Raw genomic sequence first — 57,671 nt, forward strand, 5'->3', positions numbered from 1 at the left:
GGGACGCTGTTGCTTACGGCGCTCCCGTCGAGCGGCAGGGTGAAGGTCTGAGGGTCGGGGACGAAGAACGCCGACAGGCTATACGTTCCCCAGGAGTCTCGCGTGGGATCTGTCGTCAGCTCGAGCCGGTAATCTCCCGGCGGAAGGTCCACAGTCGTGTTGCCGCTGCTGCAGTAACCCCCGGCGACTTTCGTACCGCTCGATGCATTGACGACTTGCCACATCAGCCCGTTCAAGAACTGATTCCCGTTGTTGCTCACACACGAGCGGAAATCCAGGAACAACGTCCTGCCTCCGTCAGGAACAGTGAATGTGTAGGCGTCCTTGGAGGCCTTCGTTTCCAGGTTCCCCGCACCGGCCCCGGGGACGCCGTCGCTGATTGCACTGCCGTCAAGAGGGAGCGCGAAGGTCTGGGGCGGGATCAGTTGTTCGGTGATGTCGATGTTGTCTATACCGATTGCTCTGCTCGCCGTTAGCGCGATGCCGCTTGCCGTGAGCGAGGCTTTGAGGGTGGGCGTCAAGTGGGGCAGGTTGACGCTGACCCGGTATTTCTTGAATTGGTCTCCGGAGGCGAGCTGCCCTGTGCCAGCCGGAGTCGCGTTGGTCACCGAGGAGAGGCTGCTTGACCACACACTTGAGCCGTCGATGTTCAGGGCCAGCGAAGAGTTCACTCCGTCCCAGGTTCCGAGAGTGAGTAGATCAAAGGCAACGGTGAGGGAGTTGTGCGCGGGCATATCTGTGACAGAGAAGGCATAGGGCCTGTCGCCGGAAAGCGGGCCCGCGATGGTCGACGTCGCGGAATCGGTTGAAAGCCTGTAGGGATCAAAATTCGGGGCGACAGCGCTTTCGAAGTCTTCGCCGAGGTGCCCGTTGGAGTCGAACGTTTTTGATCCAACGAGTGAACTGGCGGGCGCTTTGACCTGGGCCGCAAGGGCCGTGTAGGTCGGTGCGTCGCCACTGAGGATCACGTCGCTGATGCAGCCGCTGAGGGCAGGACCTTCGTCGACGTTGGCCTGGTGGCAGGAGTTCTGGGCCGCTGTGATGACGTCAGAGCTGTAGTCGGAGACTTTGACAATGTTCTGGGGGTAGCTCGTGTCGGTGAACGTTGCGGTTGATTGTCCCGTGCCGTAACTGAAGAGTGAGGTTGCATCGGTGATGCGCCACGAGTCTGCGAAGGACCCGTGCAGGGCCGCTGCGCCCGGGTTCGCTCCGAGGTTCCATCCGCCTCGGGTGACGAAATCGTCGCCTTTGACCCCGTTGTTGTTGCCCAAGAGTCCCCGGGTCGAGATGGCAGATGGTACGTGGATGCGGACATTTGAAGATTCGAAGGTGAGTACCGGGCGGTCTGTCTGGCCCGGCCAGACAGCGGCGTATGCGTTGCCGTTTCGGAACACTGCCGAGCCTGCTCCGAAGTAGACGTACGACCCGTCGGGAATGTCCAGATGGGTGCCTTCGACTGTAAGCCCTGTGCTGGAGAGGATGACTTTCTTGCCGTTGAGGACAAAGGCAACTGCGTCCGTTGTTGATACCTTGCCGCCGGAGAGCCCCTTGAAGCGGGCCTGTACCCGGAAGTCGTACGGTACGTCGTCCTGCGCCGACTGGACGAGGTCGAATTCGCCAACCGACTGGACGTCGAAAGCGGTTCCGTCGAGGTTGACCAGGTGCGGGTCGCCGAACGCGGTTTGAACGCCCTGGGATTTGAGCCAATCCATCAGCATCAACTGGTTGGGGAGATCAAGGGGGCCATCAGGCGTTCTCACACCGTCGGAGCCAATGCAGAGCCACATGCAGGATGCATTGCGCAGTACCGATTCGACGAGGTCCGCGAACCTGCGCAGCGGCAACGTACGGAGCCACAGCGGCTCCGGTTGGGAGCCGCCTCCTACCGTCCCGATCAGTGGGAGCACCAGCGGATAGGTCTTGGGCCAGGTGTCGAAGTCCTGATCCAACCATTGGACGTCAAGGACTCGCGCCGGTTGGTTGCAGTCTTCCCGGGCTCTCCCGGGTGTCACCATCAGCACGCCATCTGCGGGTTTCGATACGGCGTATTCCACATATTGCTCGCTGCCATCGAAACAATTCCCAATGTGGATCTTGAAGGCGTCCGTGTAGGGGTGTGTTCTTGAAGAGAGCTGCGCCGCATAGGACGTGTCCTGCTGGGACCCATTGAACAAGCGGACGTAGTTATTCACCTGGGTTTGCGCATCCGATGAGGTGCCGTACCAGGCGCCTTTCGCTTCGAGAATGTCAACCAGCTTGGATGTCGGATTGGGGTTCGGGTCGTACTCGACGATGTCACTTCTGCGTGTGACGCGCCCATCTGGCAGGCTCATTTCCCATTGGATCCCCGGACTAATACCGGGATAGAAGTGGACACTCTGGGAGGCCATGCTGCGCCCGTAGATATATCGGGCCTGGGCAATGGCTTCCGCTCCTTTGCCTGTGGAACCACACTGGTGAAGTTGGTACACGCCATTGGCATAAAGCAACCCGGCGTTGAAGCCCTTGTAACACTCCGGATTGAGATTGAGGCTGCGGGTCACCCTCGCGGTTCCGGCAATGCACTGGAGGCTCGCCACTGCCTCCCCGTCTAAGGAGTTTGGACTGCACGCATCGCCTTTCACGAGATCCAACGGAACCGCGCCTGTTGGTGCCGTGACTACTGTTGGTTCAGCAGTTTGTGGCGCAGCAGCGGCATTCGCCGGTACCGGGGAAACACCGAGTATCCCGGCGACCACGACCGCTGCTGCAAAGCCGGCAACAATCCTGCTGAAAACTGAAAATCCAATTGAGCCAAAAGGCGCATTAAAGGCGCGCATGTGCCCCCCCAATAACTAGCGCGAGTGGAAGCATCGACCGCGAGTGAAGGTAGTCGAGCTTCTGTGGGTGCGCAAATTCTTACATTCAAAACAGGTGCATGTAAATAGGTTTGTGTTATCCGAGTGTCAATAGAGTGACGGTCGTGTAGTAAGCCCAGTGCAGCGAGTAGTCCATACTCGCGCCACAAGACTTTTTGAACCTGTAGGCTGCAATTCCCCGCTCCAATAGGGCACCCATCTCGACTGTTTGTCGTAATGTCCGTCCACTAGCTCAAAACAGTGGACACGAAAGTGAAATTGAAAAGTTCATTTCCTCGGGCTATTTAAGGGGGAATTCCAGCAGTCGACAGTAGCGCGTCCATTCCTCTAAGCGGACACTATCCGCCAGCGATCCTGCCAAAATTCCAGTACACCGAGCTGATATACCCCAACATCTCCGGAGCCGGACGCTCGTTGGCGGCGCCTCGCACGGAGTTCAGCGGAACGGAAGGTCGCTTTGTGCCACGAGGTCCTTGAGTCCGGCGTCAGAAAGGCATTGGGAGATGGCTTCGATTGTCGGGGCCGTGGCCCTCGGCCCAATCAGGATTTCCTTTATTGGCAGGGGCTGATGTGCCGTTTTAGCGCTGACCGGAGATCCTTTCCACGGCACGATTGTCTTGGCACTATCAGTGGGCATCACTAGGAAATTTACGCTAGCCGAGAGGCTGACGCAGCGGACTTCTTTTTCATGGCGGAATCCTTGGTGTTTAAAGTTCAGTGCTGTTAGGACGTTGAGTGCCATGAAGTTCGGAAGGTCCATAACGATTCCTTTTTGGATGGCAGTGTTCATGTCCGAAACGAATCGGGCTGCCGCGAGCTCCTTCTGTCGGATGGCGAAGATGCCCTTGAGCCATTGAACGGATTCATTCGTCGGCGATGCCGACAAAAGACCCCGGCCCCCAGCTGCCAAGCCCACTCTCGGCATAGGGCCATTTTCACTCGTGTGGGGGCTGTTTTCCTCAGATGGCGGATAGCTTCGGGCGCATGCCAACGAACCCATTGTTCCTGCTTGGGCATGACCGGGTCAGAGCTTCGCAACCACTGCCGGATCTCCGGCATTCACACTCGACTCAGCAAGCGGCGAATCATGCTGCACGAGGACGACATCAGGGCCCTCGTGGAATGGCTACGGGCACGGAACCATAAGAACGGCGAATGGTGGATGGAACCAGAGCCCGACCCTTTCAGGTAGCGGCTAGCCCGCAGAAAGTTCGCAAGTCGGCCCTGGGCACTTTTTGGGCACATTTTGGGCACATCCGATGTAAGAACGGGTGATTTGAAGTAACCAAAATCCTTGAATTCTAGGGATTTTTCATGCCCTCATTGGGGCTGAAAAGGTTTCAAATCCCACCGTCACCGCCAAAGAAAACCCCCGGAAATCCGGGGGTTTTCTGCTTTCTCTGGGCGTCGTGGTGCAGATTTCGCCAGCTGAGATTGCACGAAACTGGTCGATGGGGTGCTCAAACAGGTCGACGTAGTGCGCGCCGGCGTCGGGAGCGTTCCGGTTACCGCTGTGCTCTGCTTCGTCGAGGCCAACTGGCCCCTAATCGGGGGCGCGTTCTCGCCTCGTGGTGTTCACGTGCTCTGGCCGAGACGGCTGGCCAAAGTGCTTGCCGCGGAGACAGCCGGGGATGTTGACGTTTCAGCTACGCGTGAGGCGGTAGCCTCCCGATTCAGGTCTGCGTGATGTCAGGTGTCGATGTTCAAAGCAAGCCAGAGCGGACATGTGTCCGCCCGGTGGACCATTCTGGCCGTTATCCCCCCATCTCGGGCCGGCTGCAGGACTCGCCAACAAGGGGCGGGTTCCCGCGGCATGGTCGACTGCTAAACCTCGAGCACGGTCGCGTGACGCCGCCTGAACGGTGCGACAAGCCGCCCAGCCTGGCGAGGCCCCCATAGCGGCCTTGCGATTGGTCGCGGCTGAAGTTGGCCAATGCGCTCATGATGGGCCGCAGAACTGACCATGAAGCCAAGGATGGCCAGGCCGGCAATGAATGCGTAGATGACGCCACGCTCAAAAATGCCTGAGAAATCGGTATTACCCCCGGTGAGCAGCATCAACAACCCAGATACACCGGCGACGATGGCCAGTCCGAAAAACCAAAGGCTTGCGTTGGTCCGTCTAAACCAGAGCACGCCGATCGAGACGAGGGTTACGAAGATACCAAAGGACAGAATGACGACGGCCGGGTCGTGGATTCCAATAGTGTGGCCTGCATTTGGATAGTCTTCGGGGAAGACGCCGATTGCGAAAATAGCCAGCCCGGTAACGGCGAGCGACCAACGAATGATGGTTGTCGTTACCTTGGCAAAGCCGGTGGGCCGCATTCGAATCTTGCCGTCAGTTTTGTCCCGGCGTACCGCCTTGTAAGCGTCATCAAGGTCGCCGGCATGTGCTGCAATCCAGAGCACCGGCGAAGTGATGAGACAGGCCGCTACTACGACGTTCACGCCGATGAAGATAAGAGCCAGATCCATCGCAGCGAAGGACGGAGAACACACGTAGCGGGTAGGGTTTCCGACGTCGTCGCAATGTACCGCGCCGAGGTCGCTGACGTAGTTCGATGCGTAGCTGTAAGTGCCATTGCCTTTCCACCCAAGCTGAACGACCCACTCAAATACGATGAAACTAAGCATCGCTTTTGCGGCCCATGATCCGATCATGTGCCGAGTATCTGACGTCCTTGGACGCCGCCCCAAACACCAGCCGCCGAGTAGCTCGACCCAGCTGTTCACCTTGTTCATAGCAAGGATTAAGGCGCTCGACTGGACAAAATACTAGAGGTTCCGCTACTCGAATGAAGACCTGCGCATCCTTGCACGGAATTGAGTAGAGGAGAGCCTGCAGTGTTACCCGTTAACTAGTTCAGTGAATAGCCTCCGTGGCGAGGCGGTGATAGTTGAGGCATCGGTAAGTGGGCAGCCTAGAATCATCGTATGGGTCTCCTAACCTTCAGCATCAACGTCACCCTTGATGGTTGCGTCGACCACCAGGAAGGCATCGCCGACGACGAGACGCACGCCTACTTCACCCGCCTCATGGACGAGGGGGGCGCAATGCTCTGGGGCCGCACCACCTACGAGATGATGGAGAGCTACTGGCCAGCGGTCGCCCGCGGCGAGGAGGACGCGCCGCCTGCGATGCGCGAGTGGGCGCTCAAGCTGGAGGCCAAGCCGAAGTACGTTGTGTCGTCGACGCGAAGCGACTTCCCGTGGACCAACAGCCACCACGTCGTGGGCGAGCTGCGCACGGCGGTGCAGGATCTCAAGGATGCGACTCCCGGCGGGGTGCTCGTCGGCAGCGGCAAACTTGCGACAGCGCTGGACCAACTGGATCTGATCGACGAGTACAAGTTCCTTGTCCATCCCAGGATTGCCGGCCACGGTCCCACTCTGTACCAGGGCGGGCTGCCTAGCACCCGACGCCTCGATCTGATCTCTGCGCAGCCGCTCAGCAACGGCGCGGTCGCCTTGCACTATCGACGGGCTGATTGAGGGTGGCTGTCCGTCGCGGGTGAGCTTCGGCTGAAACGAGTCTGGTTCGGGCTACTTCGTCTCGTTCGGATGACTGGTGTGCACCTGCTCGAGAAAGACTGTGCGCTCGTGATGGTAGAACCAGATGCGTGCGGTGCCCATCGCCGTCGGTTTGTGCTGCCAGCGCTCGTACCTCGTGCCACCTCGCTCGATGACGCCGAGTTCGCCCTTCAGCCGGTAGTTCGTCGGCGTCGTCGCCAACGGCGTCCGGGTGAGGAAGTCCCAGGTCTCCGTCATAGGGTTGCGGATCGTTGCGACGAGATCCCGCCACCCCTTCTGCGCGTCGGCGGTGGCGAAGCGGATCTCGTACTCAATCTTTTTCGGTGGACGGGGGACCAGCTCGCCCTTCTTGGCCGCGGCCACAGTTACGGCCGCTCCACGGTCTCGTCATCGTCAAGCCACACGAGGTCGGCGCTGCCGAGCCCGGCGGCTACGGCCGTGGCCGTCTCTTTCCAGCTGGTCAGCTCGGCAATGGCGAGGTGCGGCTGGTTGGTTGAGAAAGACGCACGCGCAGCATCGACGAGGTCCTGTGCACAGGACTCCCTATCGACTGGCGAGAGGGCGAGCATCCAGGGGAAAGCCTTCGACATGCGCTCGGCCAGCGTGCCGCGGTCATCGAGAGTGACGGTGATGAGCTGCGCGGCGAAGTTCAGCAGGAGGGAGCGCCCATCGGCTTCACGCTGCGACATCAGAACCAGCGTCTCGCCGTCGCGCCGGGTCACCGTCACGGGATGGTCCTCGGCCTCGGCGAAAACCTCGGCGGAGTGCTTGCTCAGGTCAGATGAGCGTCGGGTTGCCACTGGGAGGTCTGCTGCGATGGTCATGCATCCATCGTATTCGGAACGTGTTCGGAAGTCTATTGAAGGGCGGAACGGCACGGCAGGAGGGCATCACACTGTGGCTAGATGGCGGCGCCTCACTAATTCCCCCGCGTAAATCCTCGGCAAACACGCGCCCCTACGGTGTGACGTTGAACGATTTCTCTGGGACAGCACAGGAAGCGCGCTCACTGTTTCGCACGAGAACCGGGACGAAGGTAAAGTCGCTTGACCCCTCGAATCTACTCGTGTAGATTCGATCAGAGTGTTATCCGGGTCACACCCAAGAAGGTCACCCGAATAGCCTCTGAGCCCAAAAAGAGATGACCAGCCCATGAAGACCCCAACGAGAGCCCGGAGCGGTCCGAGTCTGGCCATGCTAGGCGCCCGCACCCTGGGTAGCGCCCTGGGCTCCGGGCCAAACTCGCTGAACGCCCTGCGCTTGGTCTTCGCCGCAGCCGTGATCGTCTCCCACTCCTGGTGGCTGGGCGGCTACGGCCCGGAACCCTCGCTTTACGGGATCAAGCTCGGCACCGCAGGCGTCATAGGGTTCTTCGCCATCTCCGGCTATCTCATCACTGTCAGCGCCGAACGCTCCGAGACAGTCCTGGAGTATGCCGCGGCCCGACTCACCCGCATCTATCCAGCTCTCGCCGTCGCTGCGCTTGCTGTTGCCTTCGTGGCAGCACCGCTTGGCGCCCTCCTGACACATGGAACCTACGACCCACGCGGAGCCCTGGCCTTCCTCGGCGCCGCCCTGGCCCTCAGCGTCGGCGTCATGGACACGCCCGCCATAGGGACGTCCCTCTGGGGCAACAACGACCGCTTCGACTGGAACGGCCCCTTGTGGACTCTCACCTGGGAGGGGCTGTGCTACGTCATCGTCGCTGTGATTGTGTTCCTGCTCCGCAGGATTCCAGAGAGCAGGCGAGGCACGGCCACTGCAATTTTCCTGCTCTTTGCGGCATCCACGGGCGCAGTCTTCGGAAAGCTCCTAGCGGGTGGCTTTGGGCCGAACCGCACCGAATTCGTCCTCCCGTTGCTCGCGATCTTCATGGCGGGATCCCTCCTTGCCACCCAGAAGCACAGAATCCGCGTCGGTGCGGTGCCAAGCCTTCTCGCTGCACTGGCCGTCTGGGGCGCTCTCGCCACGGGCTTCGGTACAGCCCTCGCCCCATTGCCGTTTGCCTACCTTGTCCTGTCGATCGGTTCAATCGGCAGCGCATCCACCATCGGGTCTCACTACGACCTCTCTTACGGGATCTACATCTACGGATGGCCGGTCCAACAGCTCCTCGCTGCAGCCCATGCGCCATCACACGTTCCCGCGCTCGGGTTTGCTGCGCTCGCTCTCGTGGCGGCCTGGCCCCTTGGTTTCCTGAGCTGCGTGGCGGTAGAACAGCCAGCCCAGCGGATCCGGCGCGCGCTCATGAGTCGCCTCGCCGTCCGCGCAGCCGATTAAACCAGTGCGCTAAAACGCTTGATCAAAACTTCATCGCCAGCTATTCTTTCCGTGATTAAGCGTTTAATCACAAGTCCTTAGCTCCACCACAAGCTCCCCCGCCTGCTCAACAACGCCGTGTGCAGTGGCTCGACGCAGAGCTATCGGCGGTCGAGCAGTCCTGACCGAGACCCGGAGATTTTATGGCCCACTCAGCAAGGAGACTGTCGAAGAGGGCGAGCTTGCTCGCCCTCTTCGCCGCGCTCACGATGTTTTTCACGACCACCGTAGTGACCGGGGACATCCCCGGCGCAGGAGCCGTCGGCAGCGCGACCGCACCGACAATGCGCGCCACCTACCACATGACCCCGCCGTCAGGATGGCTGAGCGATCCTCAGCGGCCCATCTATCTCAACGGCAAGTACAACTTCTATTACCTCCACAGCACCCAGGACAACGGCCCCGGCGGGTGGCGACATGCGACGTCGTCGGACACCGTGGTGTTCAACGACCAAGGCGACGCCCTCCCGCTCCAGAGCAATTTCCCCGTCTGGACCGGCTCCTCGGTGATCGACACGAACAACACCGCGGGCTTCGGGGCCGGCGCCGTCGTCGCGCTCGCAACGCAACCCACCGACGGCGACCCGTTCCAGCAGTCGCAATACCTCTGGTATTCGACCGACGGGGGGACAACGTTCACACAGTACGGCGCGCCGGTCATCGCCAACCCGGATGCTTCGGACTGGTTCCGCGACCCGAAGATCGTTTGGGACGCGGCGCACTCGACGTGGGTCGCAGCGATCGGCCGCCAGCAGAAAATCACGTTCTACACCTCGCCGGACCTCAAGACCTGGACCCATCAGACGGACTTCAGCTACACCACCCCGAACATCGGCGGCGTTGAGTGCCCGGACATCTTCCAGATGAAGGCCAACGACGGCTCGTGGCATTGGATCATGGCCGGGAGCATGCAGGGCGACTACAGCGGCAAGCCGGACACGTACGCCTACTGGACCGGCACCTGGAACGGCTCGGCGTTCGTCGCGGACCAGACGGACCCGCAGTGGCTCGACTGGGGCTCGGACTGGTACGCCTCGGTGAGCTGGCCGGACGCCGCGAATCCCGACACCTCCCGTTACGCGATCGGCTGGATGAACAACTGGCATTACGCGCCGCACACCGTACCGACTGACTCCACCGACAACTACAACGGCCAGATGTCCGTGGTGCGCCAGCTCAGCCTCAAGTCCGAGGGCAGCGGCGTCTACAGCCTTCTGTCCCAGCCGACACCGAATCTGGCCAACTACGCCACCAAGACCGTTAAGCCCGCCAACGCCACTGTCAATGGACGGACAGCCCTCGACTACCACGGCTCGGCCTACGAGCTCGACGCCGACGTCAGCTGGACCGCCCTGAACAACGTCGGTATCTCCGTGGGCGAGAACAAGGATGCCAGCCGGCACACGAACATCGGCGTCTACGGGGGCAACCTCTACGTCGATCGCTCCGCGCAGGACCAGGTGCCGTACTCCTTCGGCACCTACCAGCAGTCGCAGGCGCCGCTCGCATCGGGTGCGACATCCGTGCACCTCCGGATCCTCGTGGACCACGGCAGCGTGGAGGTCTTCGCCGACGACGGCCGGATCGCACTCTCGAACCAGGACTTCTTCACGTCGTCGGACACTGGGATCTCCCTTTTCACGATCGGCGGTAGCGCGAACTTCACCAACCTCTCGATCACGGAATTCGCCAATATCACCGAGCAGGCGAATCCCGCGGCGCCGTTCGCAGACTTCGAAGGCAGCACATATGGTTCATGGACGACGGCGGGAGCGGCCTTCGGTTCCGGGCCCGCCACCGGGGCGCTCGCTAACCAGCAGCCCGTCACGGGCTACCTCGGGAACAGGCTCGTCAACAGTTTCAACGGCGGCGACGCGTCGACCGGAACGCTGACCTCGCCGTCGTTCACCATCGGCCACTCGTACGTCAACTTCCTCGCAGGAGGCGGGAACAACCCGAGGCCCTCGGACGTCTTCGCCGACTTCGAGGGCGCGACGTGGGGTGCCGGGTGGACGGCGTCGGGCAGCTACGTTGGCCAAGGCCCGACGGCGGAATCCCTCCCGAACCAGCTCGGCTCCAAGGTCCTCGATACGTACGTCGGAGGAGGTGATGCCGCCACCGGCGCGATCACGTCGCCGACGTTCACGATCACGCGGGACTATATCGACTTCCTCATCGCGGGAGGAAACCACCCCTGGGGCCAGTCGGGTGCCGCTGCGGTGAACCTCCTCGTCAACGGGCAAGTTGTCCGCACGGCAACGGGCCAGAACTCATCGACCATGTCGAACGTGAACTGGGACGTCCACACGCTCGTGGGGCAGAAGGCCCAAATCCAGGTCATCGACCACGCAACCGGATCCTGGGGCCACGTCATGGTGGACCAGATCGTGTTCAGCAGCGTGCCGAACGCGGTTGGCGGTGAGCCCGACAATCAGACCACGGTCAACCTCGTGGTCAACGGGCAAGTTGTTCGCACCGCGACGGGCCAGAACAGCGAGCATCTCGCGTGGACATCCTGGAACGTCTCCGACCTCGTCGGTCAGAGCGCCCAGCTCCAGGTGGTCGATAACGGCACAGGAAGCTGGGGCCATATCCTGTTGGACCAGGTCACCTTCGAAGACGTACCGGCCGCCTAAGCCGAATACTCCTTCAGCATGTCCTTCCTGACCTTCTTTGGCGCGCTAAAGCCCCGGAATGACGCGACTCGCCGTGTCGCAAGCGCTTTCCCAAACCAAAGAAGGTCTGGACGGCGCGCCGTCCTCCCGCGAGAAACCCTGGAGGACGGCGCGCTCACGGATAATCCGCCGGCTGCTGTGACCGTTGAGAGTTCCCGGATTGAGGGCCTAATTGAGATTCAGCTATCATTTGATTTCTGCGATTGTTGATTCTCTGATGGGGGAAGACTGTGATCTTCAATTTCACTCGCACCCTGGGTGCCTCTCTGGCAGGTGTGCTCAGTGGTAGTTTCGTTCTGGGCGGTCTGGCTACCGCTGCCCCGGCGATGGCCACGGACAGGCCCGTTACCAACGATCTGTTCTCCATCGATACGACGGTGATCGCCCTTAGCGCCGGTATCGGAATCCGCGAGAGCGGCACGTCCACGTTCACCGCGAAGCGCGACATCCGGGTGTCCTCGAACGTGGTACCCGATACCCCCACACTGGAGGAAGGGGCCAAGCTCGTCGGGACCTGCCCGACGCTGTGGACCTCCGTTGTGATGCACGCCGGTGACACTTGCACCCTGGAGTACTACTTTGCGCCACAGAGTTTCTACTTACGTTACGGCGGCGGGTGGAATCCCTCGGCCGTTCCGATTGCCGCAAACGGTACACCCGAAGGTGACGCCGTTGAAGCCTCAGTGCAGGTCACGGGCAAAGTCCTGACTCTTGACTTCGGTCAGATTGACCTCGGCACCACGCAGGTGGGTGAGCAGAAGACCGTCTTCTTAGAGGTGACGAATCGCACCGCCATTGATCTTCCCGTCCTGGAACCGGCATACATGCCAGGGGGTCTTAAACCGCTGGAAGCGGGCCAGTTCCCCGTTGTCATTCCGGCAGGGAAGACTGTTTCCATCCCTCTGGCCCAGTCCCCAACCTGGCCTGGTCCGGTCCACCCAATCTTCTACATCGAGGCTGAGGTACCCGCCCCGTCCTGGGGCCAACAACGCCCCGTCTCATACCCGGTGAATGTGACCGGAAAGGTCACGGCTGCGCCCCTGACCGTAACGGACGCTGATTTTGGCACCGTGCAGGCAGGCAAGACGGTCAAGCAAACCGTGACCGTGACGAACACCGGCACCACCTGGGCCTTGATCGAGGCTGCCCTCAACAACGCCGGCACCCCAACGGATATAGCCCTTAGCGACTTTGATAAGGTCTTCGGCCCCGGGGAGAGCAAAGAAATCACGGTCACATGGACTCCGACCGGGAGCAGCCACCTCACGGGCGCCCTGGGCACGATCACGTTCAACGACACCTGGACACCTGCCGACTACCCCCGCACGGCAACAGCCAAGCTGACCGGATCGCGCGCGCCAACCGCCCCCGTCGACCCTGTTGCTCCCACTGACCCGGTCACTCCCACTGAACCGGTCACTCCCACCGGCCCGCTCACTCCCTCTGAACCGGGAACCTCGACTGATGTAGCGCCAGTGGCTCCGACCAGCCTTGTCACGCCGAGAGGTAACGGTCAGCCAACCACGGGTACGAGTCCGGAAGCCGGGCTTGCGAAAACAGGTGCCAACATCAGCCCGGCGACCTGGCTGGTCCCGTTGGCTCTCATCGCCGCTGGTGGATCCCTCATCACCCTCCGTCTGATCAGCAACCGGCGCGCACGACACGACGGCCACTGAACCCTGAACTCCGGACGGATCCGCATCCAAAGGATCTTGAGGATCGGGTCTCGGCATTGTTCACCTGCTCGACGTAACCGGCCTGTTCGATTCCGGGCTCTTCGGTGAGGCCAAAATCGACGGCGCAGCTACTGACTTCAATAGCCCGTAACGGGCAGTCCGGTCCCACGGTGCTGACGCAGCCTGGATGGCGGCGCCCACGATGCCCGCCTCGTTCCTGAGCTTCGCGGGAACGACGGGGGTCCTCAGATTAAGGTGAGGCAGGTATTCGTCGGCTCTTTGGGAGATGCCTCCACCCACAATGATGAGTTCGGGCGAGAACATGAACTCAAGTTCAGAAAGGTAACGTTGCAAGCGGACGCTGTATTCTTGCCAGCCCAATCCGTCACGTTCACGGGCGACGGCGGATGCTCTGGTTTCAGCGTCGTGACCATCGATGGAAATGTGACCTAGCTCGACATTTGACACTACGTTCCCGTCGAAAATCAGGGCTGATCCGATCCCGGTGCCCAGGGTAATGACCAAAACGGTGCCGAGTGTTCCCTTGCCGGCGCCGTAGCGGGCTTCCGCGAGTCCTGCTGCGTCGGCGTCGTTCAGGACGGCGACTGGCCGCCGAATGCGATTGGAGAAATGGGTGCCGATGTCGAAATCGATGAAGGTCCTGTCCATGTTTGCCGCTGATCGAGAGGTGCCGTGCTGGACGATGCCCGGAAAGGTTACGCCAACGGTTGAATCACGTCCTGCTTCATTTCCTGCGGTGAGTTCGTCCACGATCTGCCGGACAACATCGCCGACCGATTCCGGATCAGCTGGTTGGGGCGTGGTTAAACGAACGCAGCTTCCGAGGATCTCGCCCTTTTCGAGGTTGACGATCCCGCCTTTGACGCCGGTGCCACCGATGTCAATGCCTATGAAGCGGCCCGGACTTGTCGTATTTATGGGCATGTTGGTCCGTTTCTTTGATCAGTTAAGGGCAGCGGCTTGTTATCGCTGCTGCCGCTAATGGTCGTCAAGGCCTGCTGTGGCAGCTATCGACCTTGCGCGGGTCGCGTTCGATGACGGGTTCGAGGATTTCATCGATCTCCTTCAGGAGTGCATCCTCTAGGGTCAGCCCGGCGGCCTTGGCGTTTTCCTTGATCTGCGCCGGTTTGGAGGCGCCGATGATGGCGGTGGATACGTTCGGGTTTTGAAGCACCCATGCCAGGGCGAGGGTGCCTAGCGGAATTCCTGCTCCTGCTGCCAGGGGCTGAAGGCGCTGGACCCTGGCGAGAACGTCATCGCCCAGCCACTTGCCCATCGTGTCTTTGCCACCGTTTTCGTCGGTGGCGCGGGAACCGGAAGGTGCTTTCATCCCAGGTAAGTACTTACCGGTCAGCACACCCTGGGCAAGGGGCGACCACACAATCTGGCTCATCCCGAGCTCTTCACTGGCCGGGATGATTTCCGGTTCAACAACCCTCCACAGCATGTTGTACTGGGGTTGGTTGGAGACCAGCGCGATGTTGAGTTCCTTGGCCAGGGCGGCTGCTGAACGGATCTCATCCACCGTCCATTCGGAGACGCCGATGTAGTGGGCTTTGCCGGCACGCACGACGTCGGCGAAAGCCTGCATCGTTTCCTCGAGCGGTGTTTCGTAGTCGAATCGGTGTGCCTGGTAGAGGTCTACGTAGTCTGTTCTGAGCCGGTGGAGGCTTCCGTCGATGGCTTCCATAATGTGTTTCCGGGAGAGTCCGCGATCGTTCTTTCCCGGGCCTGTCGGGAAATACACCTTGGTGAAGATCTCCACGCTCTCGCGCCGGATTCCGGCAAGCGCCGAGCCGAGGGCGGCTTCAGCCCGGGTCTCCGCGTACGCGTCGGCGGTGTCGAAAGTGCTGATGCCGGCGTCCAGGGCAGCATGCACGCATTGTCTTGCCAAGTCGTCATCAATCTGCGACCCGTGCGTTAGCCAGTTGCCGTATGCGATCTCGCTGACGTACATGCCGCTTCGGCCAAGTTTTCTGTATTCCATGGATTTCCTTCGAGATAGCTGGTCCAATGGCAGGCTTCGCGCAGCCCTTCCACGTCGAGGAACCATCGCGGGTTCCTCGACGTGGAAGGGCTATGGTTCTTGATCAGGCCGGGGCGGTGAAAACGTCCTTCATCTCGTTCCAGGCTTCCGCCCGCACGAAGACAGGAACGCGGTTCAGTGGAGCGGGTACCTCGGCTACTCGCTGGCCGGCGTATGTTTCTCCTGTCCAGGCATCGACCCAGTTGCCGCCGGGAAGGTATGCCGTCCATGTGCGGACCGCCTCGTCGGTGACGGGAGCGACAAGAAGGTCTTCACCGAGCATCCATTGCAGGGGGTGCTTCCATACCTCTTCGTCTTGGATGTAGTCGAAGTACAGCGGGCGCATCAGGGGGGCTCCGGTGTCGATAGCCCTGCGGGCTTGCTCTGCCAGATAGGGGATGAGGCGTTCGCGCAGTTCGACGAGTTCCCGGAACACAGGGATCACAGTCTCATCCCCGGTTCGATCCTGAATGTTCCACGGAGTGCGATCCCTCGATGGCTTCCGGTGATGGTTGAACTCGGAGTGGTACTGCATGATGGGCACGAAAACCGCTGCTGCAGCCGACCGCAGGTAGAGTTCCGAGGTCGGGACATCGCCAGAGAAGCCGGCGAAGTCCCAGCCCCAGTACAAGACTCCGCTTGCTGACGCGGAGAGTCCGGCAAACAGGGACCAACGGAATGCGTCCCAAGTGGAATTCTCATCCCCTGCCCAGAAGGCTCCGTGGGCTTGGGAACCGGTGAACCCGGCGCGGCTGAAGGTGACGGGTGCCTTTCCTGCGGATTCAAGAAGGTCACCGTAGGCCTTGGCGTACGCGACCGGGAAGAGGTTGTTTCCTTCGTCTCCGCGCATTCCGTTCAGGTACTGGAGTTCTTCGCCCCAGGCGTGTTCTCCGCCGTCGGTCTTGAATCCGTCGATGCCGATTTCCTCGACGAGATAGCGTCGCTTCTCCGTCCACCATCGGGCGGCTTCCGGATCGGTTAGGTCCGGCATCAGGCTGAGCGGGAACCACCACCCTCGGTTACGGTAGGGACGCAGGCTGCCATCCGGGGCCTCCTCACGGATGAGCCGCCCTTCACGAACCGCAGCTTCGGCGTCGAATCGGGCTTGTCCTTGCGGGTGGGGCCGCATTTTGATAAGCGGAATCTGCCACAGAACCACCCGGATGTCCCGGGCGTGAAGGTCATCGACCATGGCCTTCGGATCCGGCCAGGCACCATGCTCGGGGAAGGTGAAGTCGCGCAGGCTGTGGGGTGAACCATCGGGATTCGGCTCGTACTCAGCGTCGCGGAACGCTGTGAATGTAGCCTCGTCGCTCCACGCTTCGACGACGACGGATCCGACCGGAATCCCGGTGTCCCGGTGCAGATCCATCTGTCGCATGACTTCTGCCTGGGTGTTCCACTCGTTACCGCTGGCCCAGAGCTTGAACACCCAATCAGGCAACTCCTTGGCGCTGCCGGCGACGGACAGGAAGGACTTCAGGACCGCGGCTGGCGTTCCTTCGAAGAACCTCAGGTTCAGAAGAGTGTCCCGGTTCAGGGGTTCCGGGCCGACCTCGGCTTCGATGATAAGGCGGTTTTCGTCTGAGGCGCCGATGTCGTACCACGTACGTCGGGAAGTTTCGACGTGAAATCCCCAGCCCTCTCCGCCTACTACATGGGCAAATGGCATCGGCAGGTAGGTTTTCCGCTTCGCTCCTTGGCTCTTGTATTGCTCGAAGACGACCGCGTCCAGCTTGGACCCCCGGTGATCGAGGGCATCAAAACGTTCTCCAAAGCCGGTGACACGCTCGTTCAAGGCCAACGGGAGCGCGAAACGAACACGCAGAGACCGGACACCGTCATGCAACACCTCAACGGAGTCGGCGATCACACGGTCAGCTCCAATGACGTTAACAGCCTGGCTGGCGGCAGCCCAGGTGGCGGCGCTAAAACTGAACCACTGCGTCTTTTGTGTCCCGCCACTTCGGATCTGCGCCGTGAAGCGGTATTTGTATGTTGCCTGGGGCTCCGGTGGCGCGAGGGTTATCTGCCACCCGCTGGCAGACCGGGCGAGTTTGGCTTGGGCGGATGCGAGGTGGCCGCCATCGATGACTTGTCCGCGCGACGCCGCCGGTACCCGTTCGAGGGTTTCGGTCAGTTTCGTGACGGTGCCGTCGCGACCGGTGACTTCGAGTTCGCAGATCACGTCGGTCAGTTCCGGGGAGGTTCGCACGCCCAAGGTGACAGACTCCCCCGCGACCGGATGGGACGGGCTGCGCTGATCGGTGTCGGCGACGTAGGGGTGGCCGGAGCCGAATGGCTTGTGGCGGATCATTTAGCGCTCTCTTTCGCTGCTGGAGCCGGAGTCGGATCGGCGGTGTCGTACGGGACGCCGAGGGCAATGGCGAGACGGATGAACATGGCGTGGCTCCACAAAAGCGGATTTGCCGAGGAACCCCAGCGCTCGTTCCAAGGTTGAAGATAATCGGGGTCAAGAAGGTGATCGTCGACCTGTTCGGGAAGTTCGTCGTTCGCGCCCGCGGTCGACGCGGCCCATTCCAGGAGCTCATGGGCTCTGGTTCTGTTTCCGGAAGCGGCCTGGGCCAGCCCGAGGAAGCAACTAAGCAAGGGCCATTGACCACCGCCGTAATAGGTGTCGGCGAGATACCGGTGAACGCCGTTGTCGACGGTGAGCTGCTCTTCGATGACCGCGATGGTCCCTGCGCTCAAGGGACTGTGCGGGGGCAGGAAGTTCATCGGAGCAATCAGTGCGAGGAGACTGGCGTCCACCGTGTCTGTTCCCAGCCATTTCGTGAGATGGGCGTCCTGAACACCTTCGTCTTGGACTCGCCGGCGGATCTGGTGCGCGGTCGAGGCAGCCCGTTCTGAGAGTGACTCCTCGATCTGCCCGGTTTGGGCGATGCTGGCCAATCCGGAGGCGAGGCAACCCAAAGTGCTCACGTGCACGTGCTGGGCCGACTCTTCCCACCAGTCATAGCAAGGCCGTTGCCAGGAGACAGAAAGGTAGTCGATGGTGAGGTCAATGGCCTCAGTCCAGCGTTCCAGCGGCCGGTCATGGCGGGCGCTGTGCTCAGCCAAGGCCCAAAGCCATGTACCGTATCCGTCGAGCTGGAAATCCCACCAGTCATCGCTTCCTTCGGCCCCGTCGAGCGTGAAACGCGTGGGCAGCATTTGATCACCGGCCACCGGCCTGCCGGCCAGGCTTTCAGCCACAATACGGCGGATCCTTCCCGCTCGGGAAGTCAAGGCATTCGAGCACCAATCGAAGAACCGTTCGGCGGATTCGATGTGCCCGGCGGCGGACATGGCGTCAGCGATATATGAGCCGTCGCGGAACCAGCAGTACCCGGCGTAGGCGGAAAACGACGGGCTTGCCGGGTAGGCGCCGCCAGGGGTCTGCTGTTCCAGGATGAGCCGGATGCCGGCCTGGACTATCGACCGGACCGCGGGATCTCCGTTGCGCGTTACCGTTGAACCTTGCATTGATTTGTCGATCATTGGCTTCTCTTTCAAATGGTGAGCGGGTCGCGGTGCCGGCAGCTTACGCTGCTACCGCGGCCCGCTCACCGGTTTTGTTCGGGCTGTGCCCGGCCTATTTCAGCAGCGCGTTGATTTGGTCCGCGGCACCCTTCAGGGCATCGGCAGCAGTGGAGCGTTTCGCTTCGACTTCGCCAAGAGCATTGGTGATGATGTCGACCATCTTTTGCTGGTTGTCGCCGATGACCGGCGGGAGGGCGACGTTGTCAAGGGCGTCGAAAATAGCCTTGCGGTTTGCCGGCTTGTCCTTTGCGAGATAGGGCTTCAGGACTGAGTCATCGGAGGTGGCGGGAAGTTCCCATCCAGCGCCGATGCGGGTCTGTGCCATGACGTCTGAATTGGTCATGTACTCGGCCCATTTCTGGGCTGCGGCCTTGTTCTTCGAGTTGGCAGAAACCCCGATGGCGTTGGAGAACTCCGCACTTGCCTTCTGCGTGTCTCCGGGTTCGACGGCGATGTCCCAGCTTTTGGGTGAATCGGCGAAACTGCTGGCCACCCAGATGCCGCTGTGGAGCATGCCAAGTTTGCCGTCCTTGAACAGTTTCGTGTCGAAGTCCGGGGTCCCGGCGCCTTGGGCGGGTGTAGGCATGGTCGTTCCGCTCTTGCCTGCAAGCCATTCAGCGGCTTTGATGCCCTGGGGCGAGTTGAAGGCGACGGATTTGCCGTCGTCGTTGAGGAACTTGCCACCGGTTTGGGCGAGTGCCTTGTAGAACTCGTAGAAGCTCACGTTCTGGAAGTCTCCATAGACACCCGCGCCGCTGTCCGTGATCTTCTTCGCAGCAGCCGTTTCATCGGCCCAGGTCCAGCTGGCCGTGGGGTATGCGACCTTGGCGGCGTCGAAGAGTGCCTTGTTGTAGTAGAGGACGACGTCGGAGAAGGAACTGGGCAGCGCGTACTGCTTGCCGTCCGACTGGTAGGACTGCAGCAAGGACTGCTTGTACTTGGAACCGTCAACTCCGTCGAGAGGGGCGACGGCCCCATTGGCCACGTAGGAACGCAGGTTCGCGTATTCAATGTCGAAAGTATCGGCTTGGGTCCCGGCGGCCAGGTCTGTCTGGAGCGCCGTGGCGTAGTCCTTGTAGGGCAACGTAGTGACCTGGACCGTGATGTTCGGGTTGGCCTTCTCGAAGGCCTGAACGATGGTGTCCAGGTTCTTTTCGTTGCCACCGTTCGAGATGAAGTTTGAGTATTTGATGGTTACTTTTTCGGTGCTTGAAGAGTTAGTACTTGCTGCCGATCCACAGCCTGACATGGCCAGGACTGCGGTGAGAGCGAGGCCCAGCGAAACCAGGGGCTTCTTGTTCATGTGTATCTCCATTGATAGGTGAGGAAACTGGCCGATCCGGTCTATTTGAGTCCGGTGCCCGCAACCCCTTGGATGATGTACTTCTGGGTGAAGATATAGAGGGCGAGCATTGGCAGGACGCTGACCACTGATCCGGCCATCACGATGTCCCACTGGGTGGTGTACTGGCCTTGCAGTCCCGCCAACGCCACGGGGAGGGTTTTCATTGCGGGAGTGCGCAGGATAATCAGCGGCCAGAGGAAGCTGTTCCAGCTATTTAGGAACGCGAACACCGTCAGTGTGGCCAGCGCCGGACGGACCAGGGGAAGCACAATGAGGCCGAAGATACGGAAGTGGCCTGCCCCGTCCAAAGTCGCGGCCTGGTCCAGGTCCTGCGGCACCGAATTCATTGCCTGCCGTAGGAGGAACACTCCGAAGGCGCTGGCGATCCCCGGCAACAGCACCCCGAGATAGGTATCGATAAGGCCCAGGCTTTTCATCTCCACAAACAACGGGACGACCAGCACCTGCATCGGGATCATCATGGTGGCCAGATACACGGCGAACACCGCGTTGCGCCCTTTGAACGGCATCCTGGAAAAGACGTAGGCGGCCAGTGAGCTGGTGACAAGCTGGAACACCGTGGTGAGGATGGCAAGGATCAGGCTGTTGAGCACGATCTGGGCAAACGGGAGCCGTTGGAGCAACTCAGCGTATGCGGACAGTGATGGGTTCTCCGGGATGAGTTGTGGCGTCGCGGAGAGGCCTGCGCCGGGGCTGATGGACGTTACGAACGCCCAAAGAAAGGGGAAGACCATCATGAGGGCGCCAACGAGGACGAGAATGTTCAGGGTGATCGAGGGACGCTGCTTACGCATAGTGCACCCATTTCTTTTGACCGCGCACCTGAATCAGGGTGATGACCAGGATGAAAAGGAACAGTAGCCACGACAGTGCCGATGCTTCGCCGGCCCTGCCGTACCGGAACGTGAGGTCGTAAATCTGTTGGACCACAACCTGGGAAGAGTTGTTGGGACCCCCGCCGGTCATGGCATAGACCTGGTCAAAGACCTGGAATCCGTTGATAAGCGATAACACAATGACAAAGAATGTCGAGGGGGAAAGCATGGGGAGCGTAATGCTGAACAGCCGCCTCCACCGGCCGGCGCCGTCGACTGTCGCGGCCTCATACAGGTCCTCCGGAATGGCCTGGAGGCCGGCGAGCAGAATCACCATGACAAAGCCGAGGTCCTTCCACGCAGAAGCCACGATGATCGAAGGCATGGACCATGCCGGATCTGTCCACCACCCCGGCCCTGTCACGCCGATGAGTCCAAGCAGCCAGTTGACGATTCCCGTGCTGGGATTCAGCAGCCAACGCCAGACGAGCGCCACGACGATCCAACTGGTCACCACGGGGAGGAAGTAGAGGCCGCGCATCATGCTGCGTCCCTTGATTCGGGAATTGAGGGCAAGAGCTATGGCCAGCCCGCCGATGTACACAAGCGGCAGGTATCCGACGATGTAGTAGACAGTGTGCAGGAAGGCTCCCTGCGTGCCGGGGTCGCCGATGAGCTTGCCGTAGTTCCCGAGGCCCACCCATTTCATCGGGCCGACTAGATTCCATTGGTTCAGGCTGATCCAAAACGCGGAAAACATGGGAATGATGGTGAAGAACAGGAGTGGCAACGCGCTCGGGATGAGGAACGCTGCGACAGTCAGCCCGTATTTGAGACGCGGGCCGGTGGCTTTGCGCTGAATCCCGGGTCCCCGGTAGCGCTTCATAGTTGCCGTGGGTCCGGGATTGCCGGACCTCGAGTCTTGTAGTGCGGTCACAATCCTCCGACCTCCGCCGGTACGTGGGTGAGCCGGGCACGAACCTGTCTCCCCTGCTCACCGGAGCTTTCTTCGCTGTAGAAGGGCGCAGACGCGACGAGCGCGGCTGCTCCGCGCGCCCAGGCCTCGTCGTCCCAGGACTCGACGATCACGGGAATGCTCCGGCGGTCTGCCGTCAGGGCACCCCGGAAAGATCGCTCGAATTCTGCTGCCCAGTGGCGCCATGCGCGGGTTCCTTCCCCGCTGACAATGACAATTTCCGGATCGAGGATCTGCACGAGACCAGCGACGATTCGACCCAGAGGCTGACCGGCTTCCCGGAAGATATCTTGGGCGAGGGGGTCGCCGTCGTTTGCGCGCTCTTGCAGATCTGCCATGGTGGCGGACGACGAAATGATTCCGGATTGCCGCGCCTGCGTGACGAGTGTCTTTTCCCCGATCAGGGCCTCAATGCATCCGTGGTTGCCGCAGGTGCAAAGAGGTCCATCCGCAACTGCGGGTATGTGACCGATTTCGCCGGCACCGCCCCTGCTGCCGCGCACGACGGCGCCGCCGGTGACAAAGCCTGCGCCGACGCCTTCGCCGATCGTCACCACCAGAAACTCGGCATGCTCGCGGCCTGACCCATAGAGCCGTTCGGCTACAGCGAGGGCGTTGACATTGTTTTCCACCAGGACCGGAACACGGAGTTCCCGGCTCAGAACGGCTCCAAGCGGTACCTGCCGCCACCCAAGGAGGCTTGAATCAACAACACCACTACCTTGTGCGTCCACCGATCCGGGAACACCGACACCTATTCCCAGAAGAGGGGTGACACGGTCTTCGCCCACGAATGAATGGACGAGTGAGACAACGTCGGAAAGCGAGGTGATCGAGGAAGCGTCGTATGCCCTGTTGTCTGACCGGACTACATGCCCGCTAAGTTCCGTTTCAACGAAGGCAACATGGTCCTTCGAGATCTTCATACCCACCACGCGCCCGGCGGCGGTGGCCAAGCCCAGCATCCGGGCAGGACGACCGCCGTTGGAGGGAGACATCGACAGCTCCCTCACGAGGCCATCGGCGATGAGCTCTTTGATGAGCTGGGTCATGAGGGCCGGGGAGACGCCAAGTGCCCTTGCCAAGTCAGCCCGGGAAGCGCCTCCGGAAGTACCAAGAAATGCCAGGATCGCAGACCGCGTAACGTCAGCGTTGCCGCTCGGCCGAACCATTGTATTCTCCTTTATTTACGACTAAATGAAGATTAGAACTATGACGCGGCTCACGTCAAGGGGTCTCTCTTAAGTTCGAGACTGTTTCCTGAAACGAGCAGAAAATTCCTCTTGCGGAGGATTGGGCACTCCCTTATCGTTTGTTCGGCGACTTAATTTAGTTACCTCGGAAAGGTGCGTACGCTGTGAGGATCGACCGGGCAGGCAACAAAGGGCTGATCAGGGAGATCAACGAGGCCCTCGTGCTCGCCGAGCTGCGCGGAGAGTCGCTCCATTCCCGCGCGGACATCGCCCGGAATACCGGGCTCAGCGGCCCGACGGTCACTGCCATCACGTCACGGCTCATAGACCGAGGCCTCGTCGAAGAACGGGCCACCGCCGCTTCGGCGGGAGGGCGGCCACCAGTGCTCCTTGGCCTGCGTCAACGCGCCGGCTACGTAGTCGGCATCAAACTGACCGAGAACCGAGCCATCGGCGTCCTGACGGACCTGGACGCCAACGTCGTGGCCCGAGCCGACGCCGCGCTGGCGTTCCCGACGCCCGGCGCGGTAGTCGCAGGCATCGTCAATGCAGTCGAAGCGCTTGCTCCGGCCGGCCATGGCCGGATCCTCGGCGTTGGGCTCGGCATGGGCGGGGTGATCGACCGCGATGCGGGAAGTGTGCGCCACGCCACATACTTCGATTGGCACAACGAACCGCTCGCCAGCCGCCTCTCAGAGGCGATCGGGTTGCCTGTTCTCATCGACAACGACGTCAACGCCTTGGTGGCGAGCGAGCAGAGCTGGGGGGCCGGACGGGGCGTGAAGAACTTCGCCCTCGTGACCATAGGACGCGGCGTCGGCATGGGCATGGTGCTCGACGGGCGCCTGTTCCGGGGCAGCCGCGGAGGTGCCGGCGAGTTCGGCCACATGAAAGTGGTTCCCGAAGGCCCGGAATGCGAGTGCGGTGGCCGCGGCTGCCTGGAGGCCGTGATCGGCGAGCCGGCCCTCCTGGGATACCTCGCGGGTGAGCTGGGACGGCGCGTCACGGTCGACGAGGCCGGCACGATGGCCCGGGACGGGGACCAACATGCAGCACGGGTATTCGCCGAGGCCGGTCAGCATCTGGGCCGAGCTGTCGGCAACGTCGTGAACATCCTGAACCCCGACCGGCTCCTCCTGGCCGGCGAAGGTACCCATAATCTCGACCTCATCATGCCCGCGTTCCGCCGGGCGCTCAACGAGACCGTCTTCGACGGATTGCAGGACGGACTCTCGATCCACGCCGAAGCCTGGGACGACGAGGCCTGGGCACGCGGAGCCGCAAGCCTCCTGCTCAACGAGCTGTTCGAACCCAACCTCCGCTTGAACAGCGACGAGCCGACCCTTATCGGCCGCACCGCTGGGTGAGCTTCACTCTCAAAAGAAAGCAGGGCAACGATGTCCGTTTCAGTCACGCCGACAATATCCCGCCGCACAGCCGTCCTCGGCATCCTGGGCGCGGTGCCCTTGGCCCTGCTACCGGCGGTCTTCGGCGCAGAATCGGCCAAAGCTGACACCCTCACCGGCGTCTTCCACGGGCCAACCGGCTACGACCAGCTATACAGCACCACGCCAACCGAACGCGGTCCGCGCGACCCGATGTCCACCCAGACGGTCCAGCTGCACTCGACCACATGGCCGATCTCTCCCGGACAGACATGCTGGGTCTCCTGGACGAAGAACGGGGTCGCCCAGACTGACGTTGGGTGCTCCTTCGACTCCAACAATGGCAACAACAGTTATTGGAAGGTCAACCTCGGCTCCTTCGCGAAAGGCGACCAAATCACCTACACCGTCCACGCGAACGTCGACGGCGCAGGCGCGATCACCAGCGGTCCGTTCAGCTTCGCCGTCACCGACTGGTCAGGCACCGGCAACGTCAGCGGTTACACCGACAACGGCACCTCGGTCGATGTCACAGTCAGCGACACCTCCGGCAGCTTCTCCCCCAAGATCCGCTACACCTTCCCCGCACCAGACCGCTTCCATGTCCAGATCGCACCCCACGGCACCGGACTGAATATCACAGGCGCCACGGGTTACTCAGTCACCGACACCGGCACCACGCTGCAGCTGGTCACCAGCGCGCTGCAGGTGAAGATCCAGAAGAGCCCCTACCGCGTTTCCGTCTACAAGGCCGACGGCACCACGCTGATTGCCCAGCAGTATGACCCGGCCATATTCCGGAACACCGGATGGGCCAGCGACGGCGCCACCACAGTTACCAAGATCGAGGACCATTGGCTGACCCCGGCGGGAGAACGGTTCGAGGGCTTCGGCGAACGGTACGACTACCTGGACCAGCGCGGCCACGACGTCGACAACTACGTCTATAACCAGTACCAGGACCAAGGCCCCACTCACCGCACCTACATGTCGGTGCCGTTCTTCACCAACTCGGCAGGCTACGGGGTGTACGTCCCGAGCACGCGCTACTCGCTGTTCAACGTGTGCACCTATCTCTCTGACATGGTCGGCTTCACCGTCGACACCGGTGGCGCGCTCGATTCCACAGTCGACTATCACTTTCTCACGGGTACCCAGGGAAACATCCTGGATGCTTACACCTCTCTCACCGGACGCCCGTGGCTGCCCCCGAAATGGGCCTTCGGCCTGTGGATGTCCGCCAACGAGTGGAACACCCAGACCGAGGTGACGAACGAGCTCGCCAACGTCACCAGCAACAACATCCCGCACAGCGTCCTGGTCCTGGAACAGTGGAGCGACGAGGCCACCTTCTACGTCTGGCACGGTGCGACTTACACCGCGAAGCCTGGCAGCGGTGCCCTGGCCTACACCGACCTCACCTTCCCGTCGGGCGGCGAATGGAGCGACCCCAAGGCCATGGTCGCCGCCGCCCACGCCCAGAACATCAAAGTCGTCCTGTGGCAGGTCCCGGTCCTGAAGCAGGACTTCAGCACCAACCCCGCCACCGCGCCCCAGCAGCACCTCAACGACCAGAGTTACGCAGCCGCCCAGGGCTACCTGATCGGAGACGGGGCCGGCGGGCAATACCGGATCCCCACCGGGGAATGGTTCGGGGACAGCACCATGCCGGACTTCACCAACGCCGCGGCGACGTCCTGGTGGATGAGCAAGCGCGCCTACCTCTTCGATGATGTCGGCATCGACGGGATGAAGACCGACGGCGGCGAGATGGTCTTCGGCCGCAACGCCTCCTTCTCCGACGGCCGCAAGGGCGACGAGATGCACAACGGGTACACCAACGCCTACACCGGCGCCTACGGCACCTACGTTCAGACCAAGAAGAACGGCAACGGGGTCCTGTTCAGCCGCGGCGGGACCGCCGGCGGACAGGCCCACTCCATCTACTGGGCCGGCGATCAAGCCTCGACGTTCTCGGCCTTCCAGCAGGCCCTGCGTGCGGGCCTGAGCGGCGGGGAGTCGGGCATTCCTTTCTGGGCGTGGGACATGGCCGGATTCACCGGGACCTTCCCCAGCAGCGAGCTCTACCTCCGGGCCGCCGCCCAGCAAACCTACTCCCCGATGATGCAATACCACTCCGAGAAATCCGATCCCAGCCCCTCAGAGACCCGGACCCCCTGGAACGTCCAGTCCCGCACGGGCGATACAACGGTGGTCCCCACGTTCCGCAAGTTCGCCAACACGCGGATGAACCTGATCCCCTACATCTACACCGAGGCCAAGAACGCCTCCCTGACCGGGTTGCCCCTGCTGCAGACCATGCGGCTGGCCTTCCCCGGCGACGCCTCGGCAGCGCCCCTGGACATGCAATACATGTTCGGCCGCCAGCTGCTCGTGGCCCCCATCACCACCCAAGGGGCTACCTCGGTCACGCTCTACCTCCCCGGTGGGGAATGGCACGACGTCACCAACGGCGGCAAGGCCTCCGGTCCCGGCAACAAGACCTACATCGCCGACACCTCCACCATCCCGGTCTACGCCCGCGACGGCGCCATCATCCCGCTGAACCTCAACGCCAACTACGAATACGGAGGAAGCATCGGCAACGACGTCTACAACTACGCGAACCTTGTCTTCCGGATCTACCCCGCAGGATCCACCTCGGCCGACTACTTCGACGACGCCGCCGGCACCGTCAAGCAGGTCACCAGCACCGAGGACTGGGGCAGCCACCAAGTCACCGCCACCGTGCCCGCGCTGGGCACCGCCGTCACGCTCCAGGTCAACACCACCGTCCCCAGCGGCATCACAGTCGACGGAATCGCCCTGACCGCCTACAGCACGCTCAGCGGCCTCACTGCCGCCTCTACCGGCTGGTACTGGGATCCCGTCCAGCAGTTCACCCTCATCAAAATCGCCTCCGGAACAACCACCCGCACCGTGATCCTCTCCGGGGTCAACAAGAGCGCATACGAAGCGGAATTCGCCACAGCAACAGGAACCACCACCAACACCAACCACGCCGGATACACCGGCACCGGCTTCGTCGACGGTTTCACGGCCGCCGGTTCCTCCCTCACATTCGACATCAGCGCAAACGCCAGCGGAACCCACCAACTCACTTTCCGCTATGCCAACGCCACCGGCGGGTCAGCCACACGAACCATCTACGTCGACGGAACCTCCATTGGAACCCTCACACTGCCCAGCCTGGCCAACTGGGACACATGGGGCAACGCAACCATCAGCACCACCCTCACTTCAGGACGGCACTCGGTGAAGATCTCATACGACACGGCCAACACAGCCGCCATCAACCTCGACAACCTCACGGTAGGCAGGCCATGACCGGCCCACGCCGAGACCGGCGCCGAAACAGCCTGAGCGGGATCCTCGTCGGAGTGCTCATGCTGCTCGCCTCCAGCGCCGGGGCCACCTTTGTGACCGCCGTCCCGGCGCACGCGGCAGGGATCCAGCGCGTCCAGTTCACCGGAGCCGGCGACTACCTGGTCGCGGAATTCCTCAACGACGATCTGGTCCACTTCGAGATGGGCACCGGATCAGGGCCCGGCGCCGGAGTCGCCATCCCCACCACAGACCAAGTCGCCTCGACCAGCTACGCGGGCCCCACCGCCTTCACCCAGACCGCCTCGACCGCCAGCACCGCGCACATCCAGGTCAGCGTCAACACCACGACCATGTGCGCCGACGTCACGGACACGACCCGGACGCCAGCCCTGCTGCTGCACACAGTCTGCCCACGGAACCTGACATCTGCGTGGAAGGGGCTGTCCTTCACCAAGTCCGCCATGCAGAACGCCTACGGCCTCGGCGAGGAATTCTTCACCGGCGGCAACGCCGACGGCGACAGGGTCGGAGTCGACCGCACCTCCCCCGGCGCCTACGGCAACACCATGAACTACGACGTCGACAACGGCCCCGTCGGCAACACCCAGATCCCCGTCCTCTTCGCAGTCGGCGCCAACAACGCCAACTACGGACTCTTCGTCGACCAGGTCTACAAGCAGGACTGGAACCTCACAGCAGACCCCTGGACCATGGACACCTACGGCGACCAGCTGCGCTGGTACGTCATGGCCGGTCCCAGCCTGCCCGAGCTGCGGAAGAGCTACATGAACCTCACCGGCCACCCGCCGGTGCCTCCGCAGAAGGCATTCGGGCTCTGGAACTCCGAATACGGCTACAAGAACTGGACCGAGATCGACAACACCCTGGCCGGCCTGCGCGCCGACAAGTTCCCCGTCGACGGATTCATGCTCGACCTGCAATGGTTCGGCGGCGTCACCGCAGGCTCCGACAACACCAAGATGGGCACCCTCCAGTTCGACCCGACCAACTTCCCCAACGCCCCGGCCAAGATCGCCGATTACCGCGACAACCAGGGCATCGGCCTGATGACCATCGAAGAGTCCTACATCGGCAAGGGACTCCCCGAGTACACCAACCTGGCCAATCAAGGCTTCCTCGCCCGTGCCGGCTGCCCCACTTGCGACCCCGTCTACCTCACCGCCAACGACTGGTGGGGCCGCGGGAGCATGATCGACAGAACCCAGCCGGCCGCCGGAGCATACTGGGCCGCCACCAAAGAACAGCCTCTGGTCAACATGGGCATCCTCGGCCACTGGCTCGATCTCGGAGAGCCCGAGATGTACGACTCCAACGACTGGACCGCCGGCCTGCTGCCCGGCAAACACGCCCAGGCCGATTATCACAACCTGTATGCCCTGGAATGGGCCAATAGCGTCGCCCAAGGGTACACCGCCGCTTCTTCAACGCAGCGGCCCTTCCTGCTCTCCCGTTCCGGAGCCGCCGGTATCCAGCGCGACGGCGCAGCCATGTGGTCCGGTGACATCGCCACCCGCATGACCGCTCTCGCAGATCAAACCAACGTCCAGATGGAGATGTCGATGTCCGGCATCGACTACTTCGGCTCCGATATCGGCGGCTTCCACCGCGACGAGGCCATCGCCGGGTCCGACATCAACGAGATCTACACCCAGTGGTTCGCGAATTCTGCATGGTTCGATGTCCCGATCCGCCCCCACACCGACAACACCTGCAACTGCCAGCAGACAGCCCCCGATAAGATCGGCGACGTCCCCAGCAACCTGGCCAACCTCCGCCAGCGCTACGAGCTCACCCCCTACTACTACTCCGTGGCGCACAACGCCTACAGCACCGGAGACCCCCTCGCCCCACCGCTGGTGTACTACTACCAGAACGACCCCAACGTCCGCACCATGGGCAGCGAGAAGATGATCGGCCCGAACATGCTAGTCGGCGTCGTCGCTGCATCGGGCGAACGGCAGAGGAACATGTACCTGCCCGCCGGAACCTGGTACGACTACCACACCAACAAGAAGTACGTCAGCACTGGCCAGTGGGTGAACAACATGCCCGAGTGGACCAACGGAGTCTTCCAGCTCCCCGCATTCGCCAAGGCCGGAGCTATCCTGCCCAAGATGTACGTCGACGACAAAACGATGAACGTCACCGGCGCCCGCACTGACGCCACCACCCGCAACGAGCTCGTCGCCCAGGTTTACCCCGATACCAACGCCTCCAACTTCACCCTCACCGAAGACGACGGTAAGTCGGTCAACTACCAGAGCGGGGCGCAACGCCTCACCGGTATCACCCAGCAACTGTCAGGGTCCACCGAAACCGTGAACATAGCCGCATCATCCGGCACCTACACCGGAGCGCCGGACAGCCGCCAGAACGTCGTCCAGCTCGTCACCGACGAAACCCAGGCCTCCGCCGTAACGCTAAACGGAATGCCGCTGACCCAGTACGCAAACAAGGCAGCCTTTGATGCCGCCGCCAGCGGCTGGTACAACGCCGGAGGGAACCTCGTCGTCGCTAAATCCGATAGCACCGCGGTCGGGACCGCGAAGTCTTTCCAGTTCACACTCGGCCAGACCCCGGTATCAGCCAGCTTCACCTGCTCAAACGGCACCACCAGCAGCGGGCAGTCGGTCTACGTCGTAGGCAACGTCCCCGAGTTGGGGAACTGGTCACCGGCCAGCGCCGTCAAGCTCGACCCTGCCTCCTACCCCACCTGGACCGGAACGATCAGCGATCTCCCGCCGAACACCGCCATCGAATGGAAATGCATCAAGCGCCAGGAAGCCAACTACCCCGCCTCCGCAGACGCCTGGCAGTCAGGCTCCAACTCGACCTTCACGACTCCATCCTCAGGGCCTGCCGGCGCGACGTCGGGAGGATTCTGATGCCCGGGGACCGGAATGGTCCGTAAGACCCGCCGCGACCCGACGCGCATGCACGACCACACGGCCGTGAGCGCGCACCAACAATAGAAGACGAACAAGGCCAGAGGGCCGCTCCTGTGATCGGAGCGGCCCTCTTGCGGGACATCTCATAAACGGTGGATCCGGCGGCCTGGGTGGAGTCGGCATGTCCTTCCTGACCTTGTTTGCCGCGCTAAAGACCCGGAATGACGCGACTCGCCGTGTCGCAAGCGCTTTCCCAAACCAAAGAAGGTCACGACGGCGCGCCGCCCTCCCGCGAGAACTGCGGCGGCGAGCGCGCGGATAATCTGCCGCTAGCCGTATCGGCCCGGCGCCTATTTGTGTCCATTTGTGCCTATGCTGGGCCCATGGGGAGCGACTCATTGACGACGCCGGATGTGCGGCGCCTCCTCGCGGCACTAGCAAACGCCGAGGCCCGGAGGGTCTTCGCTGAGATCAGCGTTGGCGGAACCCCGGGCGGCTCGCTCTCGCCAGCGAGACTCGCACGGGCGCTCAAGCTCCTGGACCAAGCGGGGTTGGTCGAGACGGTCGAGACCGAAGGCGGCATCCGCTACCGCATTCCCGAGCATGTCTTCCGAGACGCGCTGGCGAGCCTCTCGCCGGCGCCCAGCAAGCCCGGCGTCGAACGCTTCTTGACGGCGGACGGCCGCATCGATCGCTATCCTGCCCGAGAGACGGAACGACGCAAGCTGCTCGCTTGGGTAGCCAAGCGTGTCCTGGACACAAGCGAGCGCATGGCAGAGCGAGAGCTCAACGAGCGCCTCGCCCGGTTCACTGGAGACGTGCCAATGCTCCGGCGATATCTCGTGGACTCCGGCATCGTGAGCCGCACGTCGGACGGCTCGTCCTACTGGCTGGCCCCCAAAGACGGCGAAGTCGACGGCAACGATTAGCAGGGCCCCCGAAACCACCACGCAGGGGTCTACCCCTGGGTGGTGTCCATGAAACTGCCAAACGGCAACGATTGAGGTATGTCAATTCAAAGCACTCTGGAAATCCTTTTAGCTGTTGGAGCCCTCGTGTGGATCTGCACTCGTCAGGTCACCTGGCAACCCGTAGAAAGCCAGAAGATGTGGCGTGGACCGCTGGTTTTCGTTGTGTTCGGCTTAGTCTCCCTGAATTCAGCCCGGGTCTCCGTGACTCCGCTCGACGTCGTAATCATCGGCGTCGAAGCTGCAGTGGCTGCAGGCGCGGGATATCTGATGGGTGTACTCACGCGTTTTCGTCCGGTAACGGATGAGACCCGTCGCCGCATGATGGCCCGGAGACGGCAACCCAGAGGACCTGTGACAACAGAGTCCCGTACCGGTTGGACTGGCTTGCTGCTCTGGTTCGCCGTCATTGCTGTGCGCGTCGGTCTCGGATTCCTCAGTCACGACCTCGGACTGGAGCTGGCCTCTGCCTTCGGCACCATCTTCCTCGCCATCGGGTTGAACCGTGCGGCCAGGGCCCTCGTGATCACAAGCCGCCTAAATCGACAACCCGTGCGCGTCCGATGAGAATGTCTCCATGACTTCACACGCTGCGGCTGGGCCACGGCGGCACCCACCCATCTCAACAGTCACCACTGTAACCATCGTCGCCGTGGTGGGTGTTGGCCTTGTGAGGCAGTTGCCGGACGCCGCCCAACCATGGCTCGTCTGGGCAGCCCTCGCATCGCTGGTTGCGTGGATCGTGCGTTCAACTGCAGCGAGGGACGGGTCACGCTTCGAGGATGTCCTGCTTGCTGTCATGATTCTCGGCGGTTCCATCGCGGCCAGTCCAACCGGAGTTCTTGGATACGCCCCCGCAATCGCCGCGCTCTACATAGTGGTGGCTTCGAACAATCGGCCACCAAGCCATGCGGCCGCATCCATGCTCCTTTCGCTCCTCGCAGTAGCTGCCGGAGCAATCATCCAGCCGTCGCAGACTTGGGAGAGCGCCGTCGCCGCATTCGGGACATTCGCGTTCGTGGCCGTGTCGGCCTGGGGCCTTCGTCAGCGCCGGACATCAGACGCCGCCGAACGTGCCGCACTCGAGGACCGCCTGGCGGCCGCCCAGGAACGGAGCCGGTCCGCGGCTCTTCAGGAACGAAGCAGAATAGCCCGGGATCTGCATGACGTTCTCGCGCACAGTCTGGGCGGACTCGTCATCCAACTCGATGCCCTGGAAGCCGAACTTGAGGTGAATCGACCCGAGGCCGCGCTTGATCGAGCACGGCGGGCGCGCGCCCTTGCGGCCTCCGGCCTGAGCGAAGCGAGAAGGGCGGTCGCCGCTCTCCGGGATCCAGGGACCGACGCTGGCGCCGTCGTGCGTGAACTTGTCGAAGCCCACCGCGAACTCGGGGGTCATGCCGACCTGGACATCACTGGACCCGCATCTGAACAACCTGAGGTTATAGACGTGATTCGCAGGGCAACCCAGGAATTGCTGAGCAACGCACGCAGGCACGCCCCCGGCGCAACCGTTGTGGTGAGCCTCTCGAACGGCCAGGAAACTTTGTTGCGGGTCGCAGCCCCCCGCGTCACAGCTCCACCCCGATCCGTGGGAGGCGGCCACGGTTTGCTGGGAATCCGCGAACGGGTGGAGGCACTGGGAGGTCGAGTGCATATCGATAGCGGTGACCCCTTCACGGTCACCCTCGGGGTGCCCAAGTGATCCGGGTGATGGTCGTAGACGATCAGGCCATCGTCCGGGAAGGGCTCGCCACGCTCTTGGACCTGCTGCCAGACGTGGAAGTCGTCGGTGAAGCAGCCAACGGCGCAGACGCAATCGACCTCGCCGGACGTACGCTTCCCGACGTCGTCCTCATGGACCTACGCATGCCCGTACTGGGCGGCGCGGAAGCAACCGCCCGTCTCCGTTCGGAAATGCCCGGCACAGCGGTCATTGTCCTCACGACCTACGCCGACGACACCTCCATCGCGGCAGCGCTCGCCGCAGGTGCTCGCGGCTACCTCACAAAAGATGCCGGAAGGGATGAACTGGCCGCCGCCGTGCGTGCCGCAGCCAGCGGTCAGGTCACGTTTGCCCGCGACGTCGGTGAACGCATCGCCAGCCAATTCGCAGCTCCCCGCTCTTCCCGGGAACGCTTCCCCCAACTGAGGCCCCGCGAGGCCGAGGTACTCGACCACATCATCGCCGGCGAAAACAACCGGCAGATTGCGGCAGAACTCTACCTCTCGGTAGGCACCGTCAAGTCCTACGTCAATGACATCTTCGCAAAATTAGGCGCCCGGGATCGCGCCCACGCCATCGCCCTCTCCACTGGACGTGCGAAATGAAATCCTCCGGACGCTCGCGCCGAGTCCATTGTGAGCGCACGGGACCGGGCATACGCTGGGAGAGGCACAAGCGGTTGGCACTACTACCGCGTTGAGAGGCGCTGCATGGACGGCAATTCCATCACCGACACCTTCCACCGGCCCCTGCGGGACCTGCGGATTTCCGTCACGGACCGGTGCAATTTCCGTTGCGTGTACTGCATGCCCAAAGAGATTTTCGGCAGGGATTTCGTTTTCATGCCACGGGACCAGCTGCTGACGTTTGAGGAAATCACCAGGCTGGCCTCGATCGCCGTCGGACACGGGGTACGGAAGATCCGGCTGACCGGCGGGGAACCCCTGCTGCGGAAGGACATCGAGGAACTGGTCCGGATGCTGGCCCGGTTGCGCACTCCCGAAGGGCTGGCGCCTGACCTGGCCATGACCACGAACGGCTCGGTTCTGGCTCAGAAAGCGCAGGTCCTCAAGGATGCCGGGCTGAACCGTGTGACGGTCTCGCTGGACTCCCTGCGGGAGGAGACCTTCCAGGCCATGAACGACGTCGGCTATCCCGTGGCGAAGGTCCTGCACGCTGCGGACGTTGCCCAGGCCGCCGGACTGGGGCCGGTGAAGATCAACATGGTGGTCAAGCGCGGGACGAACGACCAGGACATTCTTCCCATGGCGAGCCACTTCAAGGGATCCGGGTTCATTCTGCGGTTCATCGAGTACATGGACGTCGGTGCGTCCAACGGCTGGAAAATGGATGAAGTGGTGCCCTCAGCCGAGATCCTGGCCCGTATCGGCGCGGTGTTCCCGCTGGAGCCCGTGGCGCCCAACTACCCCGGCGAAACCTCGGATCGCTGGCGCTACGCGGACGGCAGCGGCGAAATCGGGGTCATTTCCAGCGTGACCCAAGCCTTTTGCCGCGGCTGCACGCGGGCCCGGCTCTCCGCCGACGGGAAACTGTTCACGTGTCTCTTCGCCACAGCCGGCACGGACCTGAGGGCACTCCTGAGAGGCGGCGCGTCCGACGTCGAGCTTTCGACGGCGTTGTCCGCCCTCTGGGGCGGCCGCACGGACCGCTACTCGGAACTGCGCGGCGCCCGCACACCGCGGGACGGCGCCCAAACACCCAAGGACCCCACCGGGGCACACAAGATCGAGATGTCGTACATCGGCGGATAGCCGAACGCGCCTTTCGCGTCGTCAGAGCCAACACCGGACCGCAGCCCCGCCAGTGACCCTATGCTGGTGCCATGACCCAGACGTCGATCAGCTCCGCCACAGCGCTGGCCGAAATGCTGGCTGCCACCGGCTACCTTGCCGATGACGGCCTGGCCACCATCGGCTACCTCGCCCTGAGCATGGAACGGCCGCTGCTACTGGAGGGCGAACCGGGCACCGGTAAAACCTCCCTGGCCGAGGCCCTGGCGGAAGGGTTCGGGCTGCCGCTGATCCGCTTGCAGTGCTATGAGGGAATCGACGCCTCGCAGGCGTTGTATGACTGGGACTTCACCGCCCAAATCCTGCATCTGCGCAGCGTGGAGGCCGGCGGCGGCGCGGGAATGAGCGCGGGGCTGAGCGTGGCCGAGCTGGAAAGCTCGCTCTACGACAAACGGTTCTTGCTGGCCCGGCCCATCCTCAAGGCGCTGCAGCAAAGCCCGGCCGTGCTGCTGATCGACGAAATCGACCGGGCCGACGACGAGTTCGAGGCGTTCCTGCTGGAAGTGCTCTCCACCTATCAGGTCTCCATCCCCGAGTTCGGCACCGTCAAGGCCGAGACCCCGCCGATCGTGGTGCTCACCTCCAACCGGACCCGGGACCTGCACGATGCGCTCAAACGCCGGTGCCTCTATCACTGGATCGACCACCCAGGGCTGGCCCGCGAAGTGGAAATCGTGCGCACCCGGCTCCCCCAGGTGCCCGCGCTCCTTGCCGAGCAGGTAGTGCGCGTGGTGCAACAGATCCGGTTCACCGATGACGTGCTCAAGCCTCCCGGGGTGGCGGAAACCCTGGACTGGGCCCGAGCGCTGCACCAACTCGGCCGGGCCGAGCTGGACCTGGCCTCGGCCGCGGCCAGCATCGGCGCGCTGTGCAAGTACCGCGAAGACACCGAGCGGGTCTCGGCGGCCCTGTCCCGGATGCTCGGCTGAGCCCATGCCTCCGGCAGGACAGAGCCCCGGCCACAGCGCCGAAGAGATTCTCTTGGCCTTTGCTGCCGCGGTACGCGCGGCCGGCGTGAAAGTGACCGCGGACCGCTCGCGCAGCTTCGTCGACGCCGTTGGCAGGCTCGCGCTGGGCAGCCGCTCGGACGTGTTCTGGGCCGGTCGGGCCACGCTGTGCGCCTCGCCGGAGGATCTGCCCGCCTACCAGCGGACGTTTGAGGCCTGGTTCGCCGTGGAACATTCCGCCGCCCAACGCCTCGAGACATCCGCCACGTCCGTCAGCGCTGCCGCTTTGGACAACGACGACGGCGGCCCGGAAGCTGGGCGGGAACAGTTGCGGGCGCTCGCCAGCCGCCGGGAGTTGCTCCGGCACCGTGATGTAGCCGTCCTGGATGACGAGGAACGGGCGCTGTTGCACCGAATGTTCGAGGAGCTGCCCGTACGCCTGCCTACCCGGCAGACGCGACGCAAACACCTCGACCGGCACGGCGACGTCGACCGCGTGCGGACCCTGCGCGACCAGCTGCGCCGAGGCGGGGAACCGGGGCCGCTGCGCCGCGCCCGGGCGCCGCGCAAACCCCGCCGGATGGTCTGGTTGATCGACGTTTCGGGTTCGATGGCGCCATATGCGGACAGCCTGCTGCGCTTGGCCCACCGGGTAGTGGAAGCCGCCCCGCGCCAGGTGGAAGTGTTCACGCTTGGCACCCGGCTGACCCGCGTGACCGGCGCACTGCGGGTGCCCGATCCCGACAATGCCCTGGCCCTCGCCGGCCGCACGGTCCCCGACTGGTCCGGGGGAACCCGGCTTGGAGAGGTGCTGCGTGCGTTCAACGACCGCTGGGGCCAGCGCGTGATGGTGCGCGGCGCCGTCGTCGTGATTGCCAGCGACGGCTGGGAGCGGGGCGACCCGGCACTGCTGGGACGCCAGGCCGAGCGGCTCCACCACCTGGCAAGGCGGATCATTTGGTCCAACCCGCACCGGGGCAAAGCGGGGTACGAGCCCCTGCAGCGGGGAATCAGGGCGGTACTGCCGCACGTTGACTTCTTTATAGGGGGGCACTCAATGCAGAGTTTCGAGGAGTTGTTGGACGTGGTTGCCAATGCGTGAGGTCTTGGACGATCTGGTCGCCGCCATCGCGGCAGGCCACACAGTAGGACTCGGAACGGTGGTGCGCACCTTCCGCTCCGCACCGCGGCCTGCCGGGGCCGCCATGATGGTCGACGCCGACGGCAGTGCGGTCGGCTCGGTGTCCGGCGGGTGCGTCGAAGGAGCACTCTACGAACTGGCCACCAAGGTGGTCGAGTCCGGCCGGCCGGTACTCCAGCGCTACGGGATCAGTGACGACGCCGCGTTCGAGGTCGGCTTGACCTGCGGCGGGATCCTGGACATTTTTGTGGAGCCCGTCTCCACCGAGATCTTCCCGGAATTGGCTCAGGTAGCGGACGACGTCGGTGCCGGCCGCCCGGTTGCCATCGTCACCGTGATCGAACACCCCGATCCGGCGTGGCTGGGCCGCCACCTGGTGGTCCGCCCGGAGGGGTTCGTAGGCTCCCTGGGCAGCGAGCGGGCAGACCATGCGGTATCCGACGACGTCCAGGGCCTGCTGGCCGCCGGCCGCAACGCCACGCTCATGTACGGACCGGACGGGCAGCGGCGCGGGGAGGGCATGCGCGTGTTCGCCCTCAGTTTCGCCCCTCAGCCTCGGATGCTGGTCTTCGGCGCGATCGACTTCGCCGCCGCCGTCGCCAAGCAAGGCACCTTCCTGGGCTACCGGGTGACGGTCTGCGACGCACGCGCGGTTTTCGCAACGGCTGCACGGTTCCCGCAGGCGGACGAGGTAGTGGTGGAATGGCCGCACCGCTACCTGCAGGCGCAGATCAGTGCCGGCCAAGTGGATGAACGCACTGTGATTTGCGTGCTGACGCATGATCCAAAATTCGACGTGCCGCTGCTGGAGTTGGCTTTGCGCCACAACGTGGCCTATGTGGGGGCGATGGGATCCCGGCGCACGCACCACGACCGATTGGAACGGCTGCGCGAAGCGGGCTTGACCGAGGCCGAATTGGCCAGGCTCTCCAGCCCGATCGGCCTGGACCTCGGGTCCCGCACGCCGGAAGAAACAGCCGTCTCCATCGCCGCCGAAATCATTGCCTTGCACTGGGGTGGCGGCGGCGGAAGATTGAGCACCATGGAGGCCCGGATCCACCACGAGCCCACCGTTGAAGCGGACCACGAGGATACGGGGTACGAACTCAAGCCGAGCTAAGGCGCTCGCCTCCTCCGAGGAGTAACCTGTGTCACATCAGGACTGGATGCCGGGCAGTCGTGCCCGTTCTCCAACGCGACAGGAGATCCCAATGGCGAGTTCCAAGACGATCACCGTCGAAGTCGATGATGTGAGTTACACAGACGATGTCGAGCCACGATTGCTGCTGGTCCAGTACCTGCGCGAACGGCTTGGCAAGACCGGCACATTGATCGGCTGCGACACTACCAACTGCGGCGCCTGCACCGTCCATCTGGACGGAGTCAGCGTCAAATCATGCACCATGTTCGCGGTTCAGGCAGACGGCCACAACGTCACCACCATCGAAGGGCTGGCCCGGGACGGCAAGCTGGCCCCGCTGCAGCAAGCCTTCCACCAATGCCATGCGCTGCAATGCGGCTTCTGCACGCCAGGCATGATCATGCAATCGGCATCCCTTCTCACCGAAAACCCGCACCCCACCGAGCAGGAAATCCGGGACGGCCTCGAGGGAAACCTTTGCCGATGCACCGGATACCAGAACATTGTTGCCGCGGTGCAGGCCGCCGCTGACGGCACGGTGTCCTCTGACAGCACGGTGTCCGCAGACAGCGACGAATCTGAAACGGCAGGTGTGGCATGACCATCACCGAAGTCGGAAGGTCCCGCCTCCGCAAGGAGGATGCCCACCTCATCACCGGACGCTCCAGGTACACGGACAACATCACTCTCCCCGGCATGCTCCATTTGGCAATGGTCCGCAGTCCGTTCGCCCACGCGAAGATCACTTCGATCGACGCCTCCGCCGCGAAGTCTTCACCCGGCGTCGTTGCCGTGCTTACGGGAGCGGATGTGGCCGCGGAACAGGGCAGCCTGCCCAACGCTTGGCCGATAACGCCTGATCAAAAGGCTCCAGCCCACCCGGCGATCGCCGTCGATGCCGTGGCTTTTGCCGGCGAAGTGGTTGCGTGCATCATTGCCCGCAGCGCAGCCGCAGCCCGCGACGCCGTCGAACTGGTCGATGTCTCCTATGAGGAGTTGCCCGTCGTCCTGGACCTGGAAGAGGCATTGAAGGATGAGGTGCTGGCCCACCCGGACCTGGGCACCAACAAATCGGCTACTTGGATCTTTGACTCGGGCGAGGCCGGCACCGGCAAGCCGATCAGCGAGGCATTGAATGGTGCCGAAGTCCTCATTGAGCGTACGTTTTACCAGCAGAGGCTCATCCCGGCCTTCATGGAGCCCCGATCGACACTGGTGGACCCCACGGGTGAGCAGATCACCGTGTGGTCGGCCACGCAGATACCGCATATCCTCCGGCTCATGCTGGCGCTGACCCTGGGCATCCCGGAAAGCAAAGTGCGCGTCATCGCCCCCGACGTCGGCGGCGGCTTCGGCGGAAAATTGCAGGTGACCCCCGAAGAAGCAATCACGGTGCTTGCCGCTCGGCACACCGGCAAGCCGTGCAAGTACACCGAGACCCGCAGCGAATCCCTCATGGCGGCCCACCACGGCCGCGCCCAAGTGCAGAAAGTGAAGCTCGCGGCCACCAAAGACGGGATCGTCACGGGACTGGATGTGCATCTGTTGGCAGACATGGGCGCCTATCTGGGCCTGGTCACTTCCGGGGTCCCGATCCTGGGCGCCTTCATGTACAACTCGATCTACAAATTCCCGGCTTACAGATTCGAATGCACCAACCTCTTCACCAATAAGGCGTGGACCGATGCCTACCGTGGCGCCGGCCGACCGGAAGCAACCTTTGCGATCGAGCGCTTGATGGACGAACTCGCCGTCGAACTCGGCATGGATCCCCTGGAGCTGCGGGAGAAGAACTGGATCAAGCACGAGGAATTCCCCTTCACCACCGTCGCCGGGCTCGAATACGACAGCGGCAACTACGAGGCCGCCACGGCGAAGGCGCTGGAGCTCTTTGGCTATGACGAGCTTCGGGCCGAGCAAGTGCGGCGCCGCGAAGCCAACGATCCCGTCCAACTCGGCATCGGCATCTCCACGTTCACCGAAATGTGCGGCCTGGCTCCGTCCCGGGTTCTCGGCGCCCTCAGTTACGCCGCCGGCGGCTGGGAGCACGCCCAAGTGCGGGTCTTGCCCACCGGCAACATCGAAGTGGTGACGGGATCCTCTGCCCATGGCCAGGGCCACGAAACCGCGTGGAGCCAGCTCGTGGCGGACAGGCTCGGCGTGCCGTTCGAAAATGTCGAGGTACTTCATGGCGATACCCAGACGTCCCAGCGGGGTCTGGACACCTACGGCTCCCGGTCACTGACTGTCGGCGGCATGGCTGTGTTGGCCGCTGCGGACAAGGTGATCGAGAAGGCCAAGGTTGTGGCAGCGCACATGATGGAGGCCAGCGAAGAGGATATCGAATTCACAGACGGCAAGTTCAGTGTCAAGGGCACCGATCAGTCCACGGCGCTGGGTGAAATCGCCTTCGCCGTCTTCTCCGCGCACAACCTGCCGGACGGGTTCGAGCCCAATCTTGACTCGAATGCCACCTTCGACCCGCAGAACTTCTCCTTCCCGCACGGCACCCATCTGGCCGCCATGGAAGTGGACACCGAGACCGGGCAGGTCACCATCCGCAAGTACGTCTGCGTGGACGACGTCGGGGTGGTGGTCAATCCGCTGATTGTGGAGGGCCAGGTCCACGGCGGCCTGGCACAGGGAATCGCGCAGGCCCTCTATGAGGAGGCCGTGCACGACGACGCCGGCACCCTGGTTACGGGCTCGTTCGTGGACTACCTGGTGCCCAGTGCGCCGGACCTACCGCACTTCACGACGGCGCGTACCGAGACGCCTTCCACCACCAACCAGTTGGGGGCCAAGGGAGTCGGCGAGGCGGGAACCATCGCCTCGACGCCCGCCATTGTCAACGGTGTACTGGACGCCGTGCGGCACCTTGGAGTGAAGGACATCAAGATGCCGTGCACGCCGTCGCGCGTGTGGGCCGCCCTCGAAGAAGCCAAGACCACCGGAGGTGTGCAATGATTCCGAGCGCATTCGATTACGCTGCTCCGGCCACGGTGGCGGAGGCGTTGGGCGTGTTGGCCGACGCCGGCGACGACGTGAAGCTGCTGGCCGGGGGTCAAAGCCTGATCCCCGTGATGAAGCTGCGCCTGGCCGACCCGGCGATGGTGGTCGACTTGGGCCGGATCGGCGAGTTGTCCGGGGTCCGCGACGACGGTGACGCGCTTCTGATCGGAGCCATGACAACGCATCACCAGATCGCCACCGACCCGCTTATTGCCGAGCACCTGCCGTTGCTGGCCAAGGCCGCGGCGACGGTCGCGGATCCGCAGGTCCGCCACCGCGGCACGTTCGGCGGCGCCCTGGTGCACGCCGACCCGGCGGGCGACATGCCCGCACCGGTGCTGGCCACGGACGCGACGTTCATCCTGGCGGGTCCGAACGGGGAACGCCGGGTGGCAGCGGCGGACTTCTTCCAGGGGTACTTCACCACCGCCGTCGACGACGGCGAGATCCTCACCCATATTCGGGTGCCGAAGTACACCGGTTGGGGCGCGCACTATGAGAAGTTCACCCGGGTGGCCCAGCAATGGTCCATCGTCGCGGTGGCCGCGATGGTCCGGGTGGAAGGCGGCACCATCGCCGAGGCCCGGATCGGTCTCACCAACATGGCCAGCACGCCCTTGCGGGCGACCGCCGTCGAACAGGCACTCGTAGGTGCCCCGCTGACCCGGGAAGCGATCGCCACCGCGAGCGCACACGCTGCAGAAGGGACCGATCCCGCCAGCGACCTCAATGGGGACGCGGCGTACCGCCGCCACCTGGCCGAGGTCCTGACCAAGCGGGCCGTCATCGCGGCCGCCGGGCTCTAGCGGAACGCGGCGAGAGGGAGACGTGGAACTCAAACATCATTTCGTGGTTCCCAGTTCGCTGGAGGACACCTGGCATTCCTTCAACCAACTGGAAGACATCGCGCCCTGTTTCCCGGGGGCGACCCTCACGTCCGTGAGCGGCGAGGAATTCACCGGAACGGTCAAGGTCAAGCTCGGCCCGATCGCCATGATCTACACCGGCACCGGTGAATTCCTCGAACGCAACCAGGAGACGCACACGGTGGTCATTTCGGCCACGGGGAAGGACAAACGCGGCAACGGCACGGCTGGCGCCACCGTGACGGCGGTACTGACGCCCGACGGGGACGGCACCGCCGTGGACGTGACCACCGACATGAACGTCACCGGCAAACCGGCCCAATTCGGCCGGGGCGTCATCCAGGACATCTCGGACAAGTTGCTGGCCCAGTTTGTCCAGTGCGTGATCGGGAAGGCGGGCGGCGGGGCTGAGAAGGATATCGAGCCCGACGCCGGAGCCTCGGCGGCGCCTGCAGAGTCCGGGGCGGCTGGGGCCGACGTAGCGGAGTCTGGGGAGCCCGCTGCCGGGTCGGCAGCACCGGTGGCCGGGCCTCCGGCGGCGCCTGTGTCCGCGGCTGCACCGCGGTCCGCACCGTCGGCGCCGTCGTCGCCGTCGTCGGAATTGGATCTGGGTTCGGCCGTGTGGCCGGTCCTGGTGCGTCGTTTCGGCCCCGTGCTTTGCGCCGCCGCTGCCCTTGCACTACTTGCTTGGCTTTTCCGGCGACGCGGAAAGGGCTGAACGCACCATTTGGCGTGTGCTGATGCTGGCTTCGGGCGGCGCGGCGCGCTTGCCGCGCGCCTCGGAGCGTCGATATCATCAAGGTGGGTTATGCAGCGGCCCTCGGAACTCTTCTATGGAGTGACCCCATGATCCGCCGTACCCCCACGTCTTCCAAGTCTTCCCGCACGGCTGCCGCCAAGCAGGGAGCCGCGCTGTGAACGCGCTACTCTCCTCATGCCTGGACGGAGAGATGGACCCCGTCAAAGGCCTTGCGAAGTTGTCAGTTGCCGAGCTCACCTTTTTGGCTGACGCCCTCTTCAGGCTGCTCGACGTCGGGAAGCCTGAGTTCGGGGTCAAGTCTTGGTACGACGCGGTCTTGGACGAGTTGGCCGTGCGCGGTGAGTTGGCTGCGCGCGGTGAGCGGTCCGCACATGGTGAGCAGCCCGCCGTCGACGTTTCCTTGGACTAGCCTTCGCGTCCCGCGGAGGCATAAGGGATGCTGGCAGTGACTCCCCCGGGTGCTTGTCGGCCTGCCAGCTCGCGCACGACTATTTTCAATTCCTGCCTGAACATCGAGGTATCGATGGACACTTGGGCGAGAACCTGTTGCTCCGATTCGACCGCCTGCTCAAGCGCTTCCCTGCCGGCGTCGGTCAGTGAAACGACATGAACCCTTCTGTCCTCGGAACTTCGACTGCGGCTCACGTGGCCGTGGGTTTCGAGCCGGCTGAGGGTCTGGCCCATGGTCTGGGCCTGCACGCGCACGATCTGCGCGAGCGTGGTCTGGGTGATGGGGCCAGTGGCTGCAAGGACTTCCAGCGCGATGACACCGGCATGAGTGAGGCCGATCGACCTGAGATTCTCGTCCCAAGCGTGTTCCACCAGCCGGGCCGCTGTGGACAACAACCGTCCGGTGGGCCAACGCTCAATGTCCGGCATATTTCTCATTGTAGCCGTGAGGGGATTTTGTGGGGGTTGGGGGGTTACTACTCCTGCGGTCGCCACTCCCGTTGAGAGACGCAGCGTTCGAATTCGGTAGGCTGAGGCCAAAATTGTCTTCGACGGGGACTTACTAATGTTTGGGTTAAGCCGGTGACGCCCTTGATTAGGCGGGGCAAAGTTGTTTGGTGGGGCAGAGCTTATTTCGCCATGCAGGCGATTGCCGGCGCCTCCTGGTGGGCCGCGGTTTTCCTCTCGCCGGTGGTGCGCGAAGCGACCCTCGGCAACCTCGACCCGATCGCCGTCGCTGTTTTCGACATTCCATTGTTTGTCATTGCCTCGGCCGTGGCGGCATTTGGCGTTAGGGCCGCCGCGGTGGTGAGTGCCGGCTGGACGGGTGTTGTCGTCGTCGCACTGGCGGTGTACGCCACAATCACAACCGAAGCGGGCTGGGGCGTATTAACCATGGGTGCTGCCACCGCGGGTTCGCTGATCGCGCTTTGCCTCATCTTTCTAGGGCGTGTACCAACCGAGTGGATCCTCCGCGGTCCGTTCGCATTCCGTTCCGCAATCCCCCGCCCGACCGCAGCAACCCACGTGGCTTCAACATTCGGGCAAATCGTCCTCTTCTGGGGGTTCTTCCTGGCGGTGATTCCGTTTGCAGTTGCGTTTCTCGAACAGCGCTGGGCGGTGGCGCTCGCGTTTCCGTCGTTTGCAGCCCCTGTCGGTGTCGCGGTTCTCGTACTCGCCAGCGCCCTCGGCATCTCGTCTGGGGTAGCGATGTCGACGCTGGGAGATGGCACGCCGCTCCCATCGGCGATGCCAAACCGGCTGGTCATTGCAGGTCCGTATCGCTGGATTCGTAATCCAATGGCGGTCTCGGGCATCCTTCAGGGCTCCGCGGTGGGTGTCATCCTGCAGTCATGGCTGGTGGTGGCATACGCCGTCGTGGGCTCGCTGGTGTGGAATTACGTTGTCAGGCCGCTCGAGGAATCTGACCTGGAGGAACGGTTTGGCGAACAATTCCGGCAATACCGCGACGCCGTGCGCTGTTGGATACCTCGGGTATCGAAGACCCGCTCTCAGTGGCGATGAGTGCACCCATGTGTCCCTTCAAAGGTTGTCGTTCCGTCAGACCGCTCGCTCGGACCGAGGGCTAACGCCCCAATATTGTCTTGCAATAACAATATTATTGTGAGACAATATTCAATGGCGATCAGGTGGGCGGACAGCGCAAACAAACATGGAATTGCCCGTGAGGATGCGTTGCATGCAATCCTGAACCAGATTTACCACGTTGAACAGTTCGATGAGCCGCGCGTGGAATCAGGCGCACGTCCGGATCTGTTTATCGGCCCTTCCCGGGACCGTCGGACGATTCTCGAAGTCATGGCGGTCATTACACCGCCCAACGACATCCTCGTCTTCCACGTGATGGAGGCAAGGCGGAAGATACTCGACATTGCCGAGAGAGGAACAACGGAATGAATGAGAAGAAGGCCGAGGGCGGCCAGGACCTGAGCCCGGAAGAACAGGCCGATTTCCATACCCTGGGCGAATGGGCGGAGACCGCCGACATAGGCCCTAACGCCCGCATCACCAAGGCGTCCGGGCCAGGTGCCGGACGCGCCCTGCTGGAAGCAGCCCTGGGCTCGCCCGAGGCGCTAAAAAGAGCGGTCGGCAAGCCCTCCCTGAGCAGCAGCGGAACATCCCCGTCCCGGACCATCCGCCTCCCGAAGGACATGGACGCACAACTGGTTGCCCGGTCCGAAATCGAGCACCGCAAGCCGAGCGAAATCCTCAGGGAAGCACTGGCCCAATACCTTGCCAACGCCTCCTGACAGGCAGACAGCTGATTCACGTGCACCCCGGAGTGCCCGACAGCCTTGGCTGCAGCCAGGATCTGATCCGTGTCGGTCTCCGTGAAATACGGAGACACGGATTTGAGTCTTTTGGCTAACCGGCATTCTCCGACTCTGGAGAAACGCGCTGGAGCAGCGCGTTGTGTACCTGCGGCCTGCTATTCCTCGGCCCGTTCCTTCAGGTACCGAGTGGCGTCGGCGTTGCTCATGCCGGCGGCCATTGGGTGCCGGCCTTTCCTGTTCCATTGCTTACTGTGGCCCGCTGTTTAGTTCGCTAGGGCTTCTGCGATCTGCTGGGCTGCCTGCGGGGGTGTGAGGTGGGTGGTGTCGATAACCCGCGCTTCAGCGTGGAGGCATGTTCGCCGTCGTGGGCTCGCTGGTGTGGAATTAGGTTGTCAGGCCCTCGAGGCCGACCGGGAGGAACGGTTCGGCGAACAATTCCGGCAATACCGCGACGCCGTGCGCTGTTGGATACCTCGGGTATCGAAGACTCGCACCCAGACCGTGGCTCCATGAATTCTTCTGTGAATTCTTCCGTGGCGATGATCGAACCACCAGTATGGTGATTGCATAACGCAACCACTGATCTGAGGGGACCTTCACCATGGCTGTTCGAGTTGACCTGAATATCTCGCTGGATGGTTTCGCCACGACCACCGACGCAACTCCGGAGAATCCGTTCGGGTCGGACTGGGGCCGACTGGTCGAGGCATATACGTCCACCCGCACGTTCCGTGAGCGGGTCTTGCATGACACGAGTGGAGAAGGAACGTCCGGCGTCGACGACAAATACGCGGCGGCCTACTTCGAGGGCGTTGGAGCTGAGATTATGGGTGCCGGCATGTTCGGGTTCCATAACTTCCCCGATGACCCCGAGTGGAAGGGCTGGTGGGGTGACGAGCCGCCATTCCGCGTCCCGGTGTTCGTCCTCACTCACACGCCTCGCCCTGACATCACGATGGCTGGCGGCACCACCTTCAACTTCGTAAATGCCGGCCCGGAAGAAGTGCTTGAACGAGCAGTCAGTGCGGCGGGTGAAAAGGACGTGCGTATCGGAGGGGGCCCTACCGTTGTGCGCGACTACCTCAGGGCCGGACTTGTCGATCAGCTACACGTCGCGATCACACCGATCCTGCTCGGTAGTGGAATACGGCTTTGGGACGATCTCCGGGGGCTGGAAAGCGAATACACCGTTACGTCAGAGACCGCCGAAAGCGGTATCGTCCACGTCACCTTTCGCCGATAACCCTGGCACCGGATGAAGCGGCCGAATCACAGATGACACTGGTCCGCGAACGACCGTTCGCGAGGAAGTGCGCGACCAGGCGGCGAAGACCGACGCTGCGGTGGTCTTGTTGCCTCCTCTCGTGGTCGACGTCTAGTCTCTCCCGGTAGTTGGTCATGCGTCCAGGCGGCAGTTTGAGGAGGCCAGCCAGGCGTGGTGGTCGAGGGGGTCGGGTACAGCCTACTTTCGGAGGGTCCACACCCACGGGCCCGGCCGCGATTCCCTGCTGTGGATACGCGGCTTTGTCGGTGCTATGCGGGCAAAAACAATGTTCCGTCCACATTCGGGATCACGAACTCCCGAGTGGCCCATGCAGACGTTGTTATTGTCTTCTCGGTGGCAACCCGGCCATGACATGTTGGACACATTCCGTCCAGTCTTCCCAGATAGAAGAATCGCCTGAGCCTTCATTGGCTTCACGGGTGACGGCGTCGAGCAACGAATGTAGTTTGTCGCCAAACCGACGGGCATGCTTCCAAATGAACTCGACGGCGGCGAAAAATGCTGCGCTATCGGTGAGGGTCTTTTCCCTCTTCCACCCTGTCGCGGCGAAAAAAGCTGCGTCCTCGGTCAGCGTGTTTCCTACAAGCTGCCCTTCAAGGACGTCTCGAACGCAAACCAGCCAGTCGAGCCATGCCGCCGGATCAGCAGTGCCCCCATCGTCTAGGATGTCGGTGTCGCCGAGCAGCGTTATGAGATCATCTTCGCCGCCGATACTTTTCGAATACCTCAAGAGGAACTCGGTCATGACGAGAAAAGCTTCCCGGTCCGTCAGCGACTTTTCGCCTGTGAAATCCTTGTCGGGGATTAACATCGGTCCTCCATTGGTGGCAGCACACGACTGACCGCAGGCGATACGTCTGCATGCTGGATGGGGGTATTTCCTGCCCGCACACTACACAATACTGCTCCCGGAGTGCTTAGTCTCGGGGGCCTCCTGGTGGCTTCAGTGGGAGTGCTGCTTGCAAACAACATCCTCTCTGCCCCCACTGTGGAACCGCCAGCCACCCGGCAATTCACAGCCCCTAACGCCCCCGCACAGAGCGACGCCGGTACCACCCGGCAAAGCCCCACAGCGCGACGATCAAACATACGGCAGCGACAATCCCCCGCCACCATACAAAAGGTTGCCACAGCCCGAATATCAGGGCCCAAACAAGGAGAACGCCACTCACGTCGACACGCGGTGCTCGGATCTTCACGGGGGATCTCCTTCTTTCATCTGTCTCAGTCCACGGGCGCGAAACCCAAAGACCAACTCAATGAAGAATACTTTCCCAACAGCCCGACGTCGGACGCGGAACCCCAGCCCCCTACCCCCGGTACCGCACCTCCCCGCCCACCACAGTGAGCGCAACCGACGCCGTCAGCAGCGAGTCCAGTCCGGCGTCGAACGGGTTCGTGTCCAGCACAACAAAGTCCGCGAGCATCCCGGTGGCGAGCGTGCCCAGCTCAGCCTCCCGGCGGCAGGAGTAGGCCGCGTCGCGGGTGGCATGGCTGAGCGCGTCGGCGAGGTCCAGAGCGTACTTCGGCAGGTTCGCGGGCAGGCTCGCGTCCAAGGCCGATTTCCGGGTAGTCGCGACGAACATGTTGGGCAGCGGTTGGTGCGGGGCGGTGGGAGCGTCCGATCCAAGCGCCAGCGTGGCGCCGGCGTCGGTGAACTCCGTCCAAGGGAAGGCGCGTTCAACGCGATCGTCGCCCAGCATGGCACGCCAGTTCTCCTGCACAGCGGGATCCGCGTGGACGGGCTGCATGGAAGCAACCACACCCAACCTTGCCAGGCGTTGGATGCTCTCCTCCGTGACGGTTTCCATGTGTTCAATCCTGTGCCGTCGATCCCTGGGCCCGTTCACCTCGTTGGCGTACTCCAAGGCGTCAAGGGCTACTTCGGATGCGAGGTCGCCGATCGCGTGAATGGCAACCTGGAGACCCTCGGCATCGGCGGCGGCCACCACCGGATTGAGGAACTCGGGCTGCCAGATCAGCTCCGCGTTGCTGCCGTCCGCGTACGGTTCCTTCATGGCAGCGGTACAACCGTCAATCACTCCGTCCGCGATGATCTTGATCCCGATCACCCGCAGCCACGGCGTGTTCACTTCGCGGGCCAGCTCCGCCGCGCGAGCCACCTGGGCAAGGTTCTCTTCATGGTTTCCGGTGGGAGCCACCAGCCAGTGAGCGTTGACCCGCAGGGGCAGCGTTCCGTTGCCGGTCGCTAGCGCACGGCCCATCGAGGCAAGTTCATCTTCGACCAGCGCCATGTCGATTCCGCTCGTGACGCCTGTGGACAAGTAGTGCTCGAACGCCGTGGCCAAGTGCTCGTCGCGCTGTTCATCAGTGGTCAGCGAAGCCAATTTCGGCCACGCGTACTGGTGCATCGCGGTTTCTTCCAACAGCCCGGTTGCCTGGCCCGTTTCCGGATCGCGAAGGATCCTGCCGCCGATCGTGTCCGGCGTATTCCGGTCGATGCCCATTTCCGCAAGCGCGGCGGTGTTGACCCACATGGAGTGGAGATCGTTCGCGTCCAGGTAAACCGGGCGGTCGGGCACGACGGCGTCAATCATCGCCGCGGTCGGCGCACCGCCGGGAACGGCCGAGAAAAGCCAACTGGTGCCCAGGATGCGCGGGGCCTCCGGATTTGCGGCGGCAGCTTCCTTGAGGCGGAGCTGGATCTCCTCGAGGTTGGCGGCGTCGCGCAAGGCAACCTTCTGCATGGTCTGGCCCATCATCACGATGTGCGTGTGCGCGTCGATAAAGCCTGGGAGCACAAAGGCACCGCCCAGATCGACGACGGAGGCCGGAGCCGGACCGGCCAGCCCAGCCAATCGAAGCGCCTCAGCCTCGCTGCCAACAAAAGCCAGTCGCTCTCCCTCAACAAGTAGGGCTTCGGCCGAAGCGGGCCCGTCTGCGGTGAAGATCTTGGCGTTTCGGTACAGGGTGCGCGGCAAGGTGGTCACTGGGTGTTCCTCAATCACTAAACGAAAGGCTTTCGTTTAGTATGGCGAGCAATCTTGTCGAGCACAAGCCCGTGCGGGAAACTTCCCTTAACTACGTGGGACCCCGCCTGTTCAACGCCCTAGCCTGCCCTGCCGCAAGCGCAGGCCGTCCATGAGGGCCTCAAGCCCGAACTCGAAAGCCGTTTCGGCCCGGTCGGCGAGTTTCGACGCTCCCTCGACGGCGCGTCCCAGCGCCGATTCAGTGCCGGGTGCCACGTCCCAAACATTGCCCGGAGCAGCCAGGTCCAGCGCCGCGCCAATGGCGAAACTGTCAATCATGGCGAGGGCCGAGGCAACGTCCGCGCCGCGAAAGCCAGCTTCCTCCAGGGCGGAAGCCATGCGCTCATAAAGGGCGATGACGTGGGGGTTCCGGACGGTCTGCATCACCATCAGAGGCGCCGCACGCGGATGCCGGGCGAAGTTTTCCCGGTAGGTACGGATCTCGGACCGCAGCACATCCTCCCAAGTGGCCTCGACGCCCGGAGCCAAGTCGAGCGCTTGGGGATCGCCTTCGGTAATGCGGCCCCGGACCAGTTCCAGGATCTCTTCCCGTCCCGACACGTGATTGTAGATAGAGGACTGGCTGACGCCGATCCGGGCGGCCAGTTTGGGGAGGCTGAAATCGCCGCTCTCATCAATGAGTTCCAGGGCGGCCGTGACCACGGCATCGATGGAGATCAAGGGTTTGAGCGGGCGCGCCATGAACGGACTCCTGAGGTTGTTTAGGACTCAAACTACCAGTGACACCGCCGCCCCGGACGCCCATACTGGGAGCATGAGCGTCAACACCCGCCGCACAGCGGAAGGCGCCGCTGTTGCCACCCCAGCCCCCACCGCCCCTGCCGCTCCGACAGAACCAACCGCACCGGCCACTCCAACAACCGGTCCCATCACCCGCGAAGAATTGCAACTTGCTTCGCGCAACCATGCCATGCCGTTGGAAATGCTCCGATGGCCCGTCACCCCGCTGGGCATGCACTACCTCCTGGTCCATTTCGACGTCCCCCAGATCGATCCCGTCTCGTGGCGGCTGAATATTGGCGGGTTCGTGGACCATCCGCACGAGTACACCCTGCCCGACCTCCAGCACCGCGAGCGCCGCACCCAGGCCGTCACAATGGAGTGCGCCGGCAACGGCCGCTCGCGGCTGGAACCTCGGCCTGTGAGCCAGCCATGGGACCAGGGTGGAGTGGGCACCGCCGAGTGGACCGGAACCCCGCTCGCTCCGTTGCTGCTCGACGCCGGCGTCTCACCTGACGCCGTCGAACTCGTCTTCACGGGCGCGGACCGCGGGATCCAGGGCGGCGTGGAGCATCAGTACGCGCGCAGCCTGACGCTCGCGGAAGCAATGTCCGGCGACGTCCTGCTCGCCTATGAGGTCAACGGCCAAGCCCTGCCACCGCAGCATGGCTACCCTGTCCGACTGCTGGTCCCGGGCTGGTATGGGATGACGAGCGTCAAATGGCTGCAATCCATCGAGGCAATAGACCACAGCTTCGACGGGTACCAACAGCTCGACTCGTACCGCTACACCCAAGACGCGGACGATCCTGGCGAACCCGTTCAGCGGATCAAAGTCCGCTCCCTCATGGTTCCCCCTGGCGTTCCCGATTTCTTCACGCGGCAGCGCACCGTCGAGGCGGGACCGGTCCAGCTGAGCGGCCGGGCCTGGTCCGGGAAAGGAACCGTGGACAGCGTGGAAGTCTGCGTGGACGGGGCCTGGGAGGAAGCCCAACTTCAAGCTCCCACAGGCCGGCATGCGTGGCGTGGATGGACGTTCACGTGGATCGCAACGCCCGGTTCCCACGAATTGGCATGCCGTGCGACGGACTCCACCGGACAGATCCAGCCTGAGGCGCCGGAGTGGAACTATCAAGGCATGGGCAACAATGACATCCAACGGCTGACGGTGACCGTCCGGGAGTAACCGGCCCGCGAGCAAGCCGAAGCCGGGCCGTTGACCGTGTGCAACGGCATGAGTACTGTGAGTCCACAATCCATCCGCTCCGTGGAGGCAGCAATGGGCGGCACTTCCAAGAGCAACGCCGACTACGAGTTCCGCACCGTCTGGCGCGTCGCGGGGACCCCGCATGAGGTCATGGATATTTTGGGCGACGCCGGAACACTGCCCCGCTGGTGGCCTTCGGTGTATCTGAGGGTTCTTCCGCTGGATCCGGGAAATGCGGACGGCACGGGAAAAGCCTTCTCCCTGCACTCCAAGGGTTGGCTACCGTACACGCTGCGTTGGAGGTTCACGGTCACCGAACCCATCACGGAGCGAGGATTCGCGATCGCGGCGAGCGGCGACTTGAATGGTACCGGGCGCTGGACTTTCGAACAGGACGGTCCGGAAACGGTGGTCAGCTATGACTGGCGCGTCAGCACCTCGAAACCGCTGCTTCGGCGGCTAAGCTGGCTGCTCAAACCCGCTTTTGCCGCGAATCACCACTGGGCGATGGCGCGCGGCCAAGAAAGTCTCGCCCTGGAATTACGACGACGGCGTCCCGGCACGGACCTCTCCAGGGTCCCCCGTCCGGCGCCACCTACGTTTGCAAGCCGTTACCGCTGGCCAAGGAGTACAACGCATGCCTGATGACAACAAAGACGAAGTCCGCTGGTTGGCGCAGCCCGAGGACCAGGACTATCCGAGCGCGGCCGACTACCTGTCACTGTTGGAATCCGACGACGTCGTTGCCTCCGTGGTCGCGGCACTCAAGGATGCGCCCATCCAGCACCGCAAGGCCAAGGACATACTGCGGGCGGCCCGGCTGGTGCTGTTGCCCGAGGACAACGCCCACGTGGCCTCGGACCTGAAGAAGATCAAGGAGGGCAAGAAGCTCTCGCCGATCCTCATGGTCAAGGGCGACCTTGCCCGGGGCATTCCCGCCCAGGTGGCCGATGGCTACCATCGAGTGTGCGCAAGCTACTACACGGACGAAAACACCGACATTCCGCTCAAACTGGCTGATGCGCCCCGGTAATCACCGCTAACCCACCGCAACGCCGGTAGAAGGAGGAACGTGTGTCGTTCTTTCAGCTTTCGCTGATCGCCACGGTCGCGCTCCTCGGGCCGTTGCTGGCGTTGCCCCGGAAATGGCACCTTCCCGTTGTATTGGGACAGTTGCTGGCGGGCATCGTCATCGGACGTACGGGCCTGGGCCTGGTGGACTCTTCGGATCCAACCTTCACGTTCGTGGCCGACGTCGGGTTCGCGCTCATCATGTTCGTCGCCGGGACGCATGTCCCCGTGCGGGACAAAGCCATCCGTCCCGCTCTGGGTAGTGGCGCCCTGCGCGCCGGGATCGCTGCGGTGCTGGCCGCCGTCGTCGGAATCGTCATCGCTTTTGCCTTCGGCACCGGACATGCTCCCCTCTACATCGTTTTGCTCGCGTCCTCCTCCGCAGCGCTGGTCTTGCCGATCGTCGACTCGCTTCGGCTGACAGGGCCGAAGGTCCTGACGACGACGGCGCAAGTGGCGATCGCTGACATCGCGTGCATTGTGGCGCTTCCGTTAGCCGTTGACCCACCTAACGCTGGCCGGGCAGCCGTGGGGGCCGCCGTCGTCGCGGGTTGCGCGCTGGTCTTGTTCTTCGTGCTTCGCTGGCAGGAGAACAGCGGTAATCGCGGGCGGTTGCACGACATGTCCGAAGACCGGAAGTTCGCCCTGGAACTGCGGATCCAGTTGGCCTTGCTCTTCGCGCTTTCCGGGCTCGCGGTCCTGGGCCACGTGTCCATCATGCTGGCCGGGTTCTCCTTCGGTTTGGTCGTCTCGGCAGTGGGCGAACCCCGGCGCCTGGCGCACCAACTCTTCGCTGTGAGCGACGGTTTCCTGGGGCCGGTGTTCTTCGTCTGGCTGGGCGCATCGCTTGACCTGCGGACTCTCGCGGGAAGCCCGCGGATGATCCTCCTCGGGATCTGCCTTGGCCTGGGAACGCTGTTGGTTCATGGAAGCCTCCGGGTCCTCGGCCAGCCCCTTCCGCTCGCAGTGCTGGCCGCGTCCCAATTGGGAGTACCGGTTGCCGCCGCCACCATCGGCTCCCAATTGCACTTGCTGGAGCCGGGAGAAGCCGCCGCGATGATCCTCGGTGCCCTCATCAGCATCGGGGCAAGCACCATTGCCGGTTCGCGTGCGGCACGGACCTTCTCGGAAGCCGCGCCGGCACCAGCGGGCGGGGGGCCGGCTGGCGGTGGGCCAGCAAGCAAAGGCCCGGCAGGTAAGCCGTCGGAAGGCGGTCCGGCGACGGCTGGGTGATTCCCGGAACCCGCGGCGTGACATCCGGTATTCTCAGGTCCATGCTGTGCCAGGGGGAAGACCAATCAAGCCGTGCTAGTGCCGCGGAAGTGGGTTCCGGTGGCTGACGTGTTCATGTACGTGGACGAGACAGGCAACTTGGACTTCGACGGGGCCGGAAAAGGCGCCGCGGCCAGCATCTACTTCGGCTTCGGTTCCGCGGTCTTCCGCGAAGATCACGGACACCATCTTTGGGATGGACTAACGCTCCGCGCACGACTCGAAGGCGAAGGAACCCAGCTGGCGAAGGGCTTCCACGCGAAAAATGACCGGCATGCCGTTCGGAACGAAGTCTTTGCCGCAATCCACCGGCAGAAACCTCGAATTGACACCACTTTTCTCTGCAAAGCGAATGCTTATGATGCAGTCCGCACCCGGGGGCAGATGGAGCTGTACAAGCTGGCCTGGCGGCTGCACTTCACCGAAATCGCCAAGCAAGTGTCAACGCGTGAAGATACCCTTTACGTCATTGCCGGCACTTTCGGCACGAACAAACGAAGCGAACTCGCGCGGGAGTCACTCCGTGAAGTCTGCAACGCCCAGGACCGGAACATCATCCTGTGCGTTTGGGAATCTTCATCCTCATGGGGGCTTCAAGTAGCCGACTACGCGCTTTGGGCTGTCCAGCGACGCCTAGAAGAGCGCGAATGCTCGTGGTTCGAGCCAGTGGTCCAGCCGCAGTTGAAGTCCTACTTTTTTCCTTGGGGTCGGGCAAGATAAAGGCCAGCTATCCAGGAAACCCCGGAAGACATCCCATGGACGTCTTGTCACTGACCGCAATTAGTCTATCTGGGATCAACAAAAAGAAACACTTACGGACGGAAACTCGACCGAAGTCCGCGGACTAGAGGACATTCTGTGGAGCTACCGCGACATGGACGGTACTGCCAACAAGGCAGCGGAACCCGCATACTGACGTCGGGTAACGTCAAGGTAGTAGCTTGCGCCCGGGAAATGAAGGAATAGCCATGAGCCGGAAAACGAAAAAGCCAAAGGCCCGCGGCGGCCATCTCAAGGCAGTGCCTTCGGCCCCCAAAATGCCCTTGCAGTTGGTCCTCAACCATCGGGTAGTCGACTCCCTCACCCCGGAATTCGTTCACTGGTACGAAAGATTTAGTGACGCCGAAGACGCCCTGAGGTGTCTGCAGATCGTCAAACTCTTCATCACGGCGAGCCACGCTATCAGCGAAGAAAGCTCCGCAACCAGGTTCGACCCTGACAGCTTGGACGACGCAGCCCTTGCCCTTGCCGACATGCTTGGCGAGTCTGACAGCGATGAGGCGCTTGTCGAGATCTTCGTCTACCTTCATCTCTACGTTGATTTCCTCTTTGAAACGGGTCGCTGGTCGGGGACCGAGGAGGACTACTTCGTACTCCAGATGCTCCTCACTGAAGAAGCCGCGGGGGAAATGGATCTTCCCGGTGACATTCCGGAACTCTCCGATGAAGAGCAGGACCGGGCGTTCAAGGAACTCCCGGTTCTCCAGTTGACCGGACGTTTGCTGGAGTGGCTGGGAGCCGGAAAGGACGTTACGAGCACTGGCGTGCTCCGGCTTAAGGACATTGAAGGTGCAGCCGGAACGGTAGGGGTGAAGGCCAGAGGGAAAAGGACTGGGAAGCGGTCTCTCTTGGAGGGCGAAGGCGACGCGGAAGGCCAGCCTGGGTCATTTGAAGTCGGCTCCATGCACGAAGTTCCCGTGCTAAGCGATATCTGGGCTGCCCTGGTCGGCACCCGTGTCCTGTCGCTTGGGTCGACGCGTGCGGTACCTGGCGCTGGCGCCGAATCGTGGCACTCCAAGGACCTGGATTCGAGGTTTCAGATCCGGCGAGAGTTCCTGGCGGTACTCCTTGCCAGTGCCGTGATGGAGTCGGGCAGCATGTGGGAGGAAGGTCCCCGGGAAAACGAAACTCTAGCCAGGGTTCTATTGAAGGGAACCCTTGGAGAGCCCGTCAGCGTGGACGAAATCAACAGGGCGGCAGAGATCGATTCGGCGGACGAGGTCTTGCTCGCGTTCGAGGCGATGCGGGCACGCCGCGAACTGACCAGGCTCGCCGATCTTGGCCTCGTCAACGTGGACACCCATTACACCGTTTCCCCCGTGGTCATCCAGTGTGTGATCCCGGCGCTCGCTCTGGTTCATGCCATGGAAGGCAATTTCGAACCGGGCCCGGTCCACGCCGGCTAGCAGACCCGCGCCACACGACCCATCCGACGGCGTTCCAGCCACGAACCACCGTTATAATGACGGGATTGACCGACTGGATCAGGAAGGTCAACTACCGCTTGAACGCTACCGAGGGAGGAACCCGTGCGCGCATCCCATGCCCGGGCACCCTTCCACGCCATGCGTTCGGGCGCGCTTGCAGTCGCCATTGTTGCCCTCGCGGCAGGGGCCCACGTCCTCTCCGGCGGGGCGCTTCCCGTCGCGCCGGTCTTGCTGGCCGTCCTGGCATTGACCGGGCTCGTCACAACTCTTGCCACCCGGTTCAAGCTCGGATTCCCGGTCATTGCCGCGCTTCTGGGAGCCGGCCAGCTGGTCCTGCACGAAGCCTTCACGGCATTCGGTCCGCTCACCGGCCCGGCTCCGGGGTCGCCGGCACACCACCTGGCGGCCGAGCACGTTTCCCCGCCGCTGGGCGCCGAAGCAGTACATTTTCACGAGGTCGACACTCCCCTTAGCTGGTTGATGCTGAGCGGGCACGCCCTAGCTACGGCCGCTTCGGCATTGCTCCTGGCCAAGGGCGAGCAGGCGCTGTGGCAGCTCGAGGCGTGGCTCCGTCCCCTCCTGCAGCTCATCCGCCTGATCTTCAGGCCCGACGCCGGCAGCTCCGCTGTTGCGTTCAGCGAACCTGCCGTATTCATCCCCCGCCCGTGGCGGAACCTCAGGCAAGCCAGCAGACGCGGCCCGCCCGCCGTCGTCGTACCCTCCTGACTCCGCCCGGCGCCGACTTCAACTGGTGACGGGCGCATCCCCGCACTTTGGCGCGCTTTCGCGCGCCCGTTGAAAGGCAACACCCATGAACAAGTCCTCACTCCGCCGTACCCTCTCCGCCACCGCAATCGCGGGAGGCACAGCCGCACTGATGATGGCCGGGCTCGCAGGCGCCTCTGCGCACGTCTCCATCAACCCGGACAAGACCACGGCCAACTCGTACGCGCTGCTGACCTTCGGCGTCCCGCACGGCTGCGACACCTCGGGCACCACCAAGCTGACCATCAACCTGCCCGATGAACTGACGGACGCCACGCCCACGGTGAACCCCAACTGGACGGTCGAGAAGGTGACTCAGACGCTGCCCGAACCCAAGAAGCTGGCCGACGGCACATCCATCACCAAACGCACC

49 protein-coding genes (1 of these 49 running past the window's edge) are annotated in these 57,671 nt (G+C 62.9%); 32 read left to right on the forward strand and 17 right to left on the reverse strand.

What is annotated here, in order from left to right:
* The 3 genes from NFJ07_RS15175 to NFJ07_RS15185 all read right to left on the reverse strand — a co-directional run.
* A partial coding sequence (locus tag NFJ07_RS15175) for a VWD domain-containing protein (protein WP_269995547.1) occupies window positions 1-2,333 on the reverse strand: 2,333 nt, incomplete at its 3' end.
* Window positions 2,334-3,294: 961 nt separating this feature from the next.
* Window positions 3,295-3,648 (reverse strand): hypothetical protein, encoded by a 354-nt coding sequence (locus NFJ07_RS15180; RefSeq protein ID WP_269995549.1) that lies wholly within the window; start codon window positions 3,646-3,648, stop codon window positions 3,295-3,297.
* Window positions 3,649-4,682: 1,034 nt separating this feature from the next.
* The gene (locus NFJ07_RS15185) at window positions 4,683-5,522 is read right to left on the reverse strand and encodes a DUF998 domain-containing protein (protein WP_269995550.1); all 840 of its coding nucleotides are present in this window, start codon (window positions 5,520-5,522) and stop codon (window positions 4,683-4,685) included.
* A 273-nt stretch (window positions 5,523-5,795) separates the two neighbouring features.
* On the opposite strand from NFJ07_RS15185, the gene NFJ07_RS15190 reads away from it, so the two are divergent.
* On the forward strand, window positions 5,796-6,353 hold the full coding sequence (locus NFJ07_RS15190) for a dihydrofolate reductase family protein (RefSeq protein WP_269995551.1): 558 nt from the start codon (window positions 5,796-5,798) through the stop codon (window positions 6,351-6,353).
* A 51-nt stretch (window positions 6,354-6,404) separates the two neighbouring features.
* Here the strand turns inward: NFJ07_RS15190 and NFJ07_RS15195 are convergent, their stop codons facing one another.
* Window positions 6,405-6,755 (reverse strand): hypothetical protein, encoded by a 351-nt coding sequence (locus NFJ07_RS15195; protein WP_269995553.1) that lies wholly within the window; start codon window positions 6,753-6,755, stop codon window positions 6,405-6,407.
* Window positions 6,756-6,757: 2 nt separating this feature from the next.
* Window positions 6,758-7,216, reverse strand: a complete 459-nt coding sequence (locus tag NFJ07_RS15200) for a prevent-host-death protein (RefSeq protein ID WP_269995555.1) — start codon at window positions 7,214-7,216, stop codon at window positions 6,758-6,760.
* 328 nt (window positions 7,217-7,544) lie between these two features.
* On the opposite strand from NFJ07_RS15200, the gene NFJ07_RS15205 reads away from it, so the two are divergent.
* The 3 genes from NFJ07_RS15205 (at window position 7,545) to NFJ07_RS15215 (ending at window position 13,062) form a co-directional block, all read left to right on the forward strand.
* Entirely contained in the window at window positions 7,545-8,672 is a 1,128-nt protein-coding gene (locus NFJ07_RS15205) for an acyltransferase family protein (RefSeq protein WP_269995557.1), read from the forward strand.
* A gap of 182 nt (window positions 8,673-8,854) precedes the next feature.
* Entirely contained in the window at window positions 8,855-11,347 is a 2,493-nt protein-coding gene (locus NFJ07_RS15210; protein ID WP_269995559.1) for a glycoside hydrolase family 32 protein, read from the forward strand.
* 269 nt (window positions 11,348-11,616) lie between these two features.
* Window positions 11,617-13,062, forward strand: a complete 1,446-nt coding sequence (locus NFJ07_RS15215) for a choice-of-anchor D domain-containing protein (protein WP_269995561.1) — start codon at window positions 11,617-11,619, stop codon at window positions 13,060-13,062.
* A 60-nt stretch (window positions 13,063-13,122) separates the two neighbouring features.
* Here NFJ07_RS15215 and ppgK read toward each other — a convergent pair whose 3' ends face one another.
* From ppgK to NFJ07_RS15255, 8 genes are all read right to left on the reverse strand, one after another.
* Entirely contained in the window at window positions 13,123-14,007 is an 885-nt protein-coding gene (ppgK, locus tag NFJ07_RS15220; RefSeq protein ID WP_269995562.1) for a polyphosphate--glucose phosphotransferase, read from the reverse strand.
* Between the two features lie 64 nt (window positions 14,008-14,071).
* Window positions 14,072-15,070, reverse strand: a complete 999-nt coding sequence (locus tag NFJ07_RS15225; protein ID WP_269995564.1) for an aldo/keto reductase family protein — start codon at window positions 15,068-15,070, stop codon at window positions 14,072-14,074.
* A 103-nt stretch (window positions 15,071-15,173) separates the two neighbouring features.
* Window positions 15,174-17,426, reverse strand: a complete 2,253-nt coding sequence (locus NFJ07_RS15230; protein WP_269995566.1) for a glycoside hydrolase family 31 protein — start codon at window positions 17,424-17,426, stop codon at window positions 15,174-15,176.
* Entirely contained in the window at window positions 17,423-18,610 is a 1,188-nt protein-coding gene (locus NFJ07_RS15235) for a glycoside hydrolase family 15 protein (protein ID WP_269995568.1), read from the reverse strand. The genes NFJ07_RS15230 and NFJ07_RS15235 overlap by 4 nt, the downstream gene beginning before the upstream one ends.
* Before the next feature lie 94 nt (window positions 18,611-18,704).
* On the reverse strand, window positions 18,705-19,955 hold the full coding sequence (locus NFJ07_RS15240) for an ABC transporter substrate-binding protein (RefSeq protein ID WP_269995569.1): 1,251 nt from the start codon (window positions 19,953-19,955) through the stop codon (window positions 18,705-18,707).
* A 41-nt stretch (window positions 19,956-19,996) separates the two neighbouring features.
* Window positions 19,997-20,812: a carbohydrate ABC transporter permease gene (locus NFJ07_RS15245; RefSeq protein ID WP_269995570.1), complete on the reverse strand. Its 816-nt coding sequence runs from the start codon at window positions 20,810-20,812 to the stop codon at window positions 19,997-19,999.
* Window positions 20,805-21,770 carry a carbohydrate ABC transporter permease gene (locus NFJ07_RS15250; RefSeq protein ID WP_269995571.1) on the reverse strand — a complete coding sequence of 322 codons (966 nt, stop codon included), beginning with the start codon at window positions 21,768-21,770 and terminating at the stop codon, window positions 20,805-20,807. The genes NFJ07_RS15245 and NFJ07_RS15250 overlap by 8 nt, the downstream gene beginning before the upstream one ends.
* Entirely contained in the window at window positions 21,767-22,981 is a 1,215-nt protein-coding gene (locus NFJ07_RS15255) for an ROK family transcriptional regulator (RefSeq protein WP_269995572.1), read from the reverse strand. Before NFJ07_RS15255 ends, NFJ07_RS15250 begins: the two co-directional genes overlap by 4 nt.
* Before the next feature lie 185 nt (window positions 22,982-23,166).
* Between NFJ07_RS15255 and NFJ07_RS15260 the strand changes: the two genes are divergently transcribed.
* The 16 genes from NFJ07_RS15260 (at window position 23,167) to NFJ07_RS15335 (ending at window position 43,425) form a co-directional block, all read left to right on the forward strand.
* The gene (locus NFJ07_RS15260) at window positions 23,167-24,369 is read left to right on the forward strand and encodes an ROK family transcriptional regulator (protein WP_269995573.1); all 1,203 of its coding nucleotides are present in this window, start codon (window positions 23,167-23,169) and stop codon (window positions 24,367-24,369) included.
* Between the two features lie 30 nt (window positions 24,370-24,399).
* A complete protein-coding gene (locus NFJ07_RS15265; RefSeq protein WP_269995574.1) occupies window positions 24,400-27,735 on the forward strand; it encodes a TIM-barrel domain-containing protein in 3,336 nt (1,111 codons plus the stop codon).
* Window positions 27,732-30,641 (forward strand): TIM-barrel domain-containing protein, encoded by a 2,910-nt coding sequence (locus tag NFJ07_RS15270; RefSeq protein WP_269995575.1) that lies wholly within the window; start codon window positions 27,732-27,734, stop codon window positions 30,639-30,641. Before NFJ07_RS15265 ends, NFJ07_RS15270 begins: the two co-directional genes overlap by 4 nt.
* A 386-nt stretch (window positions 30,642-31,027) precedes the next feature.
* A complete protein-coding gene (locus NFJ07_RS15275; RefSeq protein WP_269995576.1) occupies window positions 31,028-31,573 on the forward strand; it encodes a DUF2087 domain-containing protein in 546 nt (181 codons plus the stop codon).
* A 78-nt stretch (window positions 31,574-31,651) separates the two neighbouring features.
* On the forward strand, window positions 31,652-32,179 hold the full coding sequence (locus NFJ07_RS15280; RefSeq protein WP_269995578.1) for a hypothetical protein: 528 nt from the start codon (window positions 31,652-31,654) through the stop codon (window positions 32,177-32,179).
* A 10-nt stretch (window positions 32,180-32,189) separates the two neighbouring features.
* The gene (locus NFJ07_RS15285) at window positions 32,190-33,317 is read left to right on the forward strand and encodes a sensor histidine kinase (protein WP_269995580.1); all 1,128 of its coding nucleotides are present in this window, start codon (window positions 32,190-32,192) and stop codon (window positions 33,315-33,317) included.
* A gap of 8 nt (window positions 33,318-33,325) precedes the next feature.
* Window positions 33,326-33,943 (forward strand): response regulator transcription factor, encoded by a 618-nt coding sequence (locus tag NFJ07_RS15290; RefSeq protein WP_269995582.1) that lies wholly within the window; start codon window positions 33,326-33,328, stop codon window positions 33,941-33,943.
* A gap of 105 nt (window positions 33,944-34,048) precedes the next feature.
* On the forward strand, window positions 34,049-35,110 hold the full coding sequence (moaA, locus tag NFJ07_RS15295) for a GTP 3',8-cyclase MoaA (protein ID WP_269995584.1): 1,062 nt from the start codon (window positions 34,049-34,051) through the stop codon (window positions 35,108-35,110).
* Between the two features lie 71 nt (window positions 35,111-35,181).
* Window positions 35,182-36,078 carry an AAA family ATPase gene (locus NFJ07_RS15300; protein ID WP_269995585.1) on the forward strand — a complete coding sequence of 299 codons (897 nt, stop codon included), beginning with the start codon at window positions 35,182-35,184 and terminating at the stop codon, window positions 36,076-36,078.
* 4 nt (window positions 36,079-36,082) lie between these two features.
* Window positions 36,083-37,198 carry a vWA domain-containing protein gene (locus tag NFJ07_RS15305; protein ID WP_269995586.1) on the forward strand — a complete coding sequence of 372 codons (1,116 nt, stop codon included), beginning with the start codon at window positions 36,083-36,085 and terminating at the stop codon, window positions 37,196-37,198.
* On the forward strand, window positions 37,191-38,357 hold the full coding sequence (locus tag NFJ07_RS15310) for an XdhC family protein (protein WP_269995587.1): 1,167 nt from the start codon (window positions 37,191-37,193) through the stop codon (window positions 38,355-38,357). The genes NFJ07_RS15305 and NFJ07_RS15310 overlap by 8 nt, the downstream gene beginning before the upstream one ends.
* A 91-nt stretch (window positions 38,358-38,448) precedes the next feature.
* Window positions 38,449-38,979, forward strand: coding sequence for a (2Fe-2S)-binding protein (locus NFJ07_RS15315; RefSeq protein WP_269995588.1), 531 nt, complete (start codon window positions 38,449-38,451; stop codon window positions 38,977-38,979).
* The gene (locus NFJ07_RS15320) at window positions 38,976-41,345 is read left to right on the forward strand and encodes a xanthine dehydrogenase family protein molybdopterin-binding subunit (RefSeq protein ID WP_269995590.1); all 2,370 of its coding nucleotides are present in this window, start codon (window positions 38,976-38,978) and stop codon (window positions 41,343-41,345) included. The genes NFJ07_RS15315 and NFJ07_RS15320 overlap by 4 nt, the downstream gene beginning before the upstream one ends.
* The gene (locus NFJ07_RS15325) at window positions 41,342-42,196 is read left to right on the forward strand and encodes an FAD binding domain-containing protein (protein WP_269995592.1); all 855 of its coding nucleotides are present in this window, start codon (window positions 41,342-41,344) and stop codon (window positions 42,194-42,196) included. The genes NFJ07_RS15320 and NFJ07_RS15325 overlap by 4 nt, the downstream gene beginning before the upstream one ends.
* A gap of 22 nt (window positions 42,197-42,218) precedes the next feature.
* Window positions 42,219-42,974 carry an SRPBCC family protein gene (locus tag NFJ07_RS15330; RefSeq protein ID WP_269995594.1) on the forward strand — a complete coding sequence of 252 codons (756 nt, stop codon included), beginning with the start codon at window positions 42,219-42,221 and terminating at the stop codon, window positions 42,972-42,974.
* A gap of 196 nt (window positions 42,975-43,170) precedes the next feature.
* Window positions 43,171-43,425, forward strand: coding sequence for a hypothetical protein (locus NFJ07_RS15335; protein WP_269995596.1), 255 nt, complete (start codon window positions 43,171-43,173; stop codon window positions 43,423-43,425).
* On the opposite strand, the gene NFJ07_RS15340 is transcribed toward NFJ07_RS15335, so the two are convergent.
* The gene (locus NFJ07_RS15340; RefSeq protein WP_269995598.1) at window positions 43,422-43,895 is read right to left on the reverse strand and encodes a MarR family winged helix-turn-helix transcriptional regulator; all 474 of its coding nucleotides are present in this window, start codon (window positions 43,893-43,895) and stop codon (window positions 43,422-43,424) included. The two genes, NFJ07_RS15335 and NFJ07_RS15340, sit on opposite strands and share 4 nt — an antisense overlap.
* A 210-nt stretch (window positions 43,896-44,105) precedes the next feature.
* Here NFJ07_RS15340 and NFJ07_RS15345 point away from each other — a divergent pair, with 210 nt between their 5' ends.
* The 4 genes from NFJ07_RS15345 to NFJ07_RS15365 all read left to right on the forward strand — a co-directional run bounded on the left by NFJ07_RS15345 (window position 44,106) and on the right by NFJ07_RS15365 (window position 47,003).
* Window positions 44,106-44,990, forward strand: a complete 885-nt coding sequence (locus tag NFJ07_RS15345) for a methyltransferase family protein (RefSeq protein ID WP_269995600.1) — start codon at window positions 44,106-44,108, stop codon at window positions 44,988-44,990.
* 99 nt (window positions 44,991-45,089) lie between these two features.
* Window positions 45,090-45,383 (forward strand): hypothetical protein, encoded by a 294-nt coding sequence (locus tag NFJ07_RS15350; protein ID WP_269995602.1) that lies wholly within the window; start codon window positions 45,090-45,092, stop codon window positions 45,381-45,383.
* Complete coding sequence (locus NFJ07_RS15355) at window positions 45,380-45,736, forward strand: hypothetical protein (RefSeq protein ID WP_269995604.1); 357 nt, start codon at window positions 45,380-45,382, stop codon at window positions 45,734-45,736. Before NFJ07_RS15350 ends, NFJ07_RS15355 begins: the two co-directional genes overlap by 4 nt.
* 625 nt (window positions 45,737-46,361) lie before the next feature.
* Window positions 46,362-47,003, forward strand: a complete 642-nt coding sequence (locus tag NFJ07_RS15365) for a dihydrofolate reductase family protein (protein ID WP_269995605.1) — start codon at window positions 46,362-46,364, stop codon at window positions 47,001-47,003.
* Window positions 47,004-47,364: 361 nt separating this feature from the next.
* Here NFJ07_RS15365 and NFJ07_RS15370 read toward each other — a convergent pair whose 3' ends face one another.
* The 3 genes from NFJ07_RS15370 to NFJ07_RS15380 form a co-directional block, all read right to left on the reverse strand.
* Entirely contained in the window at window positions 47,365-47,856 is a 492-nt protein-coding gene (locus tag NFJ07_RS15370) for a hypothetical protein (protein WP_269995607.1), read from the reverse strand.
* A gap of 499 nt (window positions 47,857-48,355) precedes the next feature.
* On the reverse strand, window positions 48,356-49,996 hold the full coding sequence (locus tag NFJ07_RS15375; RefSeq protein WP_333482062.1) for an amidohydrolase: 1,641 nt from the start codon (window positions 49,994-49,996) through the stop codon (window positions 48,356-48,358).
* A 111-nt stretch (window positions 49,997-50,107) separates the two neighbouring features.
* Window positions 50,108-50,737, reverse strand: coding sequence for a TetR/AcrR family transcriptional regulator (locus NFJ07_RS15380; RefSeq protein ID WP_269995608.1), 630 nt, complete (start codon window positions 50,735-50,737; stop codon window positions 50,108-50,110).
* Between the two features lie 73 nt (window positions 50,738-50,810).
* Here NFJ07_RS15380 and NFJ07_RS15385 point away from each other — a divergent pair, with 73 nt between their 5' ends.
* The 8 genes from NFJ07_RS15385 to NFJ07_RS15420 all read left to right on the forward strand — a co-directional run.
* Entirely contained in the window at window positions 50,811-51,962 is a 1,152-nt protein-coding gene (locus NFJ07_RS15385) for a sulfite oxidase (protein WP_269995609.1), read from the forward strand.
* Window positions 51,963-52,055: 93 nt separating this feature from the next.
* Complete coding sequence (locus NFJ07_RS15390) at window positions 52,056-52,628, forward strand: SRPBCC family protein (RefSeq protein ID WP_269995610.1); 573 nt, start codon at window positions 52,056-52,058, stop codon at window positions 52,626-52,628.
* Window positions 52,621-53,016 (forward strand): hypothetical protein, encoded by a 396-nt coding sequence (locus NFJ07_RS15395; RefSeq protein ID WP_269995612.1) that lies wholly within the window; start codon window positions 52,621-52,623, stop codon window positions 53,014-53,016. Before NFJ07_RS15390 ends, NFJ07_RS15395 begins: the two co-directional genes overlap by 8 nt.
* A gap of 41 nt (window positions 53,017-53,057) precedes the next feature.
* Window positions 53,058-54,287, forward strand: a complete 1,230-nt coding sequence (locus tag NFJ07_RS15400; protein ID WP_269995614.1) for a cation:proton antiporter — start codon at window positions 53,058-53,060, stop codon at window positions 54,285-54,287.
* A 99-nt stretch (window positions 54,288-54,386) separates the two neighbouring features.
* Window positions 54,387-55,046: a DUF3800 domain-containing protein gene (locus NFJ07_RS15405; protein ID WP_269995616.1), complete on the forward strand. Its 660-nt coding sequence runs from the start codon at window positions 54,387-54,389 to the stop codon at window positions 55,044-55,046.
* Window positions 55,047-55,294: 248 nt separating this feature from the next.
* Window positions 55,295-56,512: a hypothetical protein gene (locus NFJ07_RS15410; protein WP_269995618.1), complete on the forward strand. Its 1,218-nt coding sequence runs from the start codon at window positions 55,295-55,297 to the stop codon at window positions 56,510-56,512.
* A gap of 123 nt (window positions 56,513-56,635) precedes the next feature.
* Window positions 56,636-57,259 carry a hypothetical protein gene (locus NFJ07_RS15415; protein ID WP_269995620.1) on the forward strand — a complete coding sequence of 208 codons (624 nt, stop codon included), beginning with the start codon at window positions 56,636-56,638 and terminating at the stop codon, window positions 57,257-57,259.
* A gap of 85 nt (window positions 57,260-57,344) precedes the next feature.
* Window positions 57,345-57,671, forward strand: the 5' portion of a protein-coding gene (locus NFJ07_RS15420; RefSeq protein WP_269995622.1) for a YcnI family copper-binding membrane protein. 402 nt of this gene lie beyond the right edge of the window; 327 of the gene's 729 nt are visible here — the first part of the coding sequence; it begins with the start codon at window positions 57,345-57,347; its stop codon lies beyond the right edge, outside the window.

The sequence above is a fragment of the Arthrobacter sp. B2a2-09 genome, from assembly GCF_027587375.1.
In the GTDB taxonomy this organism is placed as follows: domain Bacteria; phylum Actinomycetota; class Actinomycetes; order Actinomycetales; family Micrococcaceae; genus Arthrobacter.

Bases quoted from the DNA above. Each gene is read 5' to 3' on its own strand.
- NFJ07_RS15180 (WP_269995549.1), bottom strand. From the start codon at position 3,648: ATGAACACTGCCATCCAAAAAGGAATCGTTATGGACCTTCCGAACTTC.
- NFJ07_RS15185 (WP_269995550.1), bottom strand. From the start codon at position 5,522: ATGATCGGATCATGGGCCGCAAAAGCGATGCTTAGTTTCATCGTATTT.
- NFJ07_RS15190 (WP_269995551.1), top strand. From the start codon at position 5,796: ATGGGTCTCCTAACCTTCAGCATCAACGTCACCCTTGATGGTTGCGTC.
- NFJ07_RS15200 (WP_269995555.1), bottom strand. From the start codon at position 7,216: ATGACCATCGCAGCAGACCTCCCAGTGGCAACCCGACGCTCATCTGAC.
- NFJ07_RS15205 (WP_269995557.1), top strand. From the start codon at position 7,545: ATGAAGACCCCAACGAGAGCCCGGAGCGGTCCGAGTCTGGCCATGCTA.
- NFJ07_RS15210 (WP_269995559.1), top strand. From the start codon at position 8,855: ATGGCCCACTCAGCAAGGAGACTGTCGAAGAGGGCGAGCTTGCTCGCC.
- ppgK (WP_269995562.1), bottom strand. From the start codon at position 14,007: ATGCCCATAAATACGACAAGTCCGGGCCGCTTCATAGGCATTGACATC.
- NFJ07_RS15225 (WP_269995564.1), bottom strand. From the start codon at position 15,070: ATGGAATACAGAAAACTTGGCCGAAGCGGCATGTACGTCAGCGAGATC.
- NFJ07_RS15230 (WP_269995566.1), bottom strand. From the start codon at position 17,426: ATGATCCGCCACAAGCCATTCGGCTCCGGCCACCCCTACGTCGCCGAC.
- NFJ07_RS15235 (WP_269995568.1), bottom strand. From the start codon at position 18,610: ATGATCGACAAATCAATGCAAGGTTCAACGGTAACGCGCAACGGAGAT.
- NFJ07_RS15240 (WP_269995569.1), bottom strand. From the start codon at position 19,955: ATGAACAAGAAGCCCCTGGTTTCGCTGGGCCTCGCTCTCACCGCAGTC.
- NFJ07_RS15245 (WP_269995570.1), bottom strand. From the start codon at position 20,812: ATGCGTAAGCAGCGTCCCTCGATCACCCTGAACATTCTCGTCCTCGTT.
- NFJ07_RS15255 (WP_269995572.1), bottom strand. From the start codon at position 22,981: ATGGTTCGGCCGAGCGGCAACGCTGACGTTACGCGGTCTGCGATCCTG.
- NFJ07_RS15265 (WP_269995574.1), top strand. From the start codon at position 24,400: ATGTCCGTTTCAGTCACGCCGACAATATCCCGCCGCACAGCCGTCCTC.
- NFJ07_RS15270 (WP_269995575.1), top strand. From the start codon at position 27,732: ATGACCGGCCCACGCCGAGACCGGCGCCGAAACAGCCTGAGCGGGATC.
- NFJ07_RS15275 (WP_269995576.1), top strand. From the start codon at position 31,028: ATGGGGAGCGACTCATTGACGACGCCGGATGTGCGGCGCCTCCTCGCG.
- NFJ07_RS15280 (WP_269995578.1), top strand. From the start codon at position 31,652: ATGTCAATTCAAAGCACTCTGGAAATCCTTTTAGCTGTTGGAGCCCTC.
- NFJ07_RS15285 (WP_269995580.1), top strand. From the start codon at position 32,190: ATGACTTCACACGCTGCGGCTGGGCCACGGCGGCACCCACCCATCTCA.
- NFJ07_RS15290 (WP_269995582.1), top strand. From the start codon at position 33,326: ATGGTCGTAGACGATCAGGCCATCGTCCGGGAAGGGCTCGCCACGCTC.
- moaA (WP_269995584.1), top strand. From the start codon at position 34,049: ATGGACGGCAATTCCATCACCGACACCTTCCACCGGCCCCTGCGGGAC.
- NFJ07_RS15300 (WP_269995585.1), top strand. From the start codon at position 35,182: ATGACCCAGACGTCGATCAGCTCCGCCACAGCGCTGGCCGAAATGCTG.
- NFJ07_RS15305 (WP_269995586.1), top strand. From the start codon at position 36,083: ATGCCTCCGGCAGGACAGAGCCCCGGCCACAGCGCCGAAGAGATTCTC.
- NFJ07_RS15310 (WP_269995587.1), top strand. From the start codon at position 37,191: ATGCGTGAGGTCTTGGACGATCTGGTCGCCGCCATCGCGGCAGGCCAC.
- NFJ07_RS15315 (WP_269995588.1), top strand. From the start codon at position 38,449: ATGGCGAGTTCCAAGACGATCACCGTCGAAGTCGATGATGTGAGTTAC.
- NFJ07_RS15320 (WP_269995590.1), top strand. From the start codon at position 38,976: ATGACCATCACCGAAGTCGGAAGGTCCCGCCTCCGCAAGGAGGATGCC.
- NFJ07_RS15325 (WP_269995592.1), top strand. From the start codon at position 41,342: ATGATTCCGAGCGCATTCGATTACGCTGCTCCGGCCACGGTGGCGGAG.
- NFJ07_RS15340 (WP_269995598.1), bottom strand. From the start codon at position 43,895: ATGCCGGACATTGAGCGTTGGCCCACCGGACGGTTGTTGTCCACAGCG.
- NFJ07_RS15345 (WP_269995600.1), top strand. From the start codon at position 44,106: ATGCAGGCGATTGCCGGCGCCTCCTGGTGGGCCGCGGTTTTCCTCTCG.
- NFJ07_RS15355 (WP_269995604.1), top strand. From the start codon at position 45,380: ATGAATGAGAAGAAGGCCGAGGGCGGCCAGGACCTGAGCCCGGAAGAA.
- NFJ07_RS15365 (WP_269995605.1), top strand. From the start codon at position 46,362: ATGGCTGTTCGAGTTGACCTGAATATCTCGCTGGATGGTTTCGCCACG.
- NFJ07_RS15370 (WP_269995607.1), bottom strand. From the start codon at position 47,856: ATGTTAATCCCCGACAAGGATTTCACAGGCGAAAAGTCGCTGACGGAC.
- NFJ07_RS15380 (WP_269995608.1), bottom strand. From the start codon at position 50,737: ATGGCGCGCCCGCTCAAACCCTTGATCTCCATCGATGCCGTGGTCACG.
- NFJ07_RS15385 (WP_269995609.1), top strand. From the start codon at position 50,811: ATGAGCGTCAACACCCGCCGCACAGCGGAAGGCGCCGCTGTTGCCACC.
- NFJ07_RS15390 (WP_269995610.1), top strand. From the start codon at position 52,056: ATGGGCGGCACTTCCAAGAGCAACGCCGACTACGAGTTCCGCACCGTC.
- NFJ07_RS15395 (WP_269995612.1), top strand. From the start codon at position 52,621: ATGCCTGATGACAACAAAGACGAAGTCCGCTGGTTGGCGCAGCCCGAG.
- NFJ07_RS15410 (WP_269995618.1), top strand. From the start codon at position 55,295: ATGAGCCGGAAAACGAAAAAGCCAAAGGCCCGCGGCGGCCATCTCAAG.